Source organism: Thalassovita mediterranea (assembly GCA_019448215.1).
Lineage (GTDB): Bacteria > Pseudomonadota > Alphaproteobacteria > Caulobacterales > Hyphomonadaceae > Henriciella.
The window spans coordinates 2,198,269-2,255,939 of record CP080408.1 but is presented as its reverse complement, the minus strand read 5'-3'; the positions used below and the strand labels follow the sequence as shown (position 1 = coordinate 2,255,939).

At 61.3% G+C, this 57,671-nt stretch carries 42 protein-coding genes and 1 tRNA gene (2 of these 43 only partly in view); 24 read left to right on the top strand and 19 right to left on the bottom strand.

The window, feature by feature from the left end:
• Nucleotides 1–93, bottom strand: partial view of a crotonase/enoyl-CoA hydratase family protein gene (locus KUV46_11070; protein ID QYI99883.1) — the start only. The gene continues 828 nt to the left of window position 1, outside the view; only the first 93 of its 921 coding nucleotides appear in the window; the start codon lies at nt 91–93; its stop codon lies off the left edge, out of view.
• A gap of 202 nt (nt 94–295) precedes the next feature.
• Here KUV46_11070 and KUV46_11065 point away from each other — a divergent pair, with 202 nt between their 5' ends.
• Nucleotides 296–997, top strand: a complete 702-nt coding sequence (locus KUV46_11065) for a hypothetical protein (protein QYI99882.1) — start codon at nt 296–298, stop codon at nt 995–997.
• Nucleotides 998–1,153: 156 nt separating this feature from the next.
• Complete coding sequence (locus KUV46_11060) at nt 1,154–2,071, top strand: sterol desaturase family protein (GenBank protein QYI99881.1); 918 nt, start codon at nt 1,154–1,156, stop codon at nt 2,069–2,071.
• Between the two features lie 35 nt (nt 2,072–2,106).
• On the opposite strand, the gene KUV46_11055 is transcribed toward KUV46_11060, so the two are convergent.
• Entirely contained in the window at nt 2,107–2,481 is a 375-nt protein-coding gene (locus KUV46_11055) for a hypothetical protein (protein QYI99880.1), read from the bottom strand.
• 189 nt (nt 2,482–2,670) lie between these two features.
• Between KUV46_11055 and KUV46_11050 the strand changes: the two genes are divergently transcribed.
• Nucleotides 2,671–4,221, top strand: a complete 1,551-nt coding sequence (locus tag KUV46_11050; protein QYI99879.1) for an acyl-CoA synthetase — start codon at nt 2,671–2,673, stop codon at nt 4,219–4,221.
• A gap of 21 nt (nt 4,222–4,242) precedes the next feature.
• Here the strand turns inward: KUV46_11050 and KUV46_11045 are convergent, their stop codons facing one another.
• Nucleotides 4,243–4,596 carry a DUF4870 domain-containing protein gene (locus tag KUV46_11045; GenBank protein ID QYI99878.1) on the bottom strand — a complete coding sequence of 118 codons (354 nt, stop codon included), beginning with the start codon at nt 4,594–4,596 and terminating at the stop codon, nt 4,243–4,245.
• 199 nt (nt 4,597–4,795) lie between these two features.
• Here KUV46_11045 and KUV46_11040 point away from each other — a divergent pair, with 199 nt between their 5' ends.
• The 4 genes from KUV46_11040 (at nt 4,796) to KUV46_11025 (ending at nt 10,295) form a co-directional block, all read left to right on the top strand.
• Nucleotides 4,796–5,251 (top strand): MaoC family dehydratase, encoded by a 456-nt coding sequence (locus KUV46_11040; protein QYI99877.1) that lies wholly within the window; start codon nt 4,796–4,798, stop codon nt 5,249–5,251.
• A 225-nt stretch (nt 5,252–5,476) separates the two neighbouring features.
• Entirely contained in the window at nt 5,477–7,435 is a 1,959-nt protein-coding gene (locus tag KUV46_11035) for a hypothetical protein (protein ID QYI99876.1), read from the top strand.
• 91 nt (nt 7,436–7,526) lie between these two features.
• Nucleotides 7,527–7,949 carry a peptide-methionine (R)-S-oxide reductase MsrB gene (gene msrB, locus KUV46_11030; GenBank protein ID QYI99875.1) on the top strand — a complete coding sequence of 141 codons (423 nt, stop codon included), beginning with the start codon at nt 7,527–7,529 and terminating at the stop codon, nt 7,947–7,949.
• A 174-nt stretch (nt 7,950–8,123) separates the two neighbouring features.
• A complete protein-coding gene (locus KUV46_11025; protein QYI99874.1) occupies nt 8,124–10,295 on the top strand; it encodes a S9 family peptidase in 2,172 nt (723 codons plus the stop codon).
• Between the two features lie 178 nt (nt 10,296–10,473).
• Here the strand turns inward: KUV46_11025 and KUV46_11020 are convergent, their stop codons facing one another.
• The 6 genes from KUV46_11020 to KUV46_10995 form a co-directional block, all read right to left on the bottom strand.
• A complete protein-coding gene (locus tag KUV46_11020) occupies nt 10,474–11,682 on the bottom strand; it encodes an OmpA family protein (GenBank protein QYI99873.1) in 1,209 nt (402 codons plus the stop codon).
• A 266-nt stretch (nt 11,683–11,948) separates the two neighbouring features.
• A tRNA-His gene (locus tag KUV46_11015) sits at nt 11,949–12,025 on the bottom strand.
• Between the two features lie 74 nt (nt 12,026–12,099).
• Complete coding sequence (locus KUV46_11010) at nt 12,100–13,611, bottom strand: NAD(P)/FAD-dependent oxidoreductase (protein QYI99872.1); 1,512 nt, start codon at nt 13,609–13,611, stop codon at nt 12,100–12,102.
• 39 nt (nt 13,612–13,650) lie between these two features.
• Nucleotides 13,651–15,078, bottom strand: coding sequence for an efflux transporter outer membrane subunit (locus tag KUV46_11005; GenBank protein ID QYI99871.1), 1,428 nt, complete (start codon nt 15,076–15,078; stop codon nt 13,651–13,653).
• Nucleotides 15,075–18,215: an efflux RND transporter permease subunit gene (locus tag KUV46_11000; GenBank protein ID QYI99870.1), complete on the bottom strand. Its 3,141-nt coding sequence runs from the start codon at nt 18,213–18,215 to the stop codon at nt 15,075–15,077. The genes KUV46_11005 and KUV46_11000 overlap by 4 nt, the downstream gene beginning before the upstream one ends.
• A gap of 12 nt (nt 18,216–18,227) precedes the next feature.
• On the bottom strand, nt 18,228–19,466 hold the full coding sequence (locus tag KUV46_10995) for an efflux RND transporter periplasmic adaptor subunit (protein ID QYI99869.1): 1,239 nt from the start codon (nt 19,464–19,466) through the stop codon (nt 18,228–18,230).
• Between the two features lie 152 nt (nt 19,467–19,618).
• Between KUV46_10995 and KUV46_10990 the strand changes: the two genes are divergently transcribed.
• Together KUV46_10990 and KUV46_10985 are read left to right on the top strand one after the other, a co-directional pair.
• On the top strand, nt 19,619–20,224 hold the full coding sequence (locus tag KUV46_10990) for a TetR/AcrR family transcriptional regulator (GenBank protein QYI99868.1): 606 nt from the start codon (nt 19,619–19,621) through the stop codon (nt 20,222–20,224).
• A gap of 60 nt (nt 20,225–20,284) precedes the next feature.
• Nucleotides 20,285–20,911 carry an exopolysaccharide biosynthesis protein gene (locus tag KUV46_10985; protein QYI99867.1) on the top strand — a complete coding sequence of 209 codons (627 nt, stop codon included), beginning with the start codon at nt 20,285–20,287 and terminating at the stop codon, nt 20,909–20,911.
• Nucleotides 20,912–20,929: 18 nt separating this feature from the next.
• Here KUV46_10985 and KUV46_10980 read toward each other — a convergent pair whose 3' ends face one another.
• Both KUV46_10980 and KUV46_10975 read right to left on the bottom strand, forming a co-directional pair.
• Nucleotides 20,930–22,372, bottom strand: coding sequence for a UdgX family uracil-DNA binding protein (locus KUV46_10980; protein QYI99866.1), 1,443 nt, complete (start codon nt 22,370–22,372; stop codon nt 20,930–20,932).
• On the bottom strand, nt 22,372–23,613 hold the full coding sequence (locus KUV46_10975; protein ID QYI99865.1) for a putative DNA modification/repair radical SAM protein: 1,242 nt from the start codon (nt 23,611–23,613) through the stop codon (nt 22,372–22,374). Before KUV46_10975 ends, KUV46_10980 begins: the two co-directional genes overlap by 1 nt.
• A 149-nt stretch (nt 23,614–23,762) precedes the next feature.
• On the opposite strand from KUV46_10975, the gene KUV46_10970 reads away from it, so the two are divergent.
• From KUV46_10970 to KUV46_10925, 10 genes are all read left to right on the top strand, one after another.
• On the top strand, nt 23,763–24,017 hold the full coding sequence (locus KUV46_10970) for a hypothetical protein (protein ID QYI99864.1): 255 nt from the start codon (nt 23,763–23,765) through the stop codon (nt 24,015–24,017).
• A gap of 89 nt (nt 24,018–24,106) precedes the next feature.
• Nucleotides 24,107–25,321 (top strand): N(2)-acetyl-L-2,4-diaminobutanoate deacetylase DoeB2, encoded by a 1,215-nt coding sequence (gene doeB2, locus KUV46_10965; protein QYI99863.1) that lies wholly within the window; start codon nt 24,107–24,109, stop codon nt 25,319–25,321.
• Between the two features lie 30 nt (nt 25,322–25,351).
• Entirely contained in the window at nt 25,352–26,575 is a 1,224-nt protein-coding gene (locus KUV46_10960; GenBank protein ID QYI99862.1) for an aspartate aminotransferase family protein, read from the top strand.
• Entirely contained in the window at nt 26,572–27,804 is a 1,233-nt protein-coding gene (gene doeA, locus KUV46_10955; GenBank protein QYI99861.1) for an ectoine hydrolase, read from the top strand. Before KUV46_10960 ends, doeA begins: the two co-directional genes overlap by 4 nt.
• 33 nt (nt 27,805–27,837) lie before the next feature.
• Nucleotides 27,838–29,211 (top strand): NAD-dependent succinate-semialdehyde dehydrogenase, encoded by a 1,374-nt coding sequence (locus KUV46_10950; GenBank protein ID QYI99860.1) that lies wholly within the window; start codon nt 27,838–27,840, stop codon nt 29,209–29,211.
• A 165-nt stretch (nt 29,212–29,376) separates the two neighbouring features.
• Entirely contained in the window at nt 29,377–30,825 is a 1,449-nt protein-coding gene (locus KUV46_10945; GenBank protein QYI99859.1) for a type II and III secretion system protein family protein, read from the top strand.
• A gap of 2 nt (nt 30,826–30,827) precedes the next feature.
• Nucleotides 30,828–32,015 carry a hypothetical protein gene (locus tag KUV46_10940; GenBank protein ID QYI99858.1) on the top strand — a complete coding sequence of 396 codons (1,188 nt, stop codon included), beginning with the start codon at nt 30,828–30,830 and terminating at the stop codon, nt 32,013–32,015.
• Nucleotides 32,016–33,479, top strand: coding sequence for a CpaF family protein (locus tag KUV46_10935; protein ID QYI99857.1), 1,464 nt, complete (start codon nt 32,016–32,018; stop codon nt 33,477–33,479).
• A complete protein-coding gene (locus KUV46_10930; GenBank protein QYI99856.1) occupies nt 33,480–34,433 on the top strand; it encodes a type II secretion system F family protein in 954 nt (317 codons plus the stop codon).
• Between the two features lie 4 nt (nt 34,434–34,437).
• Nucleotides 34,438–35,394: a type II secretion system F family protein gene (locus KUV46_10925; GenBank protein ID QYI99855.1), complete on the top strand. Its 957-nt coding sequence runs from the start codon at nt 34,438–34,440 to the stop codon at nt 35,392–35,394.
• A 25-nt stretch (nt 35,395–35,419) separates the two neighbouring features.
• On the opposite strand, the gene KUV46_10920 is transcribed toward KUV46_10925, so the two are convergent.
• The 7 genes from KUV46_10920 to KUV46_10890 all read right to left on the bottom strand — a co-directional run bounded on the left by KUV46_10920 (nt 35,420) and on the right by KUV46_10890 (nt 46,139).
• Complete coding sequence (locus tag KUV46_10920; protein ID QYI99854.1) at nt 35,420–35,779, bottom strand: hypothetical protein; 360 nt, start codon at nt 35,777–35,779, stop codon at nt 35,420–35,422.
• Nucleotides 35,780–35,869: 90 nt separating this feature from the next.
• Complete coding sequence (cpaB, locus tag KUV46_10915; protein ID QYI99853.1) at nt 35,870–36,751, bottom strand: Flp pilus assembly protein CpaB; 882 nt, start codon at nt 36,749–36,751, stop codon at nt 35,870–35,872.
• Nucleotides 36,752–36,857: 106 nt separating this feature from the next.
• A complete protein-coding gene (locus KUV46_10910) occupies nt 36,858–37,751 on the bottom strand; it encodes a transglutaminase family protein (protein ID QYI99852.1) in 894 nt (297 codons plus the stop codon).
• Between the two features lie 9 nt (nt 37,752–37,760).
• Nucleotides 37,761–40,166 carry a circularly permuted type 2 ATP-grasp protein gene (locus KUV46_10905; protein ID QYI99851.1) on the bottom strand — a complete coding sequence of 802 codons (2,406 nt, stop codon included), beginning with the start codon at nt 40,164–40,166 and terminating at the stop codon, nt 37,761–37,763.
• A 3-nt stretch (nt 40,167–40,169) separates the two neighbouring features.
• On the bottom strand, nt 40,170–43,523 hold the full coding sequence (locus KUV46_10900; protein QYI99850.1) for a transglutaminase family protein: 3,354 nt from the start codon (nt 43,521–43,523) through the stop codon (nt 40,170–40,172).
• A gap of 136 nt (nt 43,524–43,659) precedes the next feature.
• The gene (locus KUV46_10895; GenBank protein ID QYI99849.1) at nt 43,660–44,832 is read right to left on the bottom strand and encodes an alanine racemase; all 1,173 of its coding nucleotides are present in this window, start codon (nt 44,830–44,832) and stop codon (nt 43,660–43,662) included.
• Nucleotides 44,832–46,139, bottom strand: a complete 1,308-nt coding sequence (locus KUV46_10890) for an FAD-binding protein (protein QYI99848.1) — start codon at nt 46,137–46,139, stop codon at nt 44,832–44,834. The genes KUV46_10895 and KUV46_10890 overlap by 1 nt, the downstream gene beginning before the upstream one ends.
• A gap of 160 nt (nt 46,140–46,299) precedes the next feature.
• Between KUV46_10890 and KUV46_10885 the strand changes: the two genes are divergently transcribed.
• The 5 genes from KUV46_10885 (at nt 46,300) to KUV46_10865 (ending at nt 56,434) form a co-directional block, all read left to right on the top strand.
• Complete coding sequence (locus tag KUV46_10885; protein QYI99847.1) at nt 46,300–47,043, top strand: hypothetical protein; 744 nt, start codon at nt 46,300–46,302, stop codon at nt 47,041–47,043.
• Entirely contained in the window at nt 46,928–48,652 is a 1,725-nt protein-coding gene (locus KUV46_10880) for a DNA polymerase Y family protein (GenBank protein ID QYI99846.1), read from the top strand. The genes KUV46_10885 and KUV46_10880 overlap by 116 nt, the downstream gene beginning before the upstream one ends.
• A complete protein-coding gene (locus tag KUV46_10875) occupies nt 48,649–52,050 on the top strand; it encodes an error-prone DNA polymerase (GenBank protein ID QYI99845.1) in 3,402 nt (1,133 codons plus the stop codon). The genes KUV46_10880 and KUV46_10875 overlap by 4 nt, the downstream gene beginning before the upstream one ends.
• A gap of 191 nt (nt 52,051–52,241) precedes the next feature.
• A complete protein-coding gene (locus tag KUV46_10870) occupies nt 52,242–53,318 on the top strand; it encodes an efflux RND transporter periplasmic adaptor subunit (protein QYI99844.1) in 1,077 nt (358 codons plus the stop codon).
• On the top strand, nt 53,315–56,434 hold the full coding sequence (locus tag KUV46_10865) for an efflux RND transporter permease subunit (GenBank protein ID QYI99843.1): 3,120 nt from the start codon (nt 53,315–53,317) through the stop codon (nt 56,432–56,434). Before KUV46_10870 ends, KUV46_10865 begins: the two co-directional genes overlap by 4 nt.
• Before the next feature lies 1 nt (nt 56,435).
• Here KUV46_10865 and KUV46_10860 read toward each other — a convergent pair whose 3' ends face one another.
• Nucleotides 56,436–57,671, bottom strand: the 3' portion of a protein-coding gene (locus tag KUV46_10860; protein QYI99842.1) for an alpha-glucosidase family protein. It continues 381 nt past the right edge of the window; only the last 1,236 of its 1,617 coding nucleotides appear in the window; the start codon falls outside the window, past its right edge — the gene reads right to left on this strand; its stop codon occupies nt 56,436–56,438.

The window sequence follows — 57,671 nt, the reverse complement described above, 5'->3', positions numbered from 1 at the left end:
CATCTTGTCAGGGCGGTAGAGGGTCAGAACGGCGATGCCGTCTTCCTTCTCCAGTTTGATCTCTTCGAATTCCTTGATTGTTGTCGCGGCCATATGGCGGTCTCCCTGGTTGACTGTCGTTTCGCCGGTCACTGAGGCGAGGTTCCCCCGCGTTCGTCAAGCGCGTTTTCGAGGACGTGTCGTCGCGAAACCCGGGGCGATCCACTTGTGCCGCGAGGTTCGATATGCTTTCGAGGAGCACACAAAACTGTATGTTAACAGAGCAATGGGGGCATTGATGAGGCGGTTCTTAATCATGTTCATGACACTGGCAGGCCTGTCGGCAACCGGGTCCGCGCAGACAGTCTGGGGGATCGAAGCCTATAGCGATGTCTGCCGGGTCGTTCTTGTGGAAGACGAAAACCGGATTGGACAAGGCACGATCGACCATCTCGATGAAGGCTGCCGGGTGGGACCATTCGAGCGATATGCGGTCGGTAATATGGGCGAGGTGCGTTTCCTTGGCGCGAGCGGTGATATACTTATGTCGGTCATGCCAGACGGCGCTGGTTATGACGGTTATGTCGGCGATGGTGATCCGGTGACGATGAGCGTCATGAGCAGCGAACCTGCCAGACGTTTCTCTTCGCCAGAACGACCGCGACCACCGGCCAGACCGAGCCACGCTGCCGGAGGTTTCGGGAAAGCCACAGCATCAGAGTGCGTGCGCTATTATGACAGTCGCCAATGTGCGCAGGACCATGACCTCGGCATGCCGGGAAGCCGGTTCGACCTTCTGCCCATCGAAACCCGGGCACGCATGAACAAGCGCTTCATGGCGAACCTCAATTCCTCGGTCGAAGGGCAAATCGAAGCAGGGGTCTGCGTCGAGGTTCGCAACTGCACCGAGCGGATGATCGATGAGGAGATCTGGTGCGAGGTCGATCATGACGGCGACTGGTCGTGGATACTCAAGCAGGATGCGCAGTATGTGTATGCCGGTGCTGGCTGTGGCTGAGGACTGGGGGCGAACTGTCTGAACTCGCCGCCGGGATTGATCTGACGCTGCTGAGTGATCTGGACTTCAATGGGAATGCAGGAGAAGTTTTCGGACTGATCCTCTTTTCACTGGTTTTGACCCCGCTGCCGTCTTTGCCGCCTCTAGCATTGAGCCATGCCTGAATTTGCTTCCCCCACTACGATAGCTGCGCCTGCCTTCATACTGGCGGTGATCTGGGAATGGTGGGCGGTAAAAACGGGCCGCGCGGGCGGCCGGTATGAGACGAAAGACGCGCTTGCGTCTATGTCGATGGGGATCGGCAATCTGGTTGTGAACACGATTACCGGCGCCATCGCCCTCTGGATGATGATGCTGGCCTGGCCCTACCGGATTGTCGAAATCCCGGTCACCTGGTGGAGCTTTCTGATCCTCTTCGTGGCCTATGACTTCGTCTATTACTGGAAGCACCGCCTTGCTCATCGCATGCGCTGGTTCTGGATGGAGCATGTCACGCACCATTCTTCGACCCATTACAATCTGACGACGGCGCTGCGCCAACCCTGGTTCGGGCCGTTCACCGGCCTCATCCTGCTGGGCCTGCCGCTGGTGCTCATCGGCTTCCACCCGCTTTTCATCTTCTTCGCGGGCGGGCTGAACCTGCTCTACCAATTCTGGATCCATACCGAGGCGATCGGAAAGATGCCGCGCTGGTTCGAGGCGGTGATGAACACCCCGTCCCACCACCGGGTGCATCACGCGACCAATCCGCGATACCTCGATGCCAATTATGCGGGCGTCTTTATCGTCTGGGACAAAATGTTCGGCAGCTTTGTCGAAGAGCGCGACGACGACCGGCCGAGCTATGGCATCGTGAAGCCGCTTGGCAGCTATAACCCTGTGCGCATCGCCTTTCATGAGCTCGGCGGGCTGTTCAGTGACTGTCGGCGCGACGGGCTGCGGCCTGACCGTTGGGTGCGCAGGGCCTTCAATCCACCGGGCTGGAGCCCGGATGGCCAGCACAATCGAAGCGAAGACATTCGCGCCGCCTGGGCAGAGGCGCAGCAGGCGCGGCCGCAGACCCAGCGGGACTGACGGCAATTCGAGCTGACTATCGAGAAAGCGCGCAGCTAGCCGCTGTCGAAAGCGAATGGTGGCTGCGGCACCGGTTTCGAGCCCGCCAAGTCCACGCCGAATATATCTGAAAGTGCAGCCAGAATGCCGGTCCGGCGCACGTCCGCACCAAGGGCGATTGATCTGGAAAGCCAAGGCTGGCGCAGGACATGATCTGCCCCATCAACAAAGCCCGGCACATCATCGTCGTAATAGCCAGTGACGACGAGCCGCCCCTGACGCGACACCGCGAGCGCAACACGCCCGCGCATGTCGCCCGGCAAGTCCGCGCGCCAGCGAAGATAGACCGCGACATCGCGCAGAAAGACCGGCCAGAGCCAGACCGGAAGCAGCCGCAAGGCGCAAAGGATGAAGGCGCGGTTCATGGCCATGATTGGAGCACGGGCTAGCCGGTGTCGGACGAATTTATTCTGTCCATGGATTCAGTGCGGTGCGCCTGCGGGTTTCCGCAACGTTGGGCATGGACGCGTGAGGCCCGCTTGATAGAAACCTCTTCAACGACACGACGCCCGACAGGCATGGCCCGGAGCGCGCCCACACGCACGAGGAGAGGACCCCGCATGCATCCGTTTCATTTCGCAAAGTCAAAGCCGAACCACCCCGCCTATATCATGGGCAATTCCGGTGAGACTGTCACCTTCAAGCAGCTGGATGACCGGTCCAACCAGATCGCTCACCTGTTCCGCGAGCACGGCGTCAATCCGGGCGACACGATTGCCATCTTCGCAGAAAACAGCGCGCGCTATTTCGAGATCGCCTGGGCCGCGCAGAGGTCCGGCCTCTATTATGTCTGCATTTCCTCACGCCTTACGCCGCCGGAAGTCCAGTACATCGTCGAGGATTCAGGCGCCAAAGTGCTGATCGCTTCGGCCGGCCTCAGCGCCGTTGCGACAGAAGTGAATGCGATCACCGAACTGGAAGCCTACTGGTCAATCGATGGCGAGATTTTCAGCTATCAGAAGCTGGAGGACCTGGCCGCAAAGAAGCCGACCACGCCGATTGCCGACGAGATGGCCGGTACCGACATGCTCTATTCGTCCGGCACGACCGGGCGTCCAAAGGGCATCCGCCCACAGCTTGAACTGGGCACCGCGATCGACGAGCCGAACGTGCTTCTGCAGCTCGCCAAATTCCTGGCGCGGGCCGAAGGCGACGACATGGTCTATCTGTCGCCTGCCCCGCTTTATCATGCCGCCCCGCTTCGCTGGTGCATGACGTTCACGCGGTTCGGCGCGACCCTCGTGATCATGGAGAAGTTCGACCCGGAGAAGTACCTTCAGTTGGTCGAGAAGTACAAGGTGACCCATACCCAGCTTGTGCCGACCATGTTCGTCAAAATGCTGAAGCTTCCCAAGGACGTACGCGAAAAATATGACGTGTCGTCCCTTCGCTCTGCGATCCATGCCGCAGCGCCCTGCCCTGTCCCGGTCAAGGAGCAGATGATCGAATGGTGGGGGCCTGTGATCGAGGAGTATTATGCCGGCTCTGAGGGCAATGGCATGACCTGGATCAACTCAGAGGACTGGCTGAAACACAAAGGGTCTGTCGGCAAGCCGGTTCATGGCGAGCTGCATGTCTGCGACGAGGAAGGCAACGAGCTGCCGGTCGGCGAAGCGGGTACGATCTACTATAGTGGAACGACCCCGCCGAACTATCACAATGACCCGGAGAAGACGAAGGGCGCGCTGAACCCCAAGCATCCAGACTGGTCGACGCTGGGCGATGTTGGCCGTCTCGATGAGGATGGCTTCCTCTATCTGACCGACCGCAAGGCCTTCATGATCATTTCCGGCGGCGTGAACATTTATCCGCAGGAAGCCGAGAATGTGCTGATCACCCACCCGAAAGTGGCTGATGTTGCCGTGATCGGCGTTCCGAATGAGGAGTTTGGCGAAGAGGTGAAAGCGGTCGTCCAGCCAGCCGAAGGCATTCCGGCCGATGACGCGCTGAAGGAAGAGCTGCTCGAATTCTGCCGCTCCAAACTCGCCAAGATCAAATGCCCGAAAACGGTCGATTTCGACCCGGCCCTGCCGCGTCACCCGACCGGCAAGCTCTACAAGCGTCTCGTCCGCGACCGCTATTGGGGCAAGAACGATTCGACGATCGTCTAGGAAGGCGCAAGCTGGGGCGTCCTAGATGCCCCAGCTCGCCGGATCGTCTATCGGCCTCTCGGCCAGAAGGGCCTGCATGCCTTTGACGACGCGGATCACATACCAGACGATGGCCGCGAGAATGATCAGCACGCCGATGATGACGATGGTCAGCACGGCGCCAACAATCATGAAGAGCAGCATTTTCCAGAAGATATTGATCTGGTTTTCATAGTGCGAACGCACCAGCGGCGAGGCACTGTCCTTGCCAATATAGGCCATGATGACGCCGACCAGCGCCGAAACGCCGATCAGGAAGCTGCAGAGATAGAGAATATAGACCAGGTTGGCATTGCCCTTCTGGCCCGGATCTACGGTGACGACGGGATCGGACATGGCGGGACCTCAAGCGGCTTTAGGTGATGATGGGGCCAAGCTGTCGCGCGCGAGCGGAGTTGGCAAGAGGCCTTTCGGCGACAATCGGACCTGAGGCGCGAACTGCTTCCCCTTGCGCCAAGGCTTGCGGATGGCGCCCAGTTTTCGCAAAAGTACCCGCCAACAGGAATTCCAATATCTGAGGAAGGAAACACACCAGATGGCTGACCCGAAAAAAGTCCATTATAACGACCTTGAATCCATTGCTGGCCAGGAGGTTGGCGTCTCTGACTGGGTGACGATCGACCAGGACCGCGTGAACAAGTTCGCTGACGCGACCGGCGACCACCAGTGGATCCACGTCGATGTGGAACGCGCCACAAAGGAAATGGGCGGCCCGATCGCGCATGGCTTCCTGACGCTGTCCCTGCTGCCAATGCTGGGTGCGCAGGTGCTTCGCATCGAAGGCACGACGCGCGGCATCAATTACGGCTCCGACAAGGTCCGCTTCACAAACATGGTGCCTGTCGGCTCCAAGGTGCGCCTGCGCCAGAAGTGCCTAGCGGTTGAATCGAAAGCCGGCGGCAAGCAGACCCGTATGGAAGCCACGATTGAAGTCGAAGGCCAGGAGCGCCCGGCGCTGGTCGCTGAGACGCTGACCGTCGTTTACGGCTAGGCCTTGAAAAACAGGTGAAATCACAAGGGGCTGGCGGAATCATCTGCCAGCCCTTTTTTCGTATTCATTGCCCGTAAAGGCACGAGTCTTGCAGACTCTGACGTTGAATTGCTGCACAGTTTTTGTGGCGCAAGGTTTCGCATGGGCAAAAAGGAAATTGCCTCGCGGTGCCTGACTGATGTTGAATAGCTCTTCGGCTGCTTCTTTCAAAAAGGGTTCCAAGCCATGCTCGTGAAACCAAAGTCCCTTTTCCTGTCGACCTCGGCCATGGCCCTGCTCGCCCTGCCGGTTATCGCGCAAGGGTCGATGCCACGATTTGGCAGCATCGATGAAGCCTTTGCCGGAGACGGCGTCTGTAGCGACCCGCGCTTTGAAGGCCCCGGCATGGCCGAGACGCCTTCGGAAGAGGCAGTCATGAGCGATGCCGGCGACTGCGTCGTCGCGTGGGAAGCCGGCGAGATCACGCTGATCGAGGTGGAAGCGGAAGCGGCGGAAGATGCTGCTGGCGATTTGGCTGAAGCGGTCGAGGCTGATGGCGAGGTAGAGGCTGAAGCTGAGGCTGCAGAGGTGGACGCGGAGGCTGCCACGGATGAGGTCGCGCCGGATGATGCTGCAGAAGCTGAGGCGGAAGCGGGCGATGCGGAAGACAGCGAGATGGATGCGGAGGCCGCACCGGAGGCCGAAGATGAGACCGGCGCTGTTGAGCTAGAAGCCGAAACCGAAGCTGAAGCAGCTGCTGATGAAAGCGCGCCAGAGACGGCTGAAGAGGCAGACGTCGCCGCAGACGATGCGGTCGATGCCGAGCCAGACGCTGAAGAAGCATCGGTAGACGCAGATCCAGACGCCGAGGTGGCAGAGGAGGCCGCGGGAGCAGATGATGCGCCAACAGAAGCCGAAGCCGTAGAGGCAGAGGCGGAAACTGTGGCTGTGGCAGAAGAAGACGCCCCGGCTGAAGAAGAGATGGCTTCGGACGAAGAGGCGAGCTCAGACGCCGAGGCAGATATCGACGCCGAAGCAGAGGCCGAAGCTGACATTGAGCCCGCTGCTGGCGACGATGAGACGGTCGCCGAAGAGGCAGAAGCCGAGATCGACGCACCAGTCGCGCCTGAAGCTGAGGCCGACGAGGCAGATGCCGCTGTCACGCTGGACGAAGCAGCGACCGAAGACGCGGGTGATGTCGAGCCGATGGAGGCTGATGAGGCCGCTGGCGACGAAGCTGAAACGGCTGAAGATGTGATGGACGTGGAAGACGTCCCGGCTGCTGAGGAAACAGACCTCTCCGAAGAAACGCCTGCGGAAGTTGATGCTGGACTGGATATAGCCGAGTCAGATGCGGACGCCGCTGAGGCAGCTGAAAACGAAGCCGATGGCGCGCTGCCTGCAGAAGACGCTGCCGACACCGCGGCCGATGAGACGGATGAAGCCGAGGCCGTTGAAGCTGAACCAGACGCTGAACTTGCCGAAGATACACCTGTCGAGGCTGACGCGGACGCGGCGGTCGACGTCGAAACTGACGCAGCTGAAGACACCCCGGCCGAGGCTGAGGCAGATATGGCGGATGAGACGGCTGAGGCCGCAGATGCTGAAGCTGCGCCGGCCGATGAGGGGACCGAAGACCTCGATACCACCGCCGAGGCCGAAGACGCCGCAGAGGACGTGTTCCCAACACCTGTCGATAGCGAGATCGATTTTGGCAACGACACAAGCGAGTTCGCGCTGGATGGTGAATGCGATGATGCGCGCTTTACCGGCGAGGGCATGACCTCGACGGCGCTAATCGAGGAGGATATCGGCCGCGATGCCACCGATTGCCGCGCCGCTTTCGAGGCGGGCCGCCTGGAGCTGCGCGATGCGGAGGCTACCGCTCTTCCGGCCAAGGCTGAGACGCCTGCCACGCCTGTCGAAGAAGAGGCCGCGCCAGCGGCTGAGACAGAGGTTGCAGCGCCAGAGGCCGAGGCCGCTCCCGCCGCCGAGACGGGCGTGCCGATTGACGGCATCCTCTTCAACGGGATCAATTTCGGTGACAATTCGAGCCAGTGGGCCAATGACGGCGAATGCGACGACCCGCGCTTTGAAGGCACAGGCATGACGCAGACGCCGCTCCTGGAAGAGGACGCCTACCGCGATGCCAATGACTGCCTTGCGGCATGGCGCACTGGCGGCCTGCGGATGGCAGACGAGTAGTCACGGCCAAGGCAACATGTCGCCAGAGGCTGTTGAAAGCGGCCCGCGACCCCATATCTCGACTAACAGATATCGAGACAGGAGCCCCGACATGCTGCCCCCAAAGCCTGCTGATAATTTCAAGCGCGTCAGCCGTTCCGACAAGGAATGGCGCGAGCTGCTGACCGATGAGCAGTACCGCGTTGGCGTGAAGGATGGCACGGAGCGCGCCTTCTCGCCCGGCAATCACAATGATGAGAAGCGCGACGGCCTCTATCATTGCGTTGGCTGCGACACGCCGCTCTGGTCGTCCGAGCACAAGTTTGACTCCGGGACGGGCTGGCCGAGCTTCTACAAGCCGGTGCGCGAGACCGCCGTCGACACCAAGACCGACTTCAAGCTGATCATGCCGCGCAAGGAGTGCCACTGCGCGACCTGCGGGCTGCATATGGGCCACGTCTTCAAGGATGGACCGCCGCCAACCGGCGAGCGCTGGTGCATCAATGGTGTGGTGCTAAACTTCAAGCCGGCCTGATATCAGAGCCTTCTGGACAGCACAGCTTTAGCCGCTAGGGTTTCGCGTTTCTCGATATGAAACGGAGACCCTTTTCCCATGCGATTGAGCTATCTGCTGGCCAGCGCCGCAAGTGCTGCCCTCCTGACAGGGTGCACATCTCCTTCCGGACAGACCGAACAGAGCGATGATACAATGACTGAAACTGCTGCCGAGACGCAGGACACCGCGAACGCATCCGCAGAGACCCCACCAATCGCAAAGCGCGTTCCTGTCGAGATCGAACAGGTCGGGCGCACACGGACCGACAATTATCAATGGATGAAGGACGAGAACTGGCAGCAGGTCATGCGCGACCCGTCCGTCCTGCGCGAAGACATCCGTGAGTATCTCGAGGCTGAGAACGCCTACACGAAGGCCTCGCTGGAAGACCCGACTGAAGCGCTGCGCGAGACGCTGCTGGCGGAGATGCGCGGGCGGATCAAGGAAGATGACAGCTCGGTTCCCTCCAAGGACGGGCCATATGCCTATTATGTGCGCTACCGCGAAGGCGGTGAGTATCCGATCTTTGCGCGCAAACCAGCAGAACAGGCCTTCGAGGCTGATGCACCGGAAACCGTGCTGTTCGACGGCGACAAGGAAGCAGAGGGCAAGTCCTACTTCTCGATCCGCGGGCTGGAGCAGTCGCCTGACCACAAGCTGCTGGCGTCGGCGATCGATACGCAGGGCAGCGAGTATTACACGATTGCCGTACGCAATATCGAAACCGGTGAGGCCGTGGGCGCGCCGATCGAAGGCACCTATGGCAGCTTTGAATGGGGCGCCGATTCCAACCTGCTCTACTGGGTGGAGCGCGATGATAATGGCCGGCCGACGGCCGTCTTCCAGCGCGATCTGACCACCGGCGCGGATGTCGAGATCTACCGCGAAGAGGACCCTGGCTTCTTTGTCGGGGTGAGCAAGTCTGAGTCGGAAGAGTTCATCTTCATCGAGACCGGTGGCCACACCTCTGGCGAGGTCTGGTTCTTCCCGACCGATGCGGCGAGCCCGGAGCCGAAACTCGTCGCGCCTCGCAAGGAAGACGAGGAATATGATGTAACCCACTGGAATGGTGCGTTTTATATTCTCACGAATGCTGATGGCGCCGTCGATTTCAAGGTTGTGAAAGCGCCAATCGACAATCCGGGTCGCGAGAACTGGGAAGACGTCATCGCGCACCGGCCCGGCACGCTGGTGCTCGGTCTTGATCCTTACAAGGATCATCTCGTGCGGCTGGAGCGGGCAAACGCCCTGCCCCGTATTGTGGTGCGTGAGCGCGAAAGCGGCGACGAGCACACGATCGCGATGGATGAGAGCGCCTATGATCTCGGCCTCGGGTCGGGCGAGTATGATTCGACCGTGATGCGGTATGACTATGCCTCACCAGCCAGCCCGAGCCAGGTATTCGACTATGACATGGCGACGCGCGAGCGCACGCTGCGCAAGACGCGCGAAGTGCCATCTGGCCACAATGCAGAGGACTATGTGGTCGAGCGCCTTATGGTCCCGGCATGGGATGGCGAGGAAATTCCTGTCACCATCCTTCGCCGCGCTGATACGCCAGTCGATGGGACCGCGCCGCTGCTTCTCTATGGCTATGGTTCCTACGGGATCACCATTCCGGCGAGCTTCTCAACCTCGCGCCTGTCGCTGGTCGATCGCGGCTTCATCTATGCCATCGCTCACATCCGCGGCTCTCAGGCCAAGGGGTATCAGTGGTATCTGGACGGCAAGCTCGAGAAGAAGACAAACACGTTCAAGGACTATGTCTCTGCCGGGCGTTACCTGGTTGAGAACGGCTATGGCGCCGAAGGCCGCGTTGTCGGTCATGGCGGCTCCGCTGGTGGGCTTCTGATGGGCGCAGCCGCGAACATGGATCCGGAGCTATTCGGCGGTATCATCGCGGCCGTTCCATTCGTCGACGTCATCAACACGATGTCGGACGACACCCTGCCCCTGACGCCGCCGGAATGGCCCGAATGGGGCAACCCGATCACGGATGCCGAGGCGTATGACACGATCCTGGCCTATAGCCCGTATGACAATGTGGGCGACAAGGACTATCCGGCCATGCTGATCACGGGCGGTCTTTCCGACCCGCGCGTCACCTATTGGGAGCCGTCCAAGTGGGCGGCCCAGCTTCGCCACGAAGCACCGAATGCAGGGCCGTACTATCTGCGCATCAACATGGATGCCGGTCATGGCGGCTCTACGGGCCGGTTCGAAGGGCTGAAAGAGACGGCGATTGAGTATGCCTTCGCGCTGGCGAGCGTAGGGCTTGTCGATGGATACGACATCTCCCGGACAGCGATGTCCGCAGACGACTAGCTCTCCATCAAACCGAAACAGGAAAAAGCCGGCCCCTTCACGGGAGCCGGCTTTTTTGTGCCTGTCGTATAGCGCCACGGTCTCTCGCCATCGAGGCGCACCGTTCATTCACGCAAACGAAAATGGCCCGGCATTGCTGCCGGGCCATCATCATTTCTTGGGTCAGATCAGACCGTTCTTAGCGAACGATGATCGTGACTTCCGAACGACGGTTCAGAGGCTCACGCACACCGTCTGCGGTCTGCTTGGCCAGGTCGTTCTCACCGCGGCCTTCCGTGGTGATCATGCTGGATGGGATGCCGCGCTCGTTAAGAGCCGTTGCAACCGCTGCAGCACGACGCTCGGAGAGACGTGCGTTGTAGGACTGTGCACCGGACGTGTCGGTGTGGCCGACGATCGTCACAGAGTTCGCAGCACACTCCTGGCGGCTACGGATGTTTGCAACAGCCTGGTCGATCACAGCCGAAGCCTGGCTGGTGATGTTCGACTTGTCCCACTCGAAGTAGACCACGAACGCCTGGTTCAGCGTCGAGCACGACGGTGGTGGCGGAGGTGGTGGTGGTGGAGGCGGCGGCGGCGGTGGTGGCGGCGGCGGCGGTGGCGGTGGTGGCGGTGGAGGCGGCGGTGGCGGCGGAGCTGCCGGAGCCGCGAACTGATAACGCAGACCAACGGTCACGCTGTGGTCACGATACTCGCCGGAGTATGGAACTGGCTGACCAAGAACGGCTTTGCCGTCGAGGCTCAGGTCGTCGACCATGAAGTACTTGTAGCCGAGGTCCAGGGTGAGCTGCTCGGTGACGTCGTAGCCGATACCAGCGAGAAGCTGGTAAGCAAGGCCCGTGTCAGCGTCGTTGAAGCCGTTCGCCTGATAGGTTTCAACACCGCTAGCGGTTGCAACACCTGCGCGCAGGTTGGTTGCGCGAGCGTCGACTTTCGCCAGACCGATACCAGCACCGAGGTATGGCTGAACGCCGCCCATCGGGTTGAAGTCGTAGAGGGCGTTGAACATGAGATCATAGATCGTCACTTCGCCGTCGCCGCCTGGCGTGTAACCGCCGCTTGGGATGAACGGTGCCGTTACGAATGGGAAGCCGGTGATCGTCGTGGACGGATCAAGCTCACCACCGCGGATACCGAAAGTGGATTCGAGACGGAAGCCGTTGCCGAAGCCATAGCCGAGACCCAGCTGAGCGCCGAGCAGGCCATCTTCAACTTCCTGGTCGCCACCAAGTGCGAAAGGCGCACCGGTTGGCGGATCGGAATCGAGCGTACCGTCAAAGGTGTAGCCCAGATCGGCGCGGCCATACCAGCCGTCCTGAGCGTTAGCGACGAACATTGCAGACGCCATGGCGGCCGCGGCTGTCGCGCACATAAGAGTTCTTTTCATACTCATCCCCTATTGTGAGCCGCATGGGCACTATTACCCACCGACCGCAGAGACTAAACGGACCATTCCGTGTGCATACTCACCTAGAACAACTTCGTTCCTTAGACGAGTGTACAAGGATGGAAAATATTTGAAACTTCGCGTTTTTTCTAGCAAGCGCGGCGTAAATGCAACATTTTTTCTTCGCTGACAGCGGACTGCCCAGACTTTGCCAGATTGCAGTCACTTTTGGCAAACCAAACGCCGAAATTTCGAATCAGGGGAAATGGTACCGCCTCTCCGGCTTGAACGGAGGACCTCTGGTTCCACAAACCAGCGCTCTAACCAACTGAGCTAAGGCGGCACTTGGGACGCACATACGCTCAAGCGGCGCCGCGTTCAAGCCGCTTTACCGAGTCTGGTGCAGTCGCCCCTGCCCTACTCCGCTGCAAGCGGCGTCGGCGCTGCCTGTGGGGGCGCTTCAAAGGCCGGATCGCCGGGCTTTCGATACCTCAGAACACCGTCATCGAGGTTGGCCCGGCCGATCTCGAATATATCCTGCACATAGTTCTGGTTGAGGCGCCATGGTGCCGCTTCTCCTTGCTTCGGGAGGCGATGAAGGGCGCGCGTGACATAGCCGGATGAAAAGTCGAGCCAGGGCGCGTCGCCTGGGTGCTCATCTGCGATGGGGCGAACCTCTACAGCGCCCGTCTTGTCCATGTGCTTGATGAGGCGCGAGACGAACTTGGCAATCAGGTCCGCCTTCAGCGTCCAGGAGGCGTTGGTGTAACCGAATGTGACGACGAGATTCGGCACATTGTTGAACATGATGCCGCGATAGCCGTGCAGGCTGGACGGCTCAACGGGCTGACCATCGACAAAAAGGTCCGCGCCGCCCATGAATTCAAGCTGGAGACCTGTTGCCGAGACGACGATGTCGGCGTCCAGCGTCTTACCGGAGGCAAGCTTGAGGCCGTTTTCCGTGAAGGTCTCGATATTATCGGTGACGACGCCCGCCTTTCCATCCTTGATAGATTTGAAGAGGTCACCATCAGGCACCAGACAAAGGCGCTGGTCCCAGGGATTATAGCTGGGCGTGAAATGCGTTTCGACGTCGAAATCGGCGCCAAGCTCTTCCTGGGCCATGCCAACGATACGCTCTTTCACCTTCTCAGGCCTTTTCCGCGCGAGACGGAAAAACAGCATTTGCAGAAGCGTATTCTTCCAGCGTGTGAGGCCATACGCGACCTTCTCAGGCAGGATCTTGCGCAGTCCGAGCGCCACCTTGTCCTCGGCTGGTCTTGAAACGATGTAGGTCGGCGAGCGCTGCAGCATGGTCACATGCGCGGCCTTCTTCGCCATTTCAGGCACGAGCGTCACAGCCGTCGCGCCAGACCCGATCACGACGACCTTTTTACCACTATAATCAAGATCTTCTGGCCATGCCTGGGGATGAATGACCTGTCCTTTGAAGGCTGCTTCGCCCGGGAAATCCGGCTTGTAACCGCCTTCATAGGAATAGTAGCCCGCGCACATGTGAAGGACCCGGCAGGTAAAGGTGCGCTCGATGCCTTCCGCCTTGTCTTCAACCGTCAATGACCAGACCGCGGCGTCTGAATCCCAGCGCGCCTCGCGCACGAGGTGTTCGAATTTGATCTTGCGGTCGATACCATTCTCGGACGCCGTTTCGCGCACATAGTTGAGGATGGAGGGCCCATCGGCGATGGCCTTGCGCTCTTTCCACGGTTTGAAGTCGTAGCCGAGCGTGTGCATGTCGCTGTCGGAGCGGATGCCCGGATATCGGAACAGGTCCCACGTCCCGCCAATAGCCTTGCGGCCCTCGAGAATCGCGAACGTCTTTCCGGGAGAGCGCTCCTGCAGGTAATAGGCCGCGCCAATGCCGGAAAGGCCGGCCCCAACGATCAGTACGTCAAAATCAGGATTTGCCATCCGCGAAGTGAACCGCGAATTCGGGCAGGTGTCCAGATATTATGACTCAGGCGTCAGGATTTCACCGCCCTCGCCGGCCTCGTCACGCGGCCACGCGCCAAGCGCCCGGTAGACCGCGATGGAATTCAGGCTGCGCACGAGATTCGCGCGGATAAGCTGCTGGCGGGCATCATAGTAGAGCTGCTGGGAATCGAGGACAGAGAGGTAGTCATCGACACCGACGCGGAAACGCTCCTCAGACAGATCACGTGTGATTTCAGTGTCTTCGACCAGCCTGACCAACGCATTCACGCGCTGGTCTATGGTGCGCCGGACAGCGAGAGCGTCAGCCGTGTCGCGGAAAGCGAACTGGATCGCCTGCTCGTAATTGGCGACGGCAAGCTGCTCCTGCGCCTCACGCACTTCGAGATTGAACTGGCGCGCGCCGGCATCGAAAATTGGCAGCGAGATGGAGGGTCCGAAGGACCAGCCAAGTGTGCCGTCAAAAAGGTCGCCCAGCTCATCGCTAGAATAGCCGACCTGCCCGGTCAGGGAGATGATCGGGAAGAAGGCCGCGCGGGCGGCTGCGATATTGGCATTTGCGGCCATGAGCTGGCGCTCTGCTGCCTGAACGTCCGGGCGCGAGAGAAGCACCAGAGAAGACTGGCCGACCGGGATGTCTTCGGCGAGCGGCGTCGGGTCAAGCTTTGCCGCGCCAAGCGTACCGGACGGAAGGTCCGTGCCGACTGCAAGGCGCAGGGCATTGAGGTCCTGCTCTACCTGTGCGGAGAATTGCGCGGCCTGGGCGCGCGCGGTTTCGACACTGGCAGAGGCGCGGCGGACATCGAGCTCCGTCGCGATGCCGGCATTGAACAGCTCCTGGGTGAGGTTCAGCGATTCTGATTGGACATCGACCGTGTCTTCGGCGAGCGCGAGCAGCGCCTTGTCGGCGGCAAGCTGCATCCAGATCTCACCGACCGTAGCGGCGATGGCGATCTTGGCGGCCCGCTCACCCTCTGCGGAGGCGAGATAGCTCTGCAGGGCTGCTTCATTCAGCGAGGCGACGCGGCCGAACAGGTCGAGCTCATAGGCGGTGATGCCGATACTGGCCGAGGCATTGTCGAAATTCCCGCCGCCATTGCCGTCGCCGATCGTGCCGCCTTCGGTGAAGCCGCCATTGGCGGTCACAGTCGGCAGGCGCTGGGCGCGAGAGATGCCGTACTGGGCGCGCGCCAGCTGCACATTGGCCGCGGCGATGCGGAGGTCGCGGTTCTCCGCGAGCGCGAGGCTGACAAGTTCGCGCAGTTCCTCAGAAACGAAGACGTCCTGCCAGTAGAGCGGCTCAACCCGCTCGCCGTCGGCATCCGTCACAGGCAGGGCGTCCGGGATCGGCGCGGCCGGTTGCTGATAGGGCTGCGAGATCATGGCACAGCCACTGAGCGCAGTGGCCGCCATAGCGCCGAGGATCATGCGGTTCGTCGAGATCATGCGACGGCTTCCTTGTTACCAGGTTGGGTCAGAGGCTTCTGGCCGGTGAGCTTGCGGATCATCACATAGAAGAGCGGCGCAAACAGCAGGCCGAGGATCACCGAGACGATCAGGCCGCCGAGAACGGCCGTACCGATCGCCTGACGGCCAGCGGCACCCGCGCCGGTGCTGAGCGCAAGCGGCAGCACGCCGAAGCCGAAGGCGAAACTCGTCATCAGGATTGGACGAAGGCGCATGCGGACCGCTTGGGACACGGCTTCGAAAAGCTCAACGCCCTGCTGCTCGAGGTTACGGGCAAACTCGATGATGAGAATGGCATTCTTCGAGGCGAGACCGACCGTGGTCAGCAGGGCCACCTGGAAGAAGATGTCATTGTCGAGCCCGCGAAGGTGGGCGGCGAGGACTGCACCCGCCACGCCGAGCGGCGCCGTCAGGAGAACGGCAACCGGAACGGTCCAGCTCTCATAGAGGGCGGCAAGGCAGAGGAACACGAACAGAATCGACATGATGTAGAGGAGCGTCGCCTGATTGCCGGCTTCGCGTTCCTGTGCACTGATGCCAGTCCATTCCATGTCGAGGCCCTGCGGCAGCTGATCGACGAGGGTTTCCATCTGGTCCATTGCGACGCCCGAGCTGACGCCCGGCGCCGGTGAGCCCTGAATGTTCAGCGCAGGCAGGCCGTTATAACGCTGCAGCTGCGGCGAGCCATAGGTCCAGCCTGTCGTCACAACTTCCTCCAGCGGCGTCATTTCGCTGGAGCTATTGCGAATGTACCAGCCGCCAAGATCATCAGGCTGCATGCGGTTGTCCGCTTCGCCCTGGACATAGACGCGCTTGATGCGGCCGCGGTCGAGGAAGTCGTTGACATAGGTGCCACCGAACGCCGTCGAGAGGAGGCTGGTAATGCCCGAGACATCGACCCCGAGGGCCTGCGCCTTCTGGTAGTCGATATCGATGTTGAATTGCGGGCCGTCGGCCTGACCGTTCGGACGTACGCCGGTGAGCTCCGGGCTCTGATTTGCCATGCCAAGCAGCTGCCCCTGCGCCTGAACGAGCGCATCGTGGCCGACGCCGCCAGCATCCTGGAGGTACATGTCGAAGCCTGACGAATTACCAAGCTGCGGGATTGGCGGCGGGACAATCGCAAAAATGCGTGCTTCGGTGCCCTGAGCAAAATTGCCGCTGGCGGCACCTGCGATTTCCATGGCGGATTCACCTGGACCACCGCGTTCCGACCAGTCCACCAGCGAGCCGAAGGCGATACCATTATTCTGGCCCTGCCCTGCAAAGCTGAACCCCGCCAGCGTGAAGAGGCCCTTGATATTCTCACCCTGCGCGCCGCGATAATATTCGCCGACGGAGTCCATCACTTCGGTCGTGCGCTCAAGGCTGGAGCCCGGTGGAAGCTGAACGAGGGTGATGAACTGGCCCTGGTCTTCCTGTGGCAGGAAGGAGGATGGCAGGCGGACAAAGCCTGAGGCCATCACGGCGACGATCACCGCGAAGCCAGCTGCAAAGATCCAGCGGCGGCGAAGGATGCGGTCCACGACATTGCCGTAGCCATCTCGCAGCCTGTCGAAGCCCTTGTTGAACCATATTGCCGGCTTCTGCAGCGGGCCGGGCGTCTTCTCATGATCAGGCTTTTTCAGGATGGTCGCACAGAGGGCTGGCGACAGGATAAGCGCGATCAGAAGTGACAGCGCCATCGCCGAGACAATCGTCACGGAGAACTGGCGATAGATGAGACCCGCTGAACCCGGGAAGAAGGCCATCGGGATAAAGACGGCCGACAGGGTCACGACGATACCGATCAGGGCGCCGGTGATCTGGCTCATCGACTTTCGCGTCGCCTCGACCGGGCCGAGCCCCTCCTCTTCCATGACGCGTTCGACGTTTTCAACGACCACGATGGCGTCGTCCACAATCAGGCCGATGGCCAGCACCATGGCGAACATGGTCAGCGTGTTGATCGAGAAACCGAGGGTCAGCAGGCCAACCATCACGCCGAGCAGAACGACGGGCACTGCAATCATCGGAATGAAGGAGGCGCGCAGGCTTTGCAGGAAGACAAAGATGACGAGGAAGACGAGGACGATCGCTTCAATCAGCGTCTTCTGAACCTCGTGGATCGATGTTTCGATGAACGGGGTCGTGTCGACCGGGAAGGCATATTCAATATCCTGCGGGAAGGACTGCGAGAGGCGTTCGACCTCTGCCTTGACCGCTTCGGCCGTTTCAAGCGCGTTGGCGCCGGTCGCGAGCGAGACGCCGAAACCGGAAGACGGATATCCGTTGAATTTCGAATTGAAGGCGTAGTTTTCGGCGCCAAGCTCGACCGTACCGACATCGCCAAGGCGAACGGAGCCCCCCTCCGGCGTGGTGCGAATGAGAAGCTCGCGGAATTCTTCCGGCGTATTCAGTAGCGACTGGAGCGTGACGGTGGCGTTGATTTCCTGACCGGGCACAGACGGCGCGCCGCCAAGGGCGCCAGCAGAAACCTGCGTATTCTGGGCACGGATTGCGGCAATTACATCGGCCGGGACAAGATCGAACTGAACGAGCTTGTCAGGGTCTAGCCAAATCCGCATCGCATATTGCGACCCGAATTGCTGTACGCGACCAACACCATCAACGCGGCTGACTGAGTCGTACATGTTGGAACGGACATAGTCGCCAAGGTCCGTCTGGTCGTAGGTCCCATTCGGCGAGTAGAGCGCCGTGATCAGCAGGAAGCCGGAGCTGGCCTTGTTGACGGTCACACCCTGGCGCTGGACCGGCTCTGGCAGAAGGGGCGTCGCGAGCGAGAGCTTGTTCTGGACCTGTACCTGAGCGATGTCGGGGTCCGTCCCGGTTTCGAAAGTCAACGTAACAGAAGCCTGCCCGGACGAACTCGATGAGGAGGAGATGTAGTCGAGGCCATCAAGGCCGGTCATCTGCTGTTCGATGACCTGCGTGACGGAATCCTCAACTGCTTTCGCTGACGCGCCCGGATAGACCGCGTTTACGGAAATCGTTGTCGGCGCGATGTCGGGGTATTGCGACACTGGCAGAGCACGCAATGCCATCGCACCTGCGATCATGATGACGATCGCGATGACCCAGGCGAAGACCGGGCGATTAATAAAGAAATTTGCCATGATAACTGAGCTTTATTCGGGCTGAACCGCCGCCCCTGACGACGGCATCGACGCCATTTCTTCCTGGCGAGACGCAATCACCTCAACAGGCGCGCCGTCGCGCACATTCTGGAAGCCGCTTACGATGACCCTGTCGCCGGGCGACAGGCCCTCAGTGACAATCCAGTTCGAGCCATTGGCTTCCTGGATGGTGAGCGACTTTCGAACGGCCGTCCCGTCGTCGGATGCCACGAACACATAGCCGTCGCCTTGCGGCGTGCGCTGAACGGCACGCTGCGGGACAGCATAGACATTATTGTAAGTGCCAGCGGCGAAGGACGCCTTCAGGAACATGCCTGGGAGGATGAGATTGTCCGGGTTCGGGAACTGGGCCCGCACAATGACGGTGCCAGCTTCCTGGTCGACGCTGACCTCTGAGAATTCAAGCTGACCTTCCAGTGGATAGTCGTCGCCGTTTTCAAACTCGAGCGTGACCGGCACGGCGGCTGAGCGGCCAGAGGTCGGGCCAAGCGTCTCGATCTTGCCTTCCGAGACGTCGCGCTTCCAGCGCAGCACCTGCGCGCTCGACGCGGTCATGTCGACATAGATCGGGTCCAGCTGCAGCACGCGGGCGAGTGAGGTCGCCTGATTGGCGGTGACAAGAGCGCCTTCGGTTACAGCAGAGCGCCCGATCCGGCCGGCAATGGGGGAGCGCACTTTTGTGCGGGCAAGGTCGATGCGGGCGCGCTGCAGGGCGGCACGCTGAATGCCGACATCGGCTTCGGCCTGCTTCTGCGCGGCGACAGCCTCGTCATAGGATTGCTGGCTGACAGCATTTATATCGGCGAGGCGCTCAAAACGGCTTGCCGTTTCCGTTGCAGCAGCTGCCGTCGCCTGCGCACGGGCCAGCGAAGCCTCAGCGCTCTGGACGGCGGCGACATATTCATCGGCGTCGATCTGATAAAGCGCCTGATCTTCGGCGACGACTTCGCCCTCTGTGAACAGGCGGCTTTCTATCAGGCCTGACACCTGTGGGCGGATTTCAGCTTCTGCATAGGGGGTGGCGCGCCCCGGCAGCGTGCGGACACTTCCGATGGAGGAAGGCTGGACCGGCATGACTTCGACGCGCGCGGCCATTTGCTGAGGCGGGCCTGCGCCTTCTGACGCGCCTGCGCCAGCGGCATCACCGCCCTCTCCGCCACCGCATGCGGCGAGAACCAGAAGTGTTGCGCTTGCGGCTCCTGCAAAACCCCATTTCAGGGTCCGGGCCAAAGACTTTCTAGAGTGGGGCATGTGTTTCCTACGCGCCGTCGGACCGGCGAGGATTGATGTATCAAGCCGGTTGATTTTAGAATGAACGTTCTATTTGTTGCTGCAACGCACAAAGTCAATGTCGGGATGTGAAATAGTTGGAACAAAAACCAATGCCACTCACGGGCGCGGAAAAGCGCCGCAATGCGAGGATCGCCCAAGTCCTTGACGCAGCGGCACATTGTTTCGTGGAATTGGGGTTTCACCGCGCGAGCATGGCCAAAATTGCCGCCAAGGCGAAAATGAGCCCCGGCCACATCTACCACTATTTCGAAAGCAAGGAGGCGATCATCGCCGCCATCGTCGACCGCGAGTCGGCGCGCGCCGCAGAACGTTTTGCCGAGTTTGATGCCGTCGACTCAACAGAGCTCGCGGCCGTGATGACCGAGCGGGCGGTGCTGTCCATCGCGGAAAAGACCGATATTCTCCAGTCTGCCCTGAATATGGAGATGCTGGCGGAGTGTCAGAGAAACCCGGAGATTGCCTGTATCATTCACAAGCATGACCGCTACGTTCGCGACCAGCTCACACATCTTATACGCGACAAGATCGGTCTCGACCTGGCGGAAGCGCGAACCGACATGATGATGGTACAATTTTCCGGGCTGGCGAACCGGTTGCTGCGTAATCCCGACCTCGACCTCACCAATATGGTCGTCCTGATGCGCCAGACGATGACATCAATCCTGTCCCCGACACTTGGCCAGCAGGCCAAATGAACCTTTCGGTCGATTACACGCTATTGGTGTAACTATCGACGGAAAAAGGGACCTACCCCGATGGCAGATACAGCATCGCGGGATAACCCACTCGAGAATGTCCTTGAGCGGGCTATCAACGAAGTGGACGGCGACAATGTCACGTTCGGGGACATTCTGGACCTGTTCGGGGCACGCTCTTTTGGCCCAATAATCGTCTTGCTCGGCATGCTGGTAACCGTGCCGCCCATCGGCGCCGTTCCCGGACTGCCGATGATCGTCGGCCTCGTGATCATCCTCTTCACTGTACAGATCGTCTTTGGCGCAAAGCGGATCTGGGTACCAAACTTCATTGAGAAGCGATCCATTTCGAAGGAAAAGCTCGAGGCAGCCGACAAGAAGGCGAAGCCCTGGCTGAAACGCATTGATGGCCTCGTGTCAGAGCGCATCACCATGCTGACCGGGCCATGGGCGATCTATGCCTCCGCCGTCATTATCATCTTCCTCGCCCTGCTCATGATCCCGCTGGAACTGGTTCCCTTTGCCGTAGCCGCTCCAGGCGCAGCGATCACGCTTTATGGCCTTGCCATCATGGCACGCGACGGGGTGCTGATGCTGATCGGCTATGTGCTCGCCGCGATCACGACAGCGCTCACGATTGCCTTTGTCCCATGGGACAAGTTCGCGTCCTTCTTCGGAATGGGATAGGCGTCAGGCCGCATCCGATCAGAGAAGCGAGCGCGCGCGGGCAAGGTCGTCGACGAATTTCTCATACTCTTCTGCCGCACGCTGCCTGTCTGGCAGGCGCAGCAAGTATGACGGGTGAATGGTGGCGATGAGGCGGGTGCCATTATCAAGCTCTGTCAGCGCGCCGCGAACATCCTTGAGGGCGACCGCCTTGCCAAATACGCCGCGCAGCGCAGTTGCCCCCATCGTTACAATAATGTCCGGCGCCACGAATTTGCGCTCAAGATCCAGCCAGAAGCGGCACGTATCGATCTCGCCCGCATTCGGCTTCTGGTGCATGCGGCGTTTGCCGCGCGGGGTAAATTTGAAGTGCTTCACCGCATTGGTGACATAGGCCTTACGGCGCTCAACATTCGCTTCCGCCATCGCCTTGTCGAACAGTTGGCCGGCAGGGCCGACGAATGGTTTGCCGGCGATGTCTTCCTGATCACCCGGCTGCTCGCCGATGATCATGAGCCGCGCGTCAGGCGGGCCTTCGCCGAATATGGTCTGGCTGGCGCACTCATGGATCGGGCAGCGATCACATTTCGAAGCGGCGCGGCGTGCATCATCTAGTGAGTTGATTTCAACCTCTTCTTCTTCAACGAAGAAATTCGACATGCGCGAGGTCCTGATATTCGCATCGGTCGAGGGCGCCGAGAGAAGCGCGCCGGTGCGTTGGGATGACTTGCGGATGAGGTCAGGGATGAGTTCTGCCTCTGGCAAATTCTTCCAGTATTTTGCGGGCATTTCCGACAGCATGGCGTCGACCTTGAGCCGGGCTGGATTGAAGATGGAGGCGTAATAGGTTCGCCACTGGTCCTCGATCGCGTCTTCTGCCGGCATCCGGGAGCGGTCAGCGCCCGCCGCAAAGGTGAGCTTCTTGCCATCCCAGCTGGCGCAGGCATCTGGCGTCAGGATGGTCCAGTCCATGCCGGTGAAGCGGCGCATGAAGAAAGGCGCGGTCAGGCCGACAATGCGATTGTCCGGCTCAAACCAGCTCATGAAGACTTCGCGGCCCTCCCGCTCTCCGACTTTCCGGAAGCGGACGAAGGCATGCATCTTGTGAACGTCGCGGCGGATCTGCTTGTCGGCGCCTTTGACCCAGCGGGCCGCATCATTGAGGGGATCGGTGAGCGCGGCGCGGTTGCGCTGCAGGTCCCACAATAGCTGGTAGAGCCAGGCGAAACGGGCCGGATCGCGGTGGCAGATGACCCGCCTGGCCATATCGATGAAGGCTTTCGGGACTTTGACGTCTCGCGGCGTAGACCGGGATGGCGCGGCAGGTTCGGGCGTGCCAACGGCGGCAAAGAGATCGTCTCCGCCCGCAGTGCTGCCGGACCAGTGAATGTCGGCTGGCGGCACGCCCTGCCCCGCTAGACGCCGGGCCGCATCGCGCCATCCATCGAAATCCGTTTCGGAAGACAGGCTGATCTGGTGCATCAGAGAAGCTGGAGCTGCTGGGGCTGAGGCACGAACCTGTCGCGCAAGGTGACAAGGTCGAGCGCGCGGGACGGGTGCCAGTCCACCGTCTCAATAAAGTCGCGGCAGGTCTTCAGCGAGCGGACGATGCGCGCGATATGATCGAGGCGGAGGTTTGTGTGGCGGCGCGCAGCGAGGATGCGGTTCACAGATTTGGTGCCAAAGCCCGGCACACGCAGCAGCTCTTCGCGGGTAGCGCGGTTCACATTGACGGGAAAGCGCTCGCGCCGCTCCAGCGCCCAGGCGAGTTTGGGGTCCAGATCGAGGTCGAGCATGCCGTCCTGGCGGGCCTCGAAGATCTCATCCTTCTCGAAGCCATAAAACCGCATCAGCCAGTCGGCCTGATATAGGCGGTGCTCTCTCATCAGGGGCGGCTTGATGAGCGGCAGGTCGCCGGAGCTGTCCTGTATCGGGCTGAAGGCCGAATAATAGACGCGGCGAAGCTTGTAGCCGGAATAGAGCGAGGCGCTGGTCGTCATAATGTCCTTATCGGAGGACTGGTCTGCGCCGACGATCATCTGCGTCGATTGTCCCCCCGGAATGAAGCGCGGCGGACGCGCCTTGCCCCGCTCCTTGCGGTCAGGCTGGCGCGACTCGATGCCGTGGCGGACATTCGCCATGGCAGAGCGGATGACCGCGCCGGACTTCTCGGGCGCATAGGATTTGAGCGAGGCCTCACGCGGCAATTCGATATTGATAGAGAGGCGGTCAGCGTGCAGGCCTGCCTGTTCAATCAGGGCCGGATCCGCTTCCGGGATGGATTTGAGGTGGATGTAGCCGCCGAAATTATGCTCCACCCGCAGCTTGCGGGCGACCTCGACCATCTGGTCCATCGTATAGTTCGAGGAACGGATGATGCCGGAAGAGAGAAACAGGCCTTCGATATAATTGCGCTTGTAGAAATCGAGGGTCAGCTTGACGATTTCGTCGACGCTGAAGCGCGCCCGCTCCACATTGCTGGACACCCGATTTATGCAATATTTGCAATCGTAGATGCAGAAATTCGTCATCAGGATCTTCAGCAGCGAGATGCATCGCCCGTCAGGCGCATAAGCGTGACAAATGCCCATCCCCTCAGTCGAACCTATCCCATTGGTAGAAAGTGAGTTCCTCTTCGCTGACCCGGATGAGGCGCAGGAGGCATCATACTTTGCGGCATCCGCGAGAATGGCCAGACGATCGATAAGTGTGCGCTTTCCCATGGATGGAACATAGCAGGAACATATCGACAGTAAAAGCAATTCAGCAGTATTTTTCCACGACAAACAGGAGGTGCAAAAAGCCAGTCACCACACCACTAACGGGTGTGTCTGCCCCGCAACGTCAACGGTTCGCTGCAAAATGTTAACCATTGCACAGCTATAAAATCGGAACGCTCGGCACGCCTGTTTGTTTACAGGTTGAGCAACGAGACAAAATGATGACCGACACGCATGAGCATAAGAAAGCAACGCAGGTGAGCGCAGAAGAGCGCCATCAACGCCGCGCATTCCGCAATGCAATGTCGGCTGGCCTCAAGCGCACCTATGGCCGCGTTGCGGAAAAATCGGTGCCAGACGAATTTATGCAACTTTTGCATGCCGCTGACCGCAAGGCCAAAGCGTAGAGTTGTGCGTTTTTCAGGCAAACGCCTGATTTTATCCCTGAAAGCAGTCCACCCATTGCAGCAAGCCCATCAGTGGTTAGGCTCAGTGCATGTCGAGACAAGGCTTCACCTTGCCCCGAGGGATGCAGACCGATTGGCCGACGCTTGTTGCGGCCTCCACCGATTTCCGTCGCGATCTCCATCGTCACCCCGAATTGACCTGGCAGGAAAAAGACACGTCCGAAGTCATTCGGGCATCGCTTGATGCGCTGGGCATTTCCTACCGAGTCTGCGCAGGGACCGGCACAGTGGCGACGCTGGCCGCGGATGCGCGCGGCAGACATGTGGGGCTGCGCGCAGATATCGACGCGCTGCCGATCAATGAAGCGACCGGTCTCGATTACAGCTCTTCGCACAGCGGATGCATGCACGCGTGCGGACATGACGGACATGCAGCGGCACTGATGTCGACAGCCGCTTGGCTGAAACGCCATGAGGACAGCTTGCCCGGCCCCGTCACCTTACTTTTCCAGCCTGCCGAAGAAGGCGGGCATGGCGCAAAGAAGATGATCGAAGACGGTGCGCTTGAGGGGCTCGACTGCATCTTCGGCTGGCACAACTGGCCAGCAATCCCGTTTGGCAAAGCGGTTTGCCCCGACGGCGCTGTGATGGCGGGGAATGGGACATTCCGGATCACGCTGCGCGGCGCAGGCGGTCATGCGAGCCAGCCTGAGAATACACGCGACCCGGTTCTTGCCGCCTCTGCCGTCACCATGGCGCTGCAACAGATCATCTCGCGCCGGATTACGCCCCAGAATGCCGCCGTAGTGAGCGTGACTTCAATCGAGGCGCCGAGCGGTGAGACCGTCATTCCGGATAGCGCCAAAATGGCGGGCAGCATCCGTCTTGCGAATGCCGATGACCGGCCACTCATCGAGGGTCTCATCAGGGAAATCACGATCTCGCAGGCGAAGGCGTATGGGGTCGAGGCCGACGTCGAGGTCTTTCCCCGTTACGACGCAACTGTGAACCACCCGTCTGAAGCCGCCCATATGCGTGAAGCGATTGCGGCAGATCTGGGCGAAGCCTGGCATTTCGACCAGATCCCCGTGCCGATCATGGCGTCGGAAGACTTCTCTTATTATCTCAAGGAAATACCGGGTGCCTTCGCCCTGATTGGCGCCGATGACGGCAAGGGCCATCACGAGCCCTGCCATTCACCCCGATACGACTTCAATGACAGGCTGCTGCCCATTGTGACCCGCATCTATGCGCGTCTCGCAGGCGCGCCCCTACCCGACCAAGCAACTTATCTGAACGACTAACCCTAAACACGAATCCGAGGAGAGACCGTCATGGACCTGTTTGAGCGCTGGGAATCGAATGTCAGGGGTTACGCACGGACTTACCCCACCGTGTTCAAGTCCGCTCTGAACGCCCGTCAGACCGATGAGGCTGGCAAATCCTATATCGACTTCTTTGGTGGCGCAGGTGTCCTGAATTTCGGACACAATAATCCGCGCATGAAAGAGGCGATCATTAAATTCATCGAGGCCGATGGTATTCCTCACAGCCTCGACATGATGACGACCACCAAGCGTGACTTCATCAAAGCCTTCACCGAAACGATCCTCGAGCCGCGCGGCTGGGACTACCGGATGCAGTTCACGGGGCCGACCGGCACAAACGCCGTAGAAGCTGCCCTGAAGCTTGCTCGCCGCGCGACCGGCCGCAAGCAGGTCATCGCCTTCACCAATGGCTTTCATGGGATGACGCTTGGCGCGCTCGCGGCGACAGCGAACGCCTATTTCCGCAATGCGGCCGGTGTGCCGCTCAACCATGTCGAGCGCCTGCCATTCGGCCATCCGCTGGAAGGCATGGACGAAGCCTATGCAGACCCGTCCTCCGGCTATGAGCCGCCAGCGGCAATCCTCGTCGAACCCATTCAGGCCGAAGGCGGCGTCAATGTCGCCGATACCGAGTGGCTGAAGGCCATCCGCAAGTTCGCAAAGGATCGCGGCGCGCTGTTTATCCTGGATGACATTCAGGCCGGGTGCGGGCGCACGGGTTCCTATTTCAGCTTTGACGGCATGGACCTCGACCCGGACATCATCACGCTGGCCAAGGGGATTGGCGGCTTTGGTACGCCGCTCGCCATGAATCTGAACAAGCCGGAATTCGACAAGCACTGGTCGCCCGGTGAACATACCGGCACGTTCCGCGGACAGGGCATCTCCTTCATCGCTGGCATGGTCGCCATGGACTATTTCAAGGATGACGCCTTCATGGCCGACGTCCGCCGCAAGGGCGACATCATGGAAAGTCGACTCAAGAAAATGGCGCGTCCGGGCATGGAAGTTCGCGGCAAAGGCATGATGCAGGGCCTCGACACCAAGGATGGCGCGTTCGCCAAGAAGGTAGTGGCCGAGTGTTTCAACAGGGGACTGCTTCTCGGTGGTTGCGGCAGCGAAGGCCGTGTCGCCAAGCTCATCCCGCCGCTGACGATTGACGATGCGGACCTCAATGAAGGCCTCGACATCATGGAGGCGGCGATGGAAGCCGTCCTGGTGCCGGCATGAAACACCGCGATGACATGACGTTCCCGCCGGAGGAGTATGTCCGCCGGCTGGAAGACCTGCGCGACCGGATGAGAAGCCGCCGCCTTGATGCCGTGGTCATCTCCGACCCTGAAAACCTGATGTACCTCACCGACTATCAGACGACGGGGTACTCCTTCTTTCAGGCCCTTGTGGTTCCGCTCGACGGCGACTGCTTCATGGTCACGCGGAACATGGAAGAGTCGAACGTCCATGCCCGCACATGGGTCGAGAAGACGCGGCCCTATGCCGATAATGGCGACGCCATCCAGCGCCTGATCGAGGCGCTGCGTGAGGCCGGGCTCTATAATTCGACTGTCGGGTATGAGCGTAACTCATACTTCCTGCCTGCCTATCAGCAGGACCGCTTCCATTCGGCCTATACGGGCGGCCGCCTGCTCGACTGTTTCGGCATCGTCGAAGAAGGCCGGATGTGCAAATCCAAGCACGAAATCGAGATCATGAAGAAGGCGGCCCGCGCGACCGAAGCGGGCATGAAGGCCGGTATCGAAATCGCCAAGCCCGGCGTTACCGAGAATGAGATCGGTGCCGCCATCTCTGCCGCCATGTTCGAAGCAGGCGGCGAGCCACCCGCCGTCATGCCTTATGTAACGTCAGGCCCGCGCTCCATGATCGGGCATGCGACCTGGGAAGGCCGCACGGTTCAGGAAGGCGAGCATGTCTTCCTAGAGGTGGGCGGCTGCTACAGGCGCTATCACACCGCCATGATGCGCACGATCGTGATGCAGGATGAGCTTTCCCCATCCATGCGCAGTGCAGAAGAGCAAATGCAAAAAGCGCTGCTTGAGCTGCGAGACCGGGTCCAGCCGGGTCTTACGGTTTCGGACGCCGACAAGATCGTACGCGACATTATCTCGGCTGGCTCGCATGGCGGCTCACTCATCACGCGCTCTGGCTATTCGATCGGGATCGCTTTTCCGCCGAGCTGGGATGAAGGCTATATCCTGTCGCTCATGCAGGGCGATCCGCAGATTCTGAAGGAAGGCATGACCTTCCATATCATCCCATGGGTCTGGGGCGTGGACGGTGACAAGACGGTCGGTATTTCCGACACCTTCTATGTGACTGAAGATGGCTGCGAGAGTTTCTTCTCACTGCCTGAAGAGTTCACGCTGAAGCCCGGGACGGGGAAGCCGACTGCGCCCGCCGCGAAGAAAGCCAATGGCGAACAGGCCCAGCCTGCGAGCTAGCGCCTGCCACACATCTGAGATCAGGAGAAATCCATGCTGAAAGCCGTCAATCCGGCGACCGGCGAGACCGTTCGTGAAGTTGCGCTCGACAGCGAGGCAGACGTCAACGCCAAGATCGAGGCGTCGCTGGCTGCCTTCCATGAGTGGAAGACCAAATCCTACGCCGAACGGGCCAAACTGCTGAAGGCCGTCGCAGCCCATATGCGCAAGCATGTCGAGACGCTTGCGCCCATCATGACCGAAGAGATGGGCAAGCCGATCAAGGAAGGGCGCGGCGAAGTCGAGAAGTCAGCCTGGTGCGCAGAGCATTATGCCGATCATGCTGAGGGCTACCTCTCCCGGCAGGTTCTGGAGTCCGATGCGAGCCTGTCTTATGTGCAGCACCTGCCCATTGGCCCCATTCTCGGCATCCTGCCCTGGAATGCGCCTTTCTGGCTGGCTTTCCGGTTTGCGGCCCCTGCCCTGATGGCGGGAAATTCCTGCCTGATGAAGCATGACCCGCATGTGCCGGGCTGCGCCGAAGCGATTGAGACATGCTTCCGCGAGGCGGGCGCGCCTGAAGGCCTGTTCCAGGCCCTCTATCTCGAAACACCGAGCGTTGAAGCAGTAATCCGCGATGACAGGATTCGCGGCGTGTCCTTTACCGGGTCTTCGCGCGGCGGGTCTGCCGTGGCGGGGATTGCTGGCTCAGCGATCAAGCCTGCGGTGCTGGAGCTTGGCGGGTCTGACCCCTCCATCGTTCTGGCCGATGCCGATCTCGACAAGGCGACGGACGTGCTGACGCTGTCGCGCATCATCAATGCAGGCCAGTCCTGCATCGCGGCCAAGCGGATCATTGTTGAGGAAAGCGTTTACGACAAAGTCGAAGCGCTGATGAAAGAGAAGCTCGCGGCGCTGAAGCTGGGCGACCCGCGAGAGGGCGACACGGATGTCGGCCCGATTGCACGCCCGGACCTTCGCGATGAGCTGCACCGGCAGGTTCAGGAGACGATCAAACAGGGCGCGGACTGTGTGCTTGGCGGCGAGTTGCCGAGCGGCGACGGCTATTTCTATCCGGTCACACTGCTCTCCAACGTCACCCCGGACATGTGCGCCTTCAATGAGGAGACGTTCGGCCCGGTTGGGGTTCTGGTAAAGGCACGCGACGCCGACCATGCCGTCGAGCTCGCCAATGATACCCGCTACGGCCTTGCGGCGAGTATCTGGACCGAGACGAGCCGCGGTGAAGCGATGGCGAGCTTGCTCGATACCGGGCAGGTCAGCGTCAATGGCATTGTGAAGACAGACCCGCGCCTGCCAAGCGGCGGCACGAAGGCGTCAGGTCTCGGACGTGAGCTTGGGCCGCACGGCATCCTCGAATTCGTCAATGCCCAGCAGGTCTGGGTCGGTCCTGCAAAGCCTGCCTGATCTGACAGGACGCGGACGAAATCCTGACACAGGCTGATTAGGAAGCGGCAAATTTGTTTCAAGTTTGCCGCGCGCGTTTCAGCCGGACTTCAAGTCTCTCTTTTAGGGCTGCTTACTGAACGCCTGCAAAATGCGGGCACCAGTAAGCAGCAAAGAGGGTCAAGAATGACGTCCTCCATCTTGCAGGCCTTTTCGGTTGCCGTCCTGTTTTGTGGGCTTTCCGCTGGCGCCGTCGCTGAGCCGACGCCGCGCCAGACTGGCAGCGCTGTCCATCACGCCTCCACTTCGCCAGCAGGTCCGTCGCAGACCGACCTGACTGTCGTCGTGAACCGGTCCACCCCCATCGCCGTTGGCCGCCCGTTTGCGCGTATCGCCATCTCCCAGCCGGAGATTGCTGACGCTGCGCCGACATCCGACAACCGACTCTATGTCCGTGGACGCACCATCGGCTCGACCAACATCCTCGTCTATGATGATGATGGCGACCTCATCGAGATTATCGATGTACGCGTCGAGCATGATCTGGGCGCCATCCAGAGTGACATTGCGGCCCTCTTCCCTGACATCAGCCTCGATCTGCGCACGGTGGCACAGCGCCTTCATGTGCGCGGGAATGTGCCGGATGATGAGACCGCTGCCGAGATCATGCAGATCGCGGCAAGCTATGCGCCGGACGCTGTGATCGACGCGCTGGATGTGAACAGCCCGCAGCAGGTGATGCTGGAAGTGCGCTTCGTCGAAGCCTCGCGCGAAGACGTGAAAGAGCTTGGCATTGGCGGTGAAGTCAGCCGCGCGGGCGATTTCCTCTTCGCGACCGGCTCTGAGCTTCTCTCCGGCGGCGCGCCGAAATCCATCCTCAGCCTGCTGGGTGCGTCTGGCGGGGTGAATATCGACTTCTTTCTTGAAGCCCTGGAAGAGCGCGGCGTTATCCGCACGCTGGCCGAACCGAACCTCGTCGCCCGCTCTGGTGAGACGGCGAGCTTCCTGGCGGGCGGTGAATTCCCCGTGCCAGTTGCGGCCGATGAAGACACGATCAGCATCCAGTTCCGCGAATTCGGTGTTAGTCTCGAATTCACGCCTCGCATCCTGTCGAACAACAAGATGAGCCTCGAGGTCAGCCCGGAGGTGAGCCAGCTCGATCCGCGCAATTCGGTACGCCTTGCCAGCGTCGAGATCCCGGCGCTGAGCGTTCGCCGCGCAAATACGATCATCGAGCTTGCCGATGGTGAGAGCTTTGCGATTGCTGGCCTGATCCAGAACACGGTGGACACGACCTCGGTGCAGACGCCGTGGCTGGGCGATGTGCCTGTGCTTGGCGCGCTGTTCCGCTCGAACCGTTTCCGCGAGAATGAGACAGAGCTGATCATCATCATCACGCCGCGCCTTGTCCTGCCGACGCCAGCTGGCACGCGCATCCCCGATCCGCTGACGAACAACCCGATGCCATCGGAAGCAGAGCGCCTGCTGCTGGGTGAGCTGAGCTATGATGATGGCCCGAGCGCCGCGTCTGCTGGCACGGGCACGCTTCGCGCGCCGTCTCCGGCGGCAGCCCAGCCTGTGGCCCAGTCCTCACGCCCTGATCTTGGCTATGTGCCGGGAATGGGAGGCGAGTAGGCATGAGCGCCACACCGCTTCAGGTGACGGGGCCAGTGCGCCTTCACGTCTTCGCGCCCGGTGGGCACGAGGCGCTGGTGGCGGCGACCGCAAACCTGCCGACAGTCACTGTCACCAGCCATCCGAGCCCGGACGCCGCGCTCGAAGCGGCGCAGGCTGAGCGCGGCGGCGTGCTTGTGCTGGAGAATGCCGGCACGTTCGATCTTGTCGAACTGCTGATCCGCGTCTCTGAGACCGCCCCAAGCCTGCCGGGCATCGTGATTGGTGAGAATATTCCGATCCTTGCGGTGAAGCGGCTGATGTCGCTGCAGCGCTGGGACATGCTGCCCCCGCCGATTGCGCCGACTTCGCTGATCGAGGCGCTGGAGCTGGTCTGCAAGCAGGACAGTTCGGGGGCGGATAGCTCGTCCGGCAAATGCTGGACGGTGACGCCGTCAGTTGGCGGTGCCGGCGCGACGCTGGTGGCCGTAGAGATCGCCTATCAGCTCAGTCAGCGCGAGACCCGCAGCAAAGTCTGCCTCATTGATCTCGACTTTTTCGATGGGGCGTGTGCGTCCTATCTGAACTGCCCGGCGAACCTCAATCAGAGCGCGCTGACACAGTCTGCGGACCGCATTGATGAGGCGCTTCTTCAGGCCTTCATCACGCACCACAAGAATGGCATCGACCTTCTTGCCGCGCCGCGCTCACACCGGCTGTGGAATGCGATCAAACCGGAATCGATCCTCAAGATGCTCGAGGTTGCCTGCAGCCTCTATGATCATGTGATCGTTGATCTGCCGCGTTGGCCCTCGCCCTGGATGGCATCTGTCGTGACGGGTGCTGACGAAAACATCGTGATGAGCGAGCTGACCGTCCCGGCGCTGCATGCCGCGCGCAACCGCGCCGAGGACCTCGAAGACGCCTCAGAAGGCATCGTCCAGCCGCGCATCGTGCTGAACCGGATGTCCAAGAAGCTGTTTGGCGGCACCGTTACCGTGTCGCAGGCCGAGGAAGCTATCGGCCGCCCCGTCTTCGCGACCATCTCGTCGGAATGGGAAGCAGCACTCGCCGCCGTGAACTTCGGCCAGGCGGTCAGCGAAGCCAAGCCCGGTAATCGCCTCGCCAAGGATATCAGCCGCCTCATCGACCTTCTCGAAGAAGGCAATGCCCCAATGGTCCTGTCACCCCCGAGCAGAAAGAAAGCCTAGATGGCCCGTTTCTCCCTTCTCTCTCGCAATAGCTCCGCCGCCGAAAAGCTCGAGCCTGAAACCGCCGTGCCAGACGCGACTGCGGATGAGGCGACAAAAGACGAGGGTCCGCTGTTTGCAGCGGATGATGCTAACGAGGCCGACGATGAGCCGGAAGAGAGCACAGGCTCTGCCTCGTTCGACCTGCTCGAAGCCAAGCTGCGCGTCCACAACAAGCTGATCGATGAGCTGGACCTCTCGGTTCTGGACAAGCTCGATGAAGCAGAAATGAAGAAGCAGGTCGGCCGGCTGGTTTCCGAGATCGTGCGTGATGAGCGCATCCCGATGAACCAGGCCGAAGTGCTGGATTTTGCAGATTCGGTCTATCACGAGATGACTGGTCTCGGCCCGCTGGAGCCGCTTCTCGCAGACCCGACGATTTCGGATATCCTCATCAATGGCGCCAAGCAGGTCTATGTGGAGCGCCGCGGTGAGCTTGAGCTTTCAGAAGCCAAGTTCCGCGACAATGCCCACCTTCGCCGGATCGTCTCGCGTATCGTGTCCGCCGTTGGTCGCCGCGTCGATGAAAGCCAGCCGCTCGTCGATGCGCGTCTTCTGGACGGCTCGCGCGTCAACGCCGCGGTGGAGCCGGTCGCGATTGATGGCCCGCTTGTTTCCATACGGAAGTTCTCAAAAAAGCCGCTGACGCTTGAAAAGCTGATCGGCTTTGGCGCGATGCCGAAAGAGGTCGCCGAGTTCCTGTTCAATGCCGTGAAATGCCGTGTCACCTGCATCATTTCCGGCGGTACGGGCTCTGGTAAGACGACGCTCCTCAACGCGCTCTCCAAGGCGATCAGCCACAAGGAACGCCTGATCACGATCGAAGACGCGGCAGAGCTTCAGCTGCAGCAGCCGCACGTCGCGCGCATGGAAACGCGCCCGCCCAACCTTGAAGGCAAGGGTGAGATCCGCCAACGCGAACTGGTGAAGAACGCGCTGCGTATGCGTCCTGACCGGGTGATCCTTGGCGAGGTGCGTTCCGAAGAAGCCTTCGACATGCTGCAAGCCATGAATACGGGCCATGAAGGCTCCATGGCGACGATCCACGCCAACAATCCGCGCGAGGCGATCAGCCGTCTTGAGCAGATGGTGGCCATGGGCGGCCTGCGCATCTCGTCCGAAGCTGTCCGTGGGCAGATCTCTTCGGCTATCGGCATCATCATCCAGGCCCAGCGCCTGTCGGATGGCTCGCGCCGCATCACCCATGTGACCGAAGTGACGGGCATGGAAGGTGACATCATCCAGATGCAGGACATCTTCTTGTTCAACCGCCTTCGCACCGGAGAGGATGGCACCGTGATCGGCGAGTTCCGCGCCACGGGCCTTCGCCCGAAATGCCTCGATGAGATGCAACGGCGCGGCGTGCACCTGCCCATGGAGTATTTCGACCCGTCGAAGCCACTTCTCGAAGTGCCGGGGAAATAGATGGAGACTTCGGTCGTCATCTATGTGCTGGCCTTCGCTTCAGCCTTTCTCGCCGCCCAGTCGGTCCTCGGTTTTGGACAGGGCGCGGTTGAGAAAACGCGGCTGAACCGGCGCCTGCGCGTGCAGGAAAAGCAGGCGAGCGTTGCTGACCTCATCATTGAGCTTCGTCGCCAGCGCGGACAGGACAAGGACGGCAATGGCCGCCTGTCGCTTCGCTGGTTCAACGACCTCGTGACCCGCTCCGGCCTCGCTTATGATCCCCTCACCTGGTCGATGATCGCGCTCGCTGTCGGCGTCGTTGCAGCAGCGGCGACCTTCTATTTCACCGCCAATCTGATGCTGACACCTGTGGCGGGTGTTCTCGCATCCACGGTTCTGCCGATCTTTTTCCTCAAGATGAAAGCCGCGGCGCGCGACCGCCAGCTGGGTGAGCAATTGCCCGATGCGCTTGAGATTATCGTCCGTAGCCTCGAAGCCGGTCACCCGGTGCCGACGGCAGTCTCACTGGTGGGGCGTGAAATGCCGGACCCGATCGGGTCCGAATTCGGCATGGCCGCCGATGAGATCGCCTATGGCTCAAGCCTCGAAGAAGCTGTGAAGAAGCTGGCTGAGCGCACCCAACAGCCAGATGTCGAACTCTTCGCCGCCACTGTGCGCCTGCAGGCGCGCACCGGGGGTAATCTGGCCAGCTTGCTGAAGGTCAACGCGTCGACCGTCCGTGCACGCCAGAAGATGCGCCTCAAGATCAAGGCGGCCTCATCCGAAGGCCGCGCATCAGCGCTGATCCTGACTTCTGCGCCTTTCATCGTGATGGGCGCGATGCACATGCTGACGCCGCACTTCTATGGCAGCGTCATCAATGAAAAGATCGTCCAGTATGGTCTCGGCGGCTGCCTTGTCTGGATGGTGATCGGCAATCTCGTCATGCGCAAGATGATCAGTTTCAAGGTCTGAGAGAATGATGCCGATCAGCCTTCTCCAGAACTCGAATCTCGCGCTCGTCGCCATCCTGACCATTGTGACGGTGGCTGCGCTTGCGGTTCTTGCGGTGAAACTGATCCGCGGCCTGAAAGCCAAGAAGAAGATGGCGCAGCGGCTGGAGAGCGATACGGCGCGGCGCGTTCGTGCGCAGTCCCAGAGCGCCAGCCAGAAACGCGACCAGGTGATCGAGAAGATCGGACGTCGCTTTTCCGACCCGAATTCGGAAGCGCTGAGCAAGCTGCGCGCGCGCCTGTTCAAGGCGGGGTATTACTCGAAGGCTGCCCCCTACCTCTTCATCGGCATCCGTTTCATCGCGCTGATAGTGCCGCAACTCCTGCTGCTCGCAACCTGGCCGCTCTATGGCGATATGCTGCCCGGCAATGGGCTGATGCTCGCCTCAGGCGGCCTGGCCGTCATCAGCTTTGTCGCGCCCTCCTTCATACTGGATAAAAAGCTCTCGCGGCTACAGGACCAGTACCGCGAAGGCTTTCCGGACATGATGGACTTGATGGTGGCCTGCGTTGAGGCCGGCCTCAGCCTCGACGGCGCAGTGCAGCGCGTGTCCGAAGAACTGGCGCAGCGTTATCCGAACCTAGCTGACCATTTGAAGATCATGAACCTCGAGACGCGCGCCGGCCGGGCACGCACTGAAGCCTGGAAGAACTTCGCAGACCGCCTCGGTCTTGATGAGGCACGCGCGCTCGCCACCATGCTGCGCCAGTCCGAAGAGCTCGGCACAAGCGTGGGTGAAACACTGCGCGTCTTTGCAACCGACATGCGCGAAAAGCGGATGCTCTATGCAGAGGAGAAGGCGCTGGCGCTTCCGGCCAAGCTGGTCGTGCCGCTGATCCTCTTCGTGTTTCCGTCGCTTCTGACGGTGCTCATGCTGCCTGCCGTGGTGCGCATGATGGAAGTGATGGCGGCTACGTCCTAAGCCCGCCGCATCTTAGCCGGGCTGTTCAGCCCCGACGGCGTACGACCATGATTTCGGTATACTGAACATAGGTGAACCGCCCTGCCCCCGAAGCAGAAGCCGTGACCTGCACCGTCGCCGCAATCGGCGCGCACTCTGCCTCCAGAGTTTCTGAAACCTCTGCAGGCAAAGGCGTGGATGGGTGGGTGAGAACGGGCTCACCTAGAGACATGGCCGGCGTGCGGGTTGGCGTTGTCGGCTGTATCTCGGTCGGTTGATTGCGCACGTCGGTCACGTCACCGGAAACTGGTTGGACTATACGCCTCTCCGCCGCCCAAGCTACGTTGACGACAGCGACAAGCAGGACGCCCCCAAGGCAGAGAAGAATGATGAGTGTGACGCTCATGCGCAAATCCAGCTTGTCGCGCCTCATATGAAACGCGAAAGCTGGATCTAGCGCAAGATAGGCTGTCGGGCGCGGAAAATCGCCGCCGGATTACTGGCTGGACGGGACCCGGACCATGGATTCCTGATCGCCCATGATGATGGCGACCTGCGTGCCAGACGGCGCACGGGGGGCAGCTGGCTGCGGCGCTGCTGCGACCTGGCGCGGCGCGGGCGCTGGGGAGCGCAGGCGCACGGCTTCGGCCATCTCATAAGCATCGTCCGCACTGCCGCGAAGCGCCAGCGACAGCGTACCGGACTTGCCTGCGACGGAGAGCGTCTGGGCCTGTTCAAGCGTAACGGCGAGCGTTGCCGTGCGGAATGGCGACGGGTCATTTCCGGCGACATCGTCGTTAAGGTCGAGCGCCATGACTTCAACATTCTGAAGCAAGACTTCGGCGCTGGCCCCGCCCGCGCGCACGGGCTGGTCGTCAACGAGGGCTGCGCCATCATTGGCCATGAAGATGATGTCCACCATGTCGCCCGGCAGGACGAAGCCGGCCACGCCCGCAACGTCATTCATCTGGATCGTATAGGCGCGCATGCCGGGGCGGATCTTTGATGAGAGCGAGGCGCGCATGCCGACTGCGAGCAGCATCTTCTCTGACAGGATTTCGCCGCTGCCGATCTCGATCAGGGTCGGGCGCTCCAGCCCCGTCTCTTCGAGGTCGCCTCGCGTTTCGAAAGCGCCGCGGGGGACATCGGTGACAGGGATTGCTTCTGTCTCGAACCAGGCCGGGTCGAGCGTCACGCCGCGCGGGATGTCGCGCACGGCGACGAGCACATCGCGGGTCTCGATAACGACCGGCTGCACTTCGGTCATTTCGGCCGGTGCTGGATCCTTGTCGCCGCCAAGCCAGAGGCGCGCACCGAGGACGGCGGCGCCGCCAAACACGAGCGACAGGACGAGCGAGACGATTGGAGACATTTTCACGAGGCGAACCTCCCAGACAGCTATTCGCCACCGAAAATAGCGTGCCGGGGCTTAAACCTTCCGCAAAGGCAAAGGCGCCATTTCACGGGTCCGCTTAACCATGAATCTAGCCCGGGATCTCTTCTTCGAGCGGGACGACATCGACGGCCTGTGAGCCTGCCTGCCCTGAGGCGGACTTCAGCACGCCTTTCACGGGAGATACGTCCGAATAGTCGCGGCCATAGGCGATCACGATATGGTTGGTCGCGACCTCGCAGGCATTGGTGGGGTCGTACTCGATCCAGCCAAGCTCTGGTCCGCACCAGGCCCGTACCCATGCATGCATGGCATCCGCCCCTTCGAGACGCGGCTTTCCGGGCGGTGGCTCTGTCCGAAGGCAACCGCTGACATAGCCTGCAGGAATGCCGATGCTGCGCAGCGCCGCTATCATGATGTGGCTGAAATCCTGGCAGACGCCCTTGCGCGCGGCGAAGGCGTCTTCGTGGCGCGTATCGACAGAGGTCGCAGACGGATCAAACGTCATTTCTTCATGCAGGCGCTCCCCCAGCCTGTGCACGACATGGCGGGTGGAGGCATCGAGCGGGACAAGGTCGCGGACATAGTCCTGCAGGACGAGATTGGGCCGTACGCGCGGCGTGGTGCCGAGGAAGTGAAGCGGAGAGTCTGCAGCGAGGCTTTTGATCCCGCTAAGAATATCCGGCATCGTTTCTAGGTTTGCAGAGACCGCCTGCGGGGCTGGCTGTTTGTGGCGCTCGACGCGGGCGGTAAGGCTCGCCTCAAAGCGCTGATGGGCCTCTGCGAAGACGACCTCGCTGGTCCAGTTGCCGAAAAAGTCCCGGAAGCCGCTACGCTCGGCTGGCTCAGGCGTCACCGTCAGGGTCTGGCCTGATACTGACTGCACGCCCGGCAGGTCCAGCGGCCAGAGGTGGAGAAGATGGCGGCCGGTTAGCACCATGCCGCCATAGCGGTAGGAAATGCTGAGTTTGAGATCATAGAGCATGGGGCGCCTTCAGCTCATGAATATGCGGGTGAGATTGTCGGATATCGCCGCGACCTTGTTGCGGAAGCCGACGAGGTAGTCCGGGTCGATATCCTCTGGCGCGAGCGCCTCGAACGTTTCCCGCAGCGCTGTGCAATCGGCCAGCAATTCCTCGCTGCCGGACGACTTCATCAGGTCTGCAAGCGGGCGCATATGGGTCTCAAGCTCGACCAGGTGGAAGATGAGAGACCGCGGATTGAGCTCGTCGAGGGCGGTGAGTTCGGCAACCGACGGCGCGCTCGCCTGAAAGCCGTATCTGCGGCGGTGCGAAATGGAGCTGTCGGCATATTCCAGCGCGAGGTCGAGACTGCCGAGCGGGGCATCTTCGGCGAGGAAGCTTGCGAGCGCCGAAGAAAGCGCCATGAGGCGTTCGATGGAGCGGCCAAGGCTGAGGAAGCGCCACTCGGTGAAGCGATACATATTGTCCTGCAACAGGCCTGTGAAGGCGCTGGACTGGCGCAGGAGCACGCCCATCTCGCGCGCTGCGCCATCGCCCGGCGCCACATTGCGCGAGAGGGCATCATCCAGCCGGTCACTGAGCTGGTTCATGGCAGCCCAGCCATCGGGCGAGAGCCGGTCACGTACACCTTCAGCGGCGCGCAGAGCCGAGCGGATCGTGCCTTCGAGCGCTGGCGGAATGGAGGACTGAGTGTCCAAGCCGATGAAGGATCCATAGCGCGTCAGGTGAAGGAGAAGCGGCGATTGCGGCGAGGTTGCCTCGGCGAGCCGTTCATGGCGCGCGCGGTTGAGGCGGGTGAAGCCTTCTGCGCGTTCCATGTATCGGGCGAGCCAGTAGAGGTTCTCAGCGGCCTTGCTGGGCAGCGCGCCCTGCTTCGCGCGCGGTGCCCTCGCCTGCCCGCTGGCGAGGCGTGTGACGGTATCAACCGGCTTGTCGCTGACGATCCAGACATCAGCGACCGAGCTGCCGGCCTGCATGCTGAAGACGTTTGTATTGATCTCTGTCCCGATACGCGCAAACCCGCCCGGCATCACGCACCAGCCGTCTGCTGTGCGGACCATGAAGACGCGCAGGCTCATCGGGCGCGGGACGAGTGCGCCGTCTACCCAGGCTGGCGAAGTCGAGAAGGACACCGTCTCCTGCCCGACCAGAAGTTCGCCTTCGGTATCGATCAACCGTTTGGCAAAATCGACGCCCTGCTTGCGCAGCTGGCTGCCCATGATGGCCGACTCGTCAGGGTCGAACATCTGGCGCGTCGAGAGCGCCGGGGCGATCAGCATGTTCTCAAGCTTTGAGACGACATGATCGCGCTCAGCTGGCTGGCCGCACCACCAGGTTGCGATATTCGGCATTTCGAGCGGCTTGCCTGCGAGCCGTCTGGAGATGCGCGGCAGGAAGGCCAGCAAGGCGCGCGATTCAAGTATGCCAGCGCCAAGCGCGTTTACGACCGAGACATTGCCCCGGCGCACGGCCCCGATGAGGCCTGCCGTACCGATCTGCGATGCCTCATCAAGCTCAAGCGGATCGGCGTAAAGCGTGTCCAGCCTGCGCCAGAGGACGTCGACGGGCTGCAGGCCCGAAACCGTCCGCACAAAGACTTTACCCTGCTGGATGGTGAGATCTTCGCCTTCAACCAGGAGCAGACCGAGATAGCGTGCGATATAGGATTGCTCGAAATAGGTCTCGCTGAACGGTCCGGGCGTCAGTATGGCAACATGTGCGTCCTGCGAAGTGCGCATGTTGAGCAGCGCGGTGCGAAACTCTGAGAAGAAGCCAGACAGGCGATGAACCTTGGCGTCGGCATAATGCTCGGCGAAGATACGCGACGTCGCAACACGGGTTTCGAGCGCATAGCCTGCGCCAGATGGTGCCTGCGTCCTGTCATTGAGGACCCACCATGTCCCGTCTGGCCCGCGGCTGATCTCAAAGGCGACGAAGTTGAGATGATGACCGCCGCGCGGCTTCACACCGACCAGTGGGCGGATCCATTCCGAACTCTGCGCGATGAGTTGGCCCGGTAAGGCCGCATCCGCGACGAGCTGGTTGGGCCCGTAAAGGTCAGCCACCACGGCCTCAAGCAGATCGGCGCGTTGCTTCAGTGAGCCGGCTATCTGCTCCCATTCCTTCGCATCGATCAGAACAGGCATATGGCTGAGCGGCCAAGGGCGCTCTGTTGCCTTATCCTCTGTATACTGACGCAAGAAGACGCCAGAGTTTCGCAGGTATGCGTCGCCACGTGAAAACATCTGTCGCAGCGTTTGCGGGTCTTGTTCTGACAGGTGCGAGATAAAGCTCTGCCAGACAGGACGGACGCGGCCCTCGCTGTCCAGCAGCTCGTCCGGAACACCGGGCACAGGCTTGTAGTGTGCCAGCAGACGGAAGAGTGTTTCTTCTGCTGCCTTCCGGAGCCGGGGCATGGTCTAGACGCCCTGAGGCCTGCGAAGGTCGAGGGTCAGCGGAAACTCCGGATGCACCCTTTCGGCCTCTGGCATATAGCTCCCCGGCTTATGCCCCTGCGGCTCGAACCGGGCGAGCCTTCGGGCTTCTGCCTCGTTCGAATTGACGGGGAAGGTCTCATAATTGCGGCCGCCCGGATGGGCGACATGATAGACGCAGCCGCCAACCGCATGCCCGCTCCAGGTATCGAAGATATCGAAGGTGAGCGGCGTGTTTACCGGCAAGGTTGGATGAAGCGACTCAGGCGGCGCCCATGCCTTGTAGCGCACGCCGGCGACTTCGCTTGCGCTACCAGCCGACTGGGTCAGCGGCATGCGCCGCCCATTACAGGTCACGGCAAACCGGCCGGGCGCCCCCGACAGCAGCTTGACCTGAAGGCGCTCTGCCGAACTGTCCGTATACCGAACAGTACCACCAATCGCTCCTGTTTCACCGAGGACATGCCACGGCTCGATCGCCTGACGAAGCTCCAGCGTGGTGCCTTCGTAAGTGACCTCCCCGCAGAACGGGAAGCGGAACTCGAACTGGGCTTCATACCATTCTGATTTGAGATCGAAGCCATGCGCCTTGAGGTCGGCGAGCACTTCCATGAAGTCCTGCCAGACAAATTCCGGCAGCATGAAACGGTCATGCAGGCGCGTGCCCCAGCGCACAGGCGTGCCCTCGACAGGGTTCTGCCAGAAGCGGGCAATCAGGGCACGGATTAGCAATTGCTGGGCAAGGCTCATGCGCGCATTTGGCGGCATTTCGAATGCTCGGAACTCAACGAGGCCCAGACGCCCTGTCGGCCCATCGGGCGAGAAGAGCTTGTCGATACAGATTTCGGTGCGGTGCGTGTTGCCCGTCACATCGATCAGCGCATTGCGCAGCAGCCGGTCGATCAGCCATGGCGGTATGTTCCCCTGCCCCGGCGCGGGTATCTGCGAGAGCGCAATCTCAAGCTCGTAAAGCGTGTCATTGCGCGCTTCATCGATGCGCGGTGCCTGACTGGTCGGGCCGACAAACAGGCCGGAGAAAAGGTACGAAAGGCTCGGATGCCTCTGCCAGTGAAGGATAAGGCTTTTCAGAAGGTCTGGCCGGCGCAGGAACGGGCTGTCATTCACATTCGCGCCGCCGACGACGACGTGGTTGCCGCCGCCCGTGCCGGTATGACGGCCATCGATCATGAACTTGTCTGTGCCAAGACGCGTCTGGCGCGCCTCTTCGTAGATTGCCTCAGTCGTCGCGACGCACTCTTCCCAATTGTGGGCAGGGTGAATGTTCACCTCAATGACACCCGGATCGGGCGCCACGCGGATCACGTTCAGGCGCTCATCGGATGGTGGGGCGTAGCCCTCGATATGGACAGGCTTGCCGACGGCCTTTGCCGCCTTTTCAGCCGTCGCGACCAGCTCAAGATAATCCTCAAGCGCTTCGGTCGGCGGGATGAAGACGCAGAGATGACCATCACGGGCCTCGACGCTGAGGGCAGTTCGCACGCTTGCGCCCTCCTGCGGGGTCATCTGCTGCTGGCGGACATCCTGCCCCTTAGCCGCTTCGGTGCGGCTGGAGACATTCTGGCGGGCATCGGCGGGCACGTTGCGCTGCTCGACCGCCTCATCAATCGAGTACTCTGGCAGCGGCCCGCGTGGCTCTGCCGGATCGGTGACGTGCATGTATGGATAGGCGGACGGGGCGAGATGAGGAAGCGACTCCAGTGGCAGGCGGTAACCTGCCGCGCTGTCGCCCGGCACGAGGAAGAGCTTGCCGCGCCGGAATGACCATTTCTCGCTGCGCCAGCGCGATGTTGCCGCCTTTGCCTGCCAGCGCTGGACCGGCAGGACGAACGCCACCGGCTCTGTCAGGCCGCGCTCGAACACCTTGGCGATACGCTGGCGTTCTTCAGGGTCTTTCAGCTTGGAGTTTTCGGGCGTGACATTGTCAGGCAGGCGGCCTTCGCGGAGGATCCACTCTGCCGGGTCCTCATAAGCCGGCTGCACCATTTCGTCCGGGAGCCCGAGCTCGTCGGCCATCGCTTCGGTCATCTTGCGGGCGTCTTCCGCCGTCGCGCCGGTGTCTTCGCCTTCATGGGCGATGAGGTCAGCGTCCCGCCAGACCGGCTTGCGGTCGCCGCGCCAGTAGAGAGAGAAGGTCCAGCGCGGCAGGCTTTCGCCCGGATACCATTTGCCCTGCCCGTAATGCAGCATGCCGCCAGGCGCGAACCGGTCGCGCAGCCTGCGGATCAGCTGGTCAGCAAGCGCGCGTTTGGTCGGGCCGACGGCGGCGGTATTCCATTCGGCGCTTTCAAAATCATCGATGGAGACAAAGGTCGGCTCACCGCCCATGGTGAGGCGCACGTCTTCGTCCTCGAGGACAGCATCGACCTTCTTGCCGAGCGCATCGAGGTCCGACCAACTCTCATCAGAAAAGGGTTTGGTGATGCGCGGATGTTCGGCCACACGGTTGATCTTCATGTCGAAGTCGAACGTGGTTTCCGTCTCAGGGTCACCGCTGAACCCGCCAGAGATGGGCGCGGCGTTCTGATAGTGCGGCGTTGCGGCCAGCGGAATGTGGCTTTCGCCGGTCAGCAGGCCAGAGGTCGGGTCGAGGCCGACCCAGCCAGCGCCCGGTATATAGGCTTCGACCCAGGCATGCAGGTCGGTAAAGTCATGATCGGTCCCCGCCGGCCCGTCCAGCGCGACAAGGTCAGGCTTCAGCTGGATGAGATAGCCAGAGACAAAGCGTGCGGCAAAGCCGAGCCGGCGCAGCACCTGCACCAGCAGCCATGAGGAGTCCCGGCAGGAGCCAGAGCCCTTGCGAAGGGTCACTTCAGGTGTCTGCACGCCGGGCTCGAGCCGGACGATATAGTCGACGACCTTTTCAACCCGCCGGTTCACATCGACGAGGAAGTCGACTGTGTTCATCGGGTCTTCGGGGATGGTGTCGAGAAAGGCTTTCAGTAGCGGCGTTAGCCGGTCCGGCCGACGGTAGATTTCGAGGTCCGGCGCATATTCCTCGGAATATTCGAACGGCCAGGTCTCGGCCCGCTCCTCAACGAAGAAATCGAACGGGTTGTAGACCGTCATGTCGGCGACAAGGTCGACTTCGACTTTCAGCTCACGCACCGGCTCCGGGAAGACGAACCGCGCAAGCCAGTTGCCGTAAGGGTCCTGCTGGTGGTTCACAAAATGCTTGGAAGGCGAGACTTTCAGGCTGTGCGACACAATCCGGGTGCGCGATTGCGGCGCTGGACGCAAGCGGATGATCTGCGGCCCCAGCGTGACCGGCCGGTCATATTTGTAATGGGTGAGGTGATAGATGCTGGCGAGAATAGCCATGAAGAAACTGCCTTACTGTATCGCCCCTCTTCTCTAGACCACATGTTGAGGTTTCGCGAACGGGAAAGCGGAAATGCTGTCCCGCGGGTGATTATTGCCCGGGCCATGGGCAGGAAGGTTGCAAAAAATCGATAGCTCAGGCCGAGGCTTTGAAGACGGGCCAGCGCTCCACGACTTTGCCGTCCTCGACCAAAGCGATGTCGCCAAATTGCAGGAAGACCGCTTCTGACTGTGTGGGTCGGAAGAAGACGAAATCGTCTGGTTTGAGCGCTACATCCCCGGGCGCGGTCAGCATCTGCTGATTGCTTGAGCGGCCATACTTTTCATTGACGAGGATGCCTTCAGGCCAGACGGGCCTTGCCATCCAGTTGCCGCCGAATGTGTAGATCGTCTTGGAATGCCCTTCTGGCATCTCCGGCTCGCGCCCCTCGAGGAAGTCGAAACCGGCGACATTGATCCCGTCCAGAACCTTGAGTGCGGGGGCGGCGATGAAGGTTGCCGGAAGGTGGTCTTCAAGAAGGTCGGTATCGAAGTCCGTCGGCTTGACCAGAACTGAACCGGCAGAAACCTCATTCGCCATGCTGGTGTCGGTGTAGAGGCGGTAAGTCGGGCTGCCGGCCGTGTTGAGCGTCAGGCCGCGCTCGTCCCGCTCATTGCATCCAGTCAGCGTCTTTGCGGCCTCATAGACTTCGCGGGCATGGGCTTTGGCTTTCTCGCGGAGGCCATGCTTTTCCGGCATCTTGGCAATGTGCGGCTCATACCCCATCAGTCCGATGAAACTTGCACTGTTGGAGGCTTCCAGCTTCTGCCAGGCACGCTTGAGGCTCTCATCTGCAGGAAAACCGCCGCGATGGAGGCCGACATCGATTTCGAACACGATGTCGAGATGTACGGAAAGCTCAGCTGCCAGCGCGAGATACTGATCAAGCCGCTCAGGCGTATCGATCAGCCATTGAACTTTCGCCTCCGGCGGCGCATCGCGGTAGAAAGCGCGCGCTGCGGCGACGGGCATTGGCTTGCCCAGCAGCTGGTTCACGTCCGGCATGGCGCGGGCAATCTCAAGCAGCATGTCGAGATTGAAGGTCATCATCCGGTCGGTGCCGGTCTTCTGCCGGATGTGCTCAAGCAGCGGCAGGCTGGGCAACGACTTTGCGACGATGCGATAGGCCATGCCGGGCGGCAGATGGCTTCTGAAGGTCTCGATGTTCGCGTCGAGACGCTTCCGGTCGATAATGAGTGTCGGTTGGGCAATGCCGGCCTCAACGAGTGCGGCCTGCAGCTTTGCGAAATAGTCGGCGGTGAGAGGCATCACGCCTCCGGCTCGAAAAGGGTTCGAAGGTAAGGCGTCATGAAGCGCCCGTCCGGGTCCATCCTGCGGCGGACGTCGCAGAAGCGCTCGAAGAGCGGATAGAGGTCGCGAAGATCCCGGTAGCGAAGGCTGTGCAGCTTGCCCCAATGAGGCCGGCCGCCCGCGCGCCGGAAGATGGGCTCTATGTGCGAGAAGAAGAAGTCATACTCATCTTCAGCGAAGGCATGCACCGCGACAGAGATGCGGCCAGCGCCGCTGAATGGGCTCAGCCAGATATCGTCGCCAGCGGTCTTGCGTACCTCAATGGGAAAGAAGACATCAGGGCGCTCACGCTCGATATAGGTGATCACCTCATCAAGCGCGTCGAGCGCTGTCTCTTGCGGCAGGTGATATTCCATTTCGTTGAAGGGGACGTTGCGTTCACTGGCCAGCAGCTGCCAGCTATTTCCGACAACATCCTCGCCTTCAAACCGGGCAAATGCGCCGGCAAGATAGTCACGGCGCGAGGGCGCATCGCCCCCGGCATAGTCACGTGCGCGCTTGAGGCCGAGGACAGCATCATCATCATCGCTTTCAGGGCGCGGCGTGGCAGGGGCGTCTGTCTCTTCATGCGCAATCGAGATGCCGTAGCCGGAGAACGGGATGTAGAAGAACTCGTAATTCCTGAGCGACTGCCAGCGCGTCCTTGCCGCCGACAGGATCTCACCAAGCGGCTCGGCCCAGGTGCGCCGGTGGAGGTTGTAGGGCGCGACCAGCTGGATTTCGGCTTCGATGAGGATACCAATGGCGCCGAGCGAGACACGGCAGGCCTCGAACACGTCCCGGTCTTCGTCGTTTGAAACAGTGAGGAGATCCCCGCCAGCGGTCAGCAGCCTGAAGGCTCGCGTTTCAGCAGAGAGGCAAGCCAATGTCTCGCCCGTGCCATGGGTCGCCGTGGAGGTCGCCCCGGCGAGCGACTGGGCGTTGATGTCGCCAAGATTTCTGAAAGCGAGGCCATGGGCTCCTAGCGCAGGCGAGAGATCCTTGAGGCGCGCACCGGCATTGACCCAGGCGGCTTTCTTCTCGCTGTCGGCAGAATGGACGAGGCCCATCCGGTCGAGCCGGACCAGTGTCCCATCCGTGCAGGCAAGCGGTGTAAAGGAGTGTCCCGCGCCAACCACGCGCACCGGACCGGGCGCAGTTTTCAGAAGGGCCTGCAGCTGATCAGCATCGGCAGGCTCGACCACCTGTGCTGGCTGCGCGACCTGATTGCCTGACCAGTTTGTCCAGACAGTCGTGTTTTCGATGTTCTCTTGTGTGTCCGCCATCTGATGTGACGCCTCCCTTTCAGGGAAGAGACCATAGTTTCCGGCAGGCTGGCAACGCCTGGCCGTTCGGACGTGTTTGAGAGATGCGAAATTCACAAGCTCTATCCCCCATGAAGACGGGTGAGCTTGACTCTTTTGCTCCAGAACAAAATAAGAACATATGAAGTCCAGAGCCCTCGATATTCCCGGCGTCTTCCGGCTTGGTGATACGCGCAGAAAGCCAGACCAGAGCTTTCCGCTCAACCTTGGCCGTGAGGGCGTGCATGAGATCTGCGAAGCGCGTCATGGCGACATGGCCGCCATGACAGGCTTTGCCTTGGCTGCAGCGCGCCCGCCCGCAGGCGCGGTCTTCTGGGTTCGTCAGTTCGGCCTTGCGCGTGAGCATGGTGATCTTCTCCATGCCGGTCTTTCCAGCCTCACCCAGTGTCCGGCCGGCCTTCTGTCTGTGCAGACCCGGAAGGCGAGCGATGCCCTCTGGGCCAGCGAAGAAGCCATCTCGTCAGGCGCTGTCGGGCTTGTCATCGCTGAAATCGAGACGCTGGACTTTACCGCCTCTCGCCGCCTGACGCTCGCCGCCAGCCGGCATGGCATTCCGCTTATCCTTCTATTGCCCTGGCGGCGGGAGGGGACAAGCGCGGCGACCGCCCGTTGGCGGGTCGCTTCGCGGCCATCGGGGCCCAATGCCTTCGATGCCCGCGCTCCGGGCGCCAGCCGCTGGCAGGCCGTCCTGGAGAAGTCCAGGCAAGCTCCGCAAATGGCGGGGCGCGTGTTCAACATCGAGCTCGACCATGAAACGCTATCTCTCCGTGTGGTTTCCGGGCTGGCCGCTCACGCGCCTGCGCCGCGCGCGGCGCCAGCCGACATCGGCCTCAGCCAGGACCCGCCCCGGCGAAAAACCGGCTGAACCGGCCCGCAAACCCTTCGTCCTCGTCGAGGATGGCGGCCATGGCCTGCGCGTTGCGGCGGCCAATGCCTCTGCGCGCGCGCTTGGCATATCGGCAGGCCTCGGCTTTACCGATGCGCGCGCCCGCTGCCCGGACCTCCTGCATGAGGATATCGACCGTGAGGCTGACCGCGCTGCGCTGGAGCGGATTGGCGACTGGATGGTGCGCCTTTCCCCTATCGTTGCCATTGACGGCGATGACGGGCTGATGATCGAGACCACGGGCTGCGACCATCTTCATGGCGGAGAAGAAGCCATGATGGAGACTGTGGCCGCCCTGCTTGAGAAGAATGCCATCCCCCACCGGCTCGGCCTTGCCAGTACGCCGGGGGCGGCCAGCGCTCTCGCGCGCGACTGGCCGGGACACATCCTTGCCGATGGCGAGGAAGCCGCAGGCCTTGCTGAGCTTCCCATCAGTGCGCTGCGCCTGTCGCAAGAGGCCGAGACCCTGCTCAAGCGGTTTGGCCTTCGCCGGATCGGCCAGCTTTACGGAATTGATCGCAAGGCGCTGGGACGGCGTTTCCAGTCACGCGCGGCAGGTGATGCGGTCCTCCTGCGGCTCGATCAGGCGCTTGGCCTTCGCCGCGAACCGCTCACGCCGCTGACCGAAGCCCCCTCGCATATCACCCGCCTGCCCTGCCCGGAGCCATTGCTCGCAACCGAAGGCGTCCAGAGCGGGCTTGAACAGCTGGCAGATGAGCTTTGTGTGAAGCTGACCGGGCTTGGGCAGGGCGCGCGCGCCTTTGCCTTTCACGCCTTTCGCGCCGATGGTGAGGTGAGCTCTGTGTCGGTCACGCTTGCCCGGCCCGTGCGCACGCCAAAGCATATCCTGCGGCTCTTTTCGGAAAAGCTGGACCAGATCGACCCCGGCTTTGGCATTGATCTTCTGATGCTGGAGGCAAGACGGACCGGGCCGATGGATATCAGCGCGCCCGCGCTTTCCGGTGACCTTGCCGCCAGCGACACAGACCCTGTCCTCCTCTCTGCCCTCGCAGACAGGATTACCGCCAAGCTCGGCGAAGGCACTGTGAAAGTCACTGAGGCGCATGAGAGCCATTTGCCGGAGCAGGCAGAGCGCAAGGCAGGCTTTGATGGTGAGCTGCCAGCCCCTGCCATCGCCCCTGCCGACCACGGGCCAAGACCGATCCGCCTGATAGACCCGCCTGAGGAGATAAAAGTCCTCGCCGAAGTGCCCGATGGGCCGCCCTTGCGCTTTATCTGGCGGCGCGTGCCGCATGCCGTAACGCGGGCTGACGGGCCAGAACGGCTTGCGCCTGAGTGGTGGACATGGACGGCTCCGCCGCCGCCCTCTGTCAGCCCTGAAGGCATTGACCGCAAATGGCTGAAGCCCAAGCTCGACCCGCGCGCGGATGCGGCGCTGATTGCAAAGATCCGGGCAGAACTTGAAGCTGCCGACCCGGGCGAACCTGTCTCCAACCTGCCGCGGGCACGGGACTATTACCGGATCGAGGATGATGAGGGCCGCCGCTTCTGGCTGTTCCGGCAAGGCCTCTATGAGGATGGGCGTGGCGGCGCGCCGCTCTGGTTCATGCATGGGCTGTTCGCATGACCGTATATGCCGAACTCGCCGTCACCACGAATTTCTCTTTCCTGCGGGGGGCAAGCCATCCCGAAGAGCTGGTCGCGCAGGCAAAGGGGCTTGGGCTTCACGCCATCGGGGTGGCTGACCGCAACACTCTCGCGGGCGTCGTGCGCGCCCATCTTGCGGCAAAAGACTATGAGATGCGCCTTCTGGTCGGTGCGCGCCTTATCACGACAGACGGGTTCGACCTTATCGCCTATCCGCAGGACAGGGACGCCTATGGCCGTCTTTCCCGGCTGCTGTCCGAAGGAAAACTGCGGGCGGAGAAAGGCGACTGCCATATCACGCTGGAAGATGTGATTGCCCACGCTGAGGGACAGGTCTTCATCGCCATGCCGCCGCCCCGCCCCGATGAGACTTACAGGCTGCGGCTTGAATGGCTGCGCGCCCAGTGGGGTGACCGGCTCTATCTCGGTGCCCGCTATGGGTTTCAGGGTCAGAACCGCGAGCGGATCGCCCGCCTCGCAGACCTTGGATTCAAGGCTGGCGGGGTGCCGATTGTGGCGGTGAATGATGTTCTCTATCACGCTGCCGAGCGCCGTCCGCTGCAGGATGTCGTGACCTGTATCCGCGAGCATTGCACCGTGGATGAAGCGGGCTTCCGGCTGGAGGCAAATGCTGAGCGGCACTTGAAGCCCGCAGAAGAAATGGCACGCCTTTTCAGGGGGTTTGAGCCTGCCCTTCGCAGGACAGTTGAGATTGCAGAGCGGTGCAAGTTCTCGCTCGATGAGCTTGCCTATGAGTATCCCGATGAGCCTGTGCCGCCCGGCAAAACACCTCAGGAGCATATCGAAACACTGGCCTGGGACGGTGCATCCTGGCGGTATCCTGATGGTGTTCCAGAGGGTGTAAAAAAAGCCATCCGAAAAGAGCTGACCCTGATCGGGGAGCTTAACTACGCGCCCTACTTCCTGACGGTCCATGACATCGTCGCCTGGGCCAGAAAGCAGGGCATCCTCTGCCAGGGTCGCGGCTCTGCAGCCAATTCGGCGGTCTGTTACTGCCTCGGCATTACCAGCGTCGACCCGTCTGTGACGCGCCTCCTCTTTGAGCGCTTCCTGACCAAGGAAAGGCGCGAGCCACCAGATATCGATGTCGATTTCGAGCATGAGCGGCGCGAGGAAGTCATCCAGTATGTCTATCGCCGCTATGGCCGTCACAAGGCGGCGCTGACGGCGACAGTGATCTCTTACCGGCCACGCTCGGCTGTGCGCGAAGTCTGCAAGGCGCTGGGCCTGTCGCAGGACATTGCCTCTGCGCTAGCGGGCACGGTTTGGGGCAGTTTCGGGTCTGATGTGAAGGAGAAGCAGATCCGGCAGGCAGGCCTCGACCCGACCAATCCTGTGATCCGGCGCGCCGTGCAGCTGACCCGCCAGCTGATCGGTTTTCCCCGCCACCTTTCCCAGCATGTCGGCGGCTTTGTCCTGACGCGCGGCCCGCTGGTCGAGACCGTGCCGATCGGCAATGCGGCGATGGATGAGCGTACCTTTATCGAGTGGGATAAGGACGACATCAGCGCCCTCAACATCATGAAAGTGGATGTGCTGGCACTCGGCATGCTGACCTGTATCCGCAAGGCCTTCGACCTTCTGCGGCTTCACAAGGGGCTCGACTATTCGCTGGCGACCGTCCCGCAGGAGGATGAGGCGACCTATGACATGCTGTGCAAGGGCGACAGTCTGGGCGTCTTCCAGGTGGAGAGCCGGGCGCAGATGAACATGCTGCCGCGCCTTCGCCCGCGTGTCTTCTATGACCTTGTCATCGAGGTCGCGATTGTCCGGCCCGGCCCCATTCAGGGCGATATGGTCCACCCTTATCTGCGCCGCCGCAACGGACAGGAGACGGTGACCTATCCATCCCCTTCCCCGAAGTATGGCCCGGCAGATGAGCTCGAAACCATCCTGAAGCGGACCAATGGCGTGCCACTTTTTCAGGAGCAGGCGATGCAGATCGCAATGGATGCGGCTAAATTCTCTGCCGATGAGGCCAATGGCCTCCGCCGTGCCATGGCGACCTTCAGGAAGGTCGGCACTATCCAGAATTATGAAGAGCTGATGGTCGAGCGCATGGTCGCGCGCGGCTATGAGCGAACCTTTGCCCAGCGCTGTTTCGACCAGGTGAAGGGGTTTGGCGAATATGGCTTTCCCGAAAGCCACGCAGCCTCATTTGCGCTTCTGGTCTATGTCTCATCCTGGCTGAAATGCCATCACCCGGACGTCTTCTGCGCCGCGCTTCTCAACAGCCAGCCGATGGGTTTCTACGCCCCGGCGCAGATTGTCCGCTGCGCGCAGGAGCATGGCGTCGAAGTCCTCGAAGCGGATGTGAACCTGTCTGACTGGGATAATATTTTGGAGCCTCGTGAGCTTTCTGCTCGGGGCTATTCGTCACCTGAAGGTGACGGCCCCTGCGCCTGCGCGGTCGCTTGTGAGGTGGATGACCTCTACGGCCCGACCGGGCCGGGCGCAGCAGGCCCGAGCCGAAAGCGAGGAACAGCCTGCGAGCATACTCACCAAAAATACGCCGTGCGTCTTGGCTTTCGCCAGATTGACGGGCTGCGTGAGGATGAGATGGAAGCCATGATGGAGGTGCGTGGCGGCGGGTTTGAGCGCCCGGAGGATATTCGCCGGCGGTCCGGCATGACCCGGCGCGCCATGGAGCTGCTGGCGGCGGCAGATGCCTTCCGGTCGATGGGGCTGGACCGGCGTGAGGCGCTATGGGCGTCTCGCGGGGAGGCCGCTGGCAAGACGCTGCCTCTCTTTGCGGCCGCCGACACAGCTGAACAGGGCGGCGAGGCGGCAACGCCCCTGCCCCGGATGCCGTCTTCAGAACACGTGCTGCAGGATTACCAGACGACGCGCCTGTCGCTGAAAGCCCACCCCATGTCCTTCCTGCGCGAGCATTATGCCTCCATGCGGACGCTGAGCACGCGTGAAGCCTCTGACCTGCCAAACGGGGCGCGGGTGCAGACAGCCGGTATCGTGCTGGTGCGCCAGAGACCCGGCTCTGCCAGCGGGGTCTGCTTCATCACGATCGAGGATGAGACGGGTATCGCAAACCTCGTCGTCTGGCCGAACGTGTTTGAGCGGTTCCGGGCCGTCGTCATGGGGGCGCGGATCATCTTGGTCAAAGGGCGTATCCAGCGGGCCGAAGGGGTCACCCACCTGGTCGCAGAACAGCTGATCGACCGCACCGATGATCTCAGCCTGCTGTCAGAGAATACACTTCGCGATCCAATGAAGGGCGTGCTTTCGAATGCGGACGAGGTGGTCAAACCCATTCCAGAGCGGCGCGGGCCGGGCCGACGGCCAGCGCACACCCATCCGCGCAATGTGCGCATCATTCCCAATAGCCGCGACTTCCATTGATATGGCTGCAGAATAAGCGTTGTCGTGTCTCGCCTTTTCACACAGCTGCCCTATCTGGCGCTGTGGCAGAAGGTGTAAGGTAAAATACCGCAATTTTGCCGTGCAAACAGGTATCTCCGCGCAACCGCGATTGGCGGCGTGCGGTCTACTCAGGGTCAGACGTGTTTAACAACTCGATCAGAATTGCCGCTTTGACAGCCGCACTCATCGTGGGCGCCTGTCAGGGCGAAGAGGGAAGCGAGCCACCGCAGCAGCGCGCGCCTCAGGCCGTCAATATTGTTCCGCACGAAGTCGGATACGAAACAGATACGGTACGTGTCGAAGCCGTCGGCACGGCGAGAGCCCGCGCCTCAGCGACGATACAGGCCGAAGTCGCCGGAGAAGTCGTCGCGGTGAACTTCACCGCAGGCGACAAGGTTTCCCGCGGCGCTGTCCTCATCCGGCTTGAATCACGCGCTGAACAGCTCGCGGTCGAACAGGCTGAAGTCGCGCGTGCAGACGCGCAGCGGCTTATTGATCGCTACAATCGTGTGTCCACACCCGGTGTGATCGCCGGCAACGAACTCGACCGCGCCGAAGCCGCTTATGACGCGGCTGATATCCAGCTGAGCATTGCGCGCGATGCGCTGGACGACCGTACGATCCGCGCGCCATTCAGCGGCTATGTCGGCCTTACAGATATCGACCCCGGTGCGCGCATTACGCCGGACACTGTCCTGACGCGTCTGGATGACCGCGACGTGCTCTATGTCGACTTCCCGGTGCCAGAACAGACGTTCGGCCGCATCAGCGCCGGAGATATTTTCCAAGTCGAGCCGTTTTCCAATCCGGACATGACCTATGAGGCCGAAGTCCTGACGGTCGACAGCTCCATCGACACACAGACCCGTGCCTATACGGTGCGAACCGCCATCGACAATTCCGAAGACCAGCTTCGGCCCGGCATGAGTTTCCGTATCGGGTTCGAACTGCCGGGACAGCAATACCCGTCCGTTCCGGAAGCCTCTATCGTCTGGGGCGGTGACGGCGCTTTTGTCTGGGCTGTCAGAGACGGCGAAACCGCACGCGTCCCCGTAACGATTGTCAACCGGATGGATGGCATGGTGCTGGTTCGCGGCGACATCCCTGAAGGCAGCTGGATTGTCGAGGAAGGCGTCCAGAAAGTTCGTCAGGGCACGCCGGTCGACATGCCAGCAACAGGACGCGGTGCCCGCGCCGTTGCAGGCGATGGACTTTCAGTGGGCGGTCAGGCGGCCGCACAGCCATGACACCGCCGGGTCAGGGTTTGCCGGGACTAGCTGTTCGCCGCCCCATGATGGCGGCGGTTCTGAACCTGCTGATCGTGATTGCAGGTCTTGCGGCTATCCTCGGCGTGGAAGTGCGCGAATTGCCGGACGTGGACCGGCCCATCGTTTCAGTACGCGCGACCCTTCCAGGCGCGGCGCCAGAGACGATTGACGCAGAGGTCACCAGCATCCTTGAAGGCGCCGTGGCGACGGTATCCGGCGTCAAGGAAATCCAGTCCTCAAGCGAGGAAAATAGCGCCCGCATGCGGATTGAGTTCAATCCGGGCGTAGACCTCGACACGGCAGCGTCAGACGTTCGCGAGGCCGTCAGCCGTGTGACACGTGAGCTTCCTGACCGGACAGAGAACCTGTTCGTGACCAAGGCAGATGATCAGGGCCAGTCGGTGCTGACCATCGCGGTCATCAGTGACGCCTATAGCGAAGAGGAACTTACGCGCATCGTCGAGAACGACATCATGCCGGAATTCCTGTCGATTGATGGCGTTGCCACGGTACAGCAATTTGGCACGCGCGAGCGACAGATGCGGGTGCTGGTCGATCCGCTGCGGCTGAACCGCTTCGGCCTTACCATTGCCGACGTCGCCGATGCACTGCGCGATGCGCCCTTCGATGTTCCGGTCGGCAGTTTCAGATCTGACAGTCAGGAACTGATCGTACGCGCGGAAGCGACGGCGGCGACGCCTGCGCTCATCAAGGACATCTATATTGAAGGCAATACAAAGATCGGGGATGTCGCCGAAGCTGTGCTTGGCCCAGCTGATGCCGATAACTTCCTGCGTCTGAACGGCGAGCCGATCATCGGTCTCGGCATCATCCGGCAGGCATCGTCGAACACGATCCAGATATCAGAGGCCGCGAAAGCCAAACTTCGCCAGCTCAATCGCCGCTTCGACGACATCGAATTGCAGGTCACCTCGGACGAGGCCGTCTTCATCGAAAAGTCTGTCGAGGAAGTCCTCACCAGTCTCGCCATCACAGTGCTGATCGTGGTGATCACGATCTGGGTGTTCCTCGGGTCCGTGAAGGCAACCATCATTCCCGCAGTGGCCATTCCGGTCTCTCTTGTCGGGACGATTGCGGGGATCTGGCTGCTTGGTTTCTCCATCAACCTGCTCACCCTGCTCGCGCTTGTTCTGGCAACCGGCCTCATCGTCGATGACGCGATCGTCGTGCTGGAGAACATCCAGCGGCGACAGTCTGAAGGCATTCGCAGGCGGGCCGCGGCCGTGCTGGGTACGCAGCAGGTCTTCTTTGCAGTCATCGCGACCACAGCTGTTCTGGTCGCGGTTTTCGTCCCGATTTCATTCCTGCCATCGACGACTGGCAGACTGTTCCGCGAGTTTGGCTTTGTGCTGTCTATTGCGGTGCTGATTTCGTCATTCGTGGCACTGACGCTCGCCCCGGCCATCGCCTCGAAATTCCGCTTCATTCCACGCGACCCAGCCGAGCGGAAGGATAGCTGGCTGGAGAAGCGCGGCCGCTCCATTTCCAACGCCTATGGAAGTGCGTTGAGCGCCTGCCTCGCTCACCCGATTATCGTTGGCATGGTCTGCCTTGGTGCCGCGGGTGCGGCAGGCCTTCTCTACACGTCGATTGATCAGGAACTCGTGCCGCCTGAAGACCGCGGCGTGGTCGAAGTGTTTGCAACAGGCCCTGATGGGGTGGGCCTTGCCTATATGGAAGGCGAAGCCGACGAGATCGAACAGGTCCTCCAGCCCTATATCGACGACGGCACCATCGAATCCCTCTTCACCATTGTGGGCCGGTATGACCCGAACCGCGTCGGTGTCACGGCGTGGCTTGCACCCTGGGAAGAGCGCACGCTCAGCCAGGAAGACATCATCTCCCAGCTTCAGGGACCGATGTCTGAAATTCCCGGTTCGCGCGTGTCGGTCTTTGGCCGCTCCAGCCTGTCGAGCCGCGGCGGTGGACGCGGCGGCGGCCTGCAGATTGCCATCACCGGCAGCGATTATAGCGAGATCTACACTGTTGCGCGTGAGCTTTCGGCCGCCATTGAAGATAGCGAAATCCTGTCCAACCCTGAGATTTCCTACCAGCCGACGCAGCCGCAGCTGTCCATCCAGGTTGATCGGCGCAGGGCTGCAGACCTGAATGTGCCGCTGGATGAGCTGTCCGTGACCTTGCGCGCGATGGTAGACGGCGAGGACCTCATTGACCTCAACGTCAACGACCAGGCCATTCCGATTATCCTTGAGTCCGAAACCGGAACGATCCGTGACCCGGGCGACCTTCAGAACCTCTATGTACGCTCCAATACCGGTAGCCTCGTGCCGATCTCGACGCTGACGACGATCCGGGAAGAAGGCGTTGCAGCTGAGCTGGACCGCACCGAGCAGCGGCGCGCTATCGAAGTCGAGATGGACACCCCGCCCGGCCTTGCGCTGGCCGATGCCATCGCGGAGATAGACAGGCTGACAGATGAAATCCTGCCGCCGGGCTTCGGCATGATACTGCAGGGCGAGGCCGCGACACTGGAAGAGAGCAATCAGGACTTGCTGCTGACCTATGGCTTTGCGTTCGTGATCGTTTTCCTCGTCCTCGTCGCCCAGTTCGAAAGCGTGACCAGCCCGGTCGTCATCCTGCTCAGCGTGCCATTCGCGCTCGCGGCCGCGATCTATGCCCTGTTCCTGACGGGCACCTCGCTCAACATCTATTCGCAGATCGGCCTGATCATGCTGATCGGCCTGATGGCGAAGAATGGTATCCTGCTGGTGGAGTTTGCCGATCAGCTGCGCGGCATGGGACGGAGCGTGCGCGATGCGGTCTTTGAGGCCGCGACCATTCGCCTGCGACCGATTGCGATGACGCTGATTTCGACCGTGCTCGGCGCGGTGCCGCTGATCATTTCAAGCGGTGCGGGCGCGGAGTCGCGCAACTCCATCGGTTGGGTCGTGTTTGGCGGGCTTGGCATTGCCGCGCTGTTCACCCTCTTCCTGACGCCGGTCATCTATCTTGGCGTCGCGCAATTCTCCAAGGCGCGCACCGCTGAGACGCGGGCGCTTGAGGACGAGCTGGAAGAAGCGCGCGGCAAGGCCAAGGAGCAGCCTGCCGAATAGGTCAGGACACCTTCGTCCAGAAACCAGCCCACGGGGCGAGTGTGTCCGGCATGTTGTCAGGCGCGCCTTCCAGATTGCAGGACGCCATCAGCTCGGCAGGCTGTGCACGAAGTTCATCCGGCATCTCGGCTTGCGAGTCCGACAGGTTGAAAACGCAACGGATTTCCTCGGCCTCATGACGGCGCATGAAAGCAAGGACGGGCGCCTCATCGTGCAGGAACTCGATCTCACCCAAACGTAGCGCGGGGGTGGCCTTCCGAAGCTTTACGAGTCGCCGAGTGATGTTGAGGCTGGAGGACGGGTCATCGGCTTGCGTGTCGAGGGCGAGCGCCTGATGGGCCGCGTCGACGGGAAGCCATGGCTTGGCAGTAGAGAAGCCTGCATTCGTCTCACCCGACTTCCATGGAAAGGGCGTTCGCGCGCCGTCGCGCCCAAGCGTGCGCGGCCAGTTGGCGATGGCTTCGGGGTCCTGAAGGTCTTCAAAGCCGACCTGGCCCTGAGGAAGGCCCAGCTCCTCGCCCTGATAGAGGAAGGCGTTTCCACGTAGCGACAGAAGCAGGAGAAGGAGCAGGTCTGCAGCTGCCTTGCAGTGCGGCGAGCTTGCCCAGCGTGACACCGCGCGTGGGGCGTCATGGTTTGAGAACGCCCAGCTTGGCCAGCCTTCGCCAGCCTCACCGCTCCATTGTTCGAGTGAGCGGCGCACGCGCGACGGGCTGATCGTCTGGGCGTAGAGAAAGTCGAAATTATAGGCCGAATGCAGCCGCCCCTCGCCTTCGGTGAAGGCCTTCATTTCCGGCACCGGATTGGGGCCGACGACCTCAGCGACGGAAAACCGGTCAGGATAAGCGTCGAGGCGGGCGCGCACGCGCTCCAGGAAGGCCGGAATTTCCGGCTGGGACATGTTGTAGAGATGGTCCTGCATGTCGAAGGGGCGGGTCACCTTTTCCATGGCGAGGCCGGATGGCGGATTGTCCCGCAACTCTGCGTCATGGATGGCGAAATTGATCGCATCAAGCCGGAAACCATCAACGCCCCGGTCCAGCCAGAAAGCCGCCGCATCGAGTAGCGCATCCTGAACCGCTCTGTTGCGGACATTGAGGTCCGGCTGGGAGGCGAGGAAGTTGTGCATGTAGTATTGCTGTCGTCGTCCATCCCATTCCCATGACGGACCGCCGAACACGGCCTGCCAGTTATTGGGCGGCGAGCCATCTGGCATCGGGTCCGCCCAGACATACCA

Excerpts from the sequence above, each read along its gene's own strand:
- KUV46_10960 (QYI99862.1), top strand. The coding sequence starts at position 25,352 with ATGGACCTGTTTGAGCGCTGGGAATCGAATGTCAGGGGTTACGCACGG.
- KUV46_10905 (QYI99851.1), bottom strand. The coding sequence starts at position 40,166 with ATGCCCCGGCTCCGGAAGGCAGCAGAAGAAACACTCTTCCGTCTGCTG.
- KUV46_11050 (QYI99879.1), top strand. The coding sequence starts at position 2,671 with ATGCATCCGTTTCATTTCGCAAAGTCAAAGCCGAACCACCCCGCCTAT.
- KUV46_11065 (QYI99882.1), top strand. The coding sequence starts at position 296 with ATGTTCATGACACTGGCAGGCCTGTCGGCAACCGGGTCCGCGCAGACA.
- msrB (QYI99875.1), top strand. The coding sequence starts at position 7,527 with ATGCTGCCCCCAAAGCCTGCTGATAATTTCAAGCGCGTCAGCCGTTCC.
- doeA (QYI99861.1), top strand. The coding sequence starts at position 26,572 with ATGAAACACCGCGATGACATGACGTTCCCGCCGGAGGAGTATGTCCGC.
- KUV46_10865 (QYI99843.1), top strand. The coding sequence starts at position 53,315 with ATGACACCGCCGGGTCAGGGTTTGCCGGGACTAGCTGTTCGCCGCCCC.
- KUV46_11060 (QYI99881.1), top strand. The coding sequence starts at position 1,154 with ATGCCTGAATTTGCTTCCCCCACTACGATAGCTGCGCCTGCCTTCATA.
- KUV46_10875 (QYI99845.1), top strand. The coding sequence starts at position 48,649 with ATGACCGTATATGCCGAACTCGCCGTCACCACGAATTTCTCTTTCCTG.
- KUV46_11020 (QYI99873.1), bottom strand. The coding sequence starts at position 11,682 with ATGAAAAGAACTCTTATGTGCGCGACAGCCGCGGCCGCCATGGCGTCT.
- KUV46_10975 (QYI99865.1), bottom strand. The coding sequence starts at position 23,613 with ATGGGAAAGCGCACACTTATCGATCGTCTGGCCATTCTCGCGGATGCC.
- KUV46_11045 (QYI99878.1), bottom strand. The coding sequence starts at position 4,596 with ATGTCCGATCCCGTCGTCACCGTAGATCCGGGCCAGAAGGGCAATGCC.
- KUV46_10935 (QYI99857.1), top strand. The coding sequence starts at position 32,016 with ATGGCCCGTTTCTCCCTTCTCTCTCGCAATAGCTCCGCCGCCGAAAAG.
- KUV46_10910 (QYI99852.1), bottom strand. The coding sequence starts at position 37,751 with ATGCTCTATGATCTCAAACTCAGCATTTCCTACCGCTATGGCGGCATG.
- KUV46_11040 (QYI99877.1), top strand. The coding sequence starts at position 4,796 with ATGGCTGACCCGAAAAAAGTCCATTATAACGACCTTGAATCCATTGCT.
- KUV46_11055 (QYI99880.1), bottom strand. The coding sequence starts at position 2,481 with ATGGCCATGAACCGCGCCTTCATCCTTTGCGCCTTGCGGCTGCTTCCG.
- KUV46_10895 (QYI99849.1), bottom strand. The coding sequence starts at position 44,832 with ATGCCTCTCACCGCCGACTATTTCGCAAAGCTGCAGGCCGCACTCGTT.
- KUV46_11025 (QYI99874.1), top strand. The coding sequence starts at position 8,124 with ATGACTGAAACTGCTGCCGAGACGCAGGACACCGCGAACGCATCCGCA.
- KUV46_10925 (QYI99855.1), top strand. The coding sequence starts at position 34,438 with ATGATGCCGATCAGCCTTCTCCAGAACTCGAATCTCGCGCTCGTCGCC.
- KUV46_10880 (QYI99846.1), top strand. The coding sequence starts at position 46,928 with ATGAAACGCTATCTCTCCGTGTGGTTTCCGGGCTGGCCGCTCACGCGC.
- KUV46_11005 (QYI99871.1), bottom strand. The coding sequence starts at position 15,078 with ATGATCTCGACGAACCGCATGATCCTCGGCGCTATGGCGGCCACTGCG.
- doeB2 (QYI99863.1), top strand. The coding sequence starts at position 24,107 with ATGTCGAGACAAGGCTTCACCTTGCCCCGAGGGATGCAGACCGATTGG.
- KUV46_10985 (QYI99867.1), top strand. The coding sequence starts at position 20,285 with ATGGCAGATACAGCATCGCGGGATAACCCACTCGAGAATGTCCTTGAG.
- KUV46_10945 (QYI99859.1), top strand. The coding sequence starts at position 29,377 with ATGACGTCCTCCATCTTGCAGGCCTTTTCGGTTGCCGTCCTGTTTTGT.
- KUV46_10885 (QYI99847.1), top strand. The coding sequence starts at position 46,300 with ATGAAGTCCAGAGCCCTCGATATTCCCGGCGTCTTCCGGCTTGGTGAT.
- KUV46_11000 (QYI99870.1), bottom strand. The coding sequence starts at position 18,215 with ATGGCAAATTTCTTTATTAATCGCCCGGTCTTCGCCTGGGTCATCGCG.
- KUV46_10890 (QYI99848.1), bottom strand. The coding sequence starts at position 46,139 with ATGGCGGACACACAAGAGAACATCGAAAACACGACTGTCTGGACAAAC.
- KUV46_10980 (QYI99866.1), bottom strand. The coding sequence starts at position 22,372 with ATGCACCAGATCAGCCTGTCTTCCGAAACGGATTTCGATGGATGGCGC.
- KUV46_10930 (QYI99856.1), top strand. The coding sequence starts at position 33,480 with ATGGAGACTTCGGTCGTCATCTATGTGCTGGCCTTCGCTTCAGCCTTT.
- KUV46_10900 (QYI99850.1), bottom strand. The coding sequence starts at position 43,523 with ATGGCTATTCTCGCCAGCATCTATCACCTCACCCATTACAAATATGAC.
- KUV46_11010 (QYI99872.1), bottom strand. The coding sequence starts at position 13,611 with ATGGCAAATCCTGATTTTGACGTACTGATCGTTGGGGCCGGCCTTTCC.
- KUV46_10940 (QYI99858.1), top strand. The coding sequence starts at position 30,828 with ATGAGCGCCACACCGCTTCAGGTGACGGGGCCAGTGCGCCTTCACGTC.
- KUV46_10920 (QYI99854.1), bottom strand. The coding sequence starts at position 35,779 with ATGAGCGTCACACTCATCATTCTTCTCTGCCTTGGGGGCGTCCTGCTT.
- KUV46_10950 (QYI99860.1), top strand. The coding sequence starts at position 27,838 with ATGCTGAAAGCCGTCAATCCGGCGACCGGCGAGACCGTTCGTGAAGTT.
- KUV46_10990 (QYI99868.1), top strand. The coding sequence starts at position 19,619 with ATGCCACTCACGGGCGCGGAAAAGCGCCGCAATGCGAGGATCGCCCAA.
- KUV46_11035 (QYI99876.1), top strand. The coding sequence starts at position 5,477 with ATGCTCGTGAAACCAAAGTCCCTTTTCCTGTCGACCTCGGCCATGGCC.